General features: G+C 56.0%; 53 protein-coding genes (1 of these 53 running past the window's edge). 23 read left to right on the top strand and 30 right to left on the bottom strand.

The genetic code is table 11. From position 1 onward, the window contains the following. Window positions 1-51 precede the first annotated feature (51 nt). The 6 genes from RDV48_23870 to RDV48_23895 form a co-directional block, all read right to left on the bottom strand. Entirely contained in the window at window positions 52-384 is a 333-nt protein-coding gene (locus RDV48_23870) for an N-acetylmuramoyl-L-alanine amidase (GenBank protein MDQ7825861.1), read from the bottom strand. Window positions 385-411: 27 nt separating this feature from the next. Then, a complete protein-coding gene (locus RDV48_23875; protein MDQ7825862.1) occupies window positions 412-633 on the bottom strand; it encodes a type II toxin-antitoxin system HicB family antitoxin in 222 nt (73 codons plus the stop codon). A 4-nt stretch (window positions 634-637) separates the two neighbouring features. Next, window positions 638-970, bottom strand: a complete 333-nt coding sequence (locus tag RDV48_23880) for a type II toxin-antitoxin system HicA family toxin (protein ID MDQ7825863.1) — start codon at window positions 968-970, stop codon at window positions 638-640. Window positions 971-1,070: 100 nt separating this feature from the next. After that, window positions 1,071-1,157, bottom strand: a complete 87-nt coding sequence (locus RDV48_23885) for a hypothetical protein (protein ID MDQ7825864.1) — start codon at window positions 1,155-1,157, stop codon at window positions 1,071-1,073. A gap of 81 nt (window positions 1,158-1,238) precedes the next feature. Next, a complete protein-coding gene (gene msrB, locus RDV48_23890) occupies window positions 1,239-2,258 on the bottom strand; it encodes a peptide-methionine (R)-S-oxide reductase MsrB (protein ID MDQ7825865.1) in 1,020 nt (339 codons plus the stop codon). 271 nt (window positions 2,259-2,529) lie between these two features. Beyond that, complete coding sequence (locus tag RDV48_23895; GenBank protein ID MDQ7825866.1) at window positions 2,530-2,883, bottom strand: hypothetical protein; 354 nt, start codon at window positions 2,881-2,883, stop codon at window positions 2,530-2,532. 257 nt (window positions 2,884-3,140) lie between these two features. On the opposite strand from RDV48_23895, the gene RDV48_23900 reads away from it, so the two are divergent. The 3 genes from RDV48_23900 (at window position 3,141) to RDV48_23910 (ending at window position 6,174) form a co-directional block, all read left to right on the top strand. Further along, complete coding sequence (locus RDV48_23900) at window positions 3,141-3,917, top strand: tetratricopeptide repeat protein (protein MDQ7825867.1); 777 nt, start codon at window positions 3,141-3,143, stop codon at window positions 3,915-3,917. 90 nt (window positions 3,918-4,007) lie between these two features. Beyond that, window positions 4,008-5,492, top strand: a complete 1,485-nt coding sequence (locus RDV48_23905) for a macro domain-containing protein (protein MDQ7825868.1) — start codon at window positions 4,008-4,010, stop codon at window positions 5,490-5,492. 280 nt (window positions 5,493-5,772) lie between these two features. Beyond that, window positions 5,773-6,174 (top strand): pyridoxamine 5'-phosphate oxidase family protein, encoded by a 402-nt coding sequence (locus RDV48_23910; GenBank protein MDQ7825869.1) that lies wholly within the window; start codon window positions 5,773-5,775, stop codon window positions 6,172-6,174. A gap of 247 nt (window positions 6,175-6,421) precedes the next feature. Here RDV48_23910 and RDV48_23915 read toward each other — a convergent pair whose 3' ends face one another. From RDV48_23915 to RDV48_23945, 7 genes are all read right to left on the bottom strand, one after another. Continuing rightward, window positions 6,422-8,005 carry a hypothetical protein gene (locus tag RDV48_23915; protein ID MDQ7825870.1) on the bottom strand — a complete coding sequence of 528 codons (1,584 nt, stop codon included), beginning with the start codon at window positions 8,003-8,005 and terminating at the stop codon, window positions 6,422-6,424. 28 nt (window positions 8,006-8,033) lie between these two features. Next, window positions 8,034-9,248, bottom strand: a complete 1,215-nt coding sequence (locus tag RDV48_23920; GenBank protein ID MDQ7825871.1) for a 4Fe-4S binding protein — start codon at window positions 9,246-9,248, stop codon at window positions 8,034-8,036. Continuing rightward, complete coding sequence (locus tag RDV48_23925; GenBank protein ID MDQ7825872.1) at window positions 9,238-9,411, bottom strand: hypothetical protein; 174 nt, start codon at window positions 9,409-9,411, stop codon at window positions 9,238-9,240. Before RDV48_23925 ends, RDV48_23920 begins: the two co-directional genes overlap by 11 nt. A gap of 54 nt (window positions 9,412-9,465) precedes the next feature. Continuing rightward, complete coding sequence (locus tag RDV48_23930) at window positions 9,466-9,837, bottom strand: type II toxin-antitoxin system VapC family toxin (protein ID MDQ7825873.1); 372 nt, start codon at window positions 9,835-9,837, stop codon at window positions 9,466-9,468. Further along, the gene (locus RDV48_23935; GenBank protein ID MDQ7825874.1) at window positions 9,834-10,040 is read right to left on the bottom strand and encodes an AbrB/MazE/SpoVT family DNA-binding domain-containing protein; all 207 of its coding nucleotides are present in this window, start codon (window positions 10,038-10,040) and stop codon (window positions 9,834-9,836) included. The genes RDV48_23930 and RDV48_23935 overlap by 4 nt, the downstream gene beginning before the upstream one ends. Window positions 10,041-12,637: 2,597 nt before the next feature. Next, window positions 12,638-13,693 carry a methyltransferase domain-containing protein gene (locus tag RDV48_23940; protein ID MDQ7825875.1) on the bottom strand — a complete coding sequence of 352 codons (1,056 nt, stop codon included), beginning with the start codon at window positions 13,691-13,693 and terminating at the stop codon, window positions 12,638-12,640. A 53-nt stretch (window positions 13,694-13,746) separates the two neighbouring features. Further along, window positions 13,747-15,504: an ankyrin repeat domain-containing protein gene (locus RDV48_23945; GenBank protein MDQ7825876.1), complete on the bottom strand. Its 1,758-nt coding sequence runs from the start codon at window positions 15,502-15,504 to the stop codon at window positions 13,747-13,749. A gap of 362 nt (window positions 15,505-15,866) precedes the next feature. On the opposite strand from RDV48_23945, the gene RDV48_23950 reads away from it, so the two are divergent. Further along, window positions 15,867-16,283: a polymer-forming cytoskeletal protein gene (locus RDV48_23950; protein MDQ7825877.1), complete on the top strand. Its 417-nt coding sequence runs from the start codon at window positions 15,867-15,869 to the stop codon at window positions 16,281-16,283. 154 nt (window positions 16,284-16,437) lie between these two features. Continuing rightward, window positions 16,438-16,722, top strand: a complete 285-nt coding sequence (locus RDV48_23955; GenBank protein ID MDQ7825878.1) for an ankyrin repeat domain-containing protein — start codon at window positions 16,438-16,440, stop codon at window positions 16,720-16,722. A gap of 271 nt (window positions 16,723-16,993) precedes the next feature. On the opposite strand, the gene RDV48_23960 is transcribed toward RDV48_23955, so the two are convergent. The 3 genes from RDV48_23960 to RDV48_23970 all read right to left on the bottom strand — a co-directional run bounded on the left by RDV48_23960 (window position 16,994) and on the right by RDV48_23970 (window position 22,588). Beyond that, on the bottom strand, window positions 16,994-18,118 hold the full coding sequence (locus RDV48_23960; GenBank protein MDQ7825879.1) for a hypothetical protein: 1,125 nt from the start codon (window positions 18,116-18,118) through the stop codon (window positions 16,994-16,996). A 295-nt stretch (window positions 18,119-18,413) separates the two neighbouring features. After that, window positions 18,414-19,709: a C2 family cysteine protease gene (locus RDV48_23965; GenBank protein MDQ7825880.1), complete on the bottom strand. Its 1,296-nt coding sequence runs from the start codon at window positions 19,707-19,709 to the stop codon at window positions 18,414-18,416. Window positions 19,710-20,260: 551 nt separating this feature from the next. Then, window positions 20,261-22,588 carry an HNH endonuclease signature motif containing protein gene (locus RDV48_23970; GenBank protein MDQ7825881.1) on the bottom strand — a complete coding sequence of 776 codons (2,328 nt, stop codon included), beginning with the start codon at window positions 22,586-22,588 and terminating at the stop codon, window positions 20,261-20,263. A 424-nt stretch (window positions 22,589-23,012) separates the two neighbouring features. Between RDV48_23970 and RDV48_23975 the strand changes: the two genes are divergently transcribed. After that, window positions 23,013-23,399, top strand: coding sequence for a hypothetical protein (locus RDV48_23975; protein MDQ7825882.1), 387 nt, complete (start codon window positions 23,013-23,015; stop codon window positions 23,397-23,399). Window positions 23,400-23,531: 132 nt separating this feature from the next. On the opposite strand, the gene RDV48_23980 is transcribed toward RDV48_23975, so the two are convergent. Further along, window positions 23,532-23,816, bottom strand: coding sequence for an ATP-binding protein (locus tag RDV48_23980; protein MDQ7825883.1), 285 nt, complete (start codon window positions 23,814-23,816; stop codon window positions 23,532-23,534). Between the two features lie 7 nt (window positions 23,817-23,823). After that, the gene (locus tag RDV48_23985) at window positions 23,824-24,198 is read right to left on the bottom strand and encodes a type II toxin-antitoxin system PemK/MazF family toxin (protein MDQ7825884.1); all 375 of its coding nucleotides are present in this window, start codon (window positions 24,196-24,198) and stop codon (window positions 23,824-23,826) included. Between the two features lie 110 nt (window positions 24,199-24,308). Between RDV48_23985 and RDV48_23990 the strand changes: the two genes are divergently transcribed. The 4 genes from RDV48_23990 (at window position 24,309) to RDV48_24005 (ending at window position 27,371) form a co-directional block, all read left to right on the top strand. Continuing rightward, window positions 24,309-24,515 carry a hypothetical protein gene (locus RDV48_23990; protein ID MDQ7825885.1) on the top strand — a complete coding sequence of 69 codons (207 nt, stop codon included), beginning with the start codon at window positions 24,309-24,311 and terminating at the stop codon, window positions 24,513-24,515. A 1-nt stretch (window position 24,516) separates the two neighbouring features. Beyond that, window positions 24,517-24,957: a hypothetical protein gene (locus RDV48_23995; protein MDQ7825886.1), complete on the top strand. Its 441-nt coding sequence runs from the start codon at window positions 24,517-24,519 to the stop codon at window positions 24,955-24,957. Window positions 24,958-25,137: 180 nt separating this feature from the next. After that, on the top strand, window positions 25,138-26,622 hold the full coding sequence (locus tag RDV48_24000) for a C45 family peptidase (protein MDQ7825887.1): 1,485 nt from the start codon (window positions 25,138-25,140) through the stop codon (window positions 26,620-26,622). A 404-nt stretch (window positions 26,623-27,026) separates the two neighbouring features. Then, window positions 27,027-27,371 (top strand): tetratricopeptide repeat protein, encoded by a 345-nt coding sequence (locus RDV48_24005; GenBank protein ID MDQ7825888.1) that lies wholly within the window; start codon window positions 27,027-27,029, stop codon window positions 27,369-27,371. Between the two features lie 90 nt (window positions 27,372-27,461). Here RDV48_24005 and RDV48_24010 read toward each other — a convergent pair whose 3' ends face one another. From RDV48_24010 to RDV48_24020, 3 genes are all read right to left on the bottom strand, one after another. Beyond that, window positions 27,462-27,956: a PilZ domain-containing protein gene (locus tag RDV48_24010; GenBank protein ID MDQ7825889.1), complete on the bottom strand. Its 495-nt coding sequence runs from the start codon at window positions 27,954-27,956 to the stop codon at window positions 27,462-27,464. Window positions 27,957-28,562: 606 nt separating this feature from the next. Continuing rightward, entirely contained in the window at window positions 28,563-30,317 is a 1,755-nt protein-coding gene (locus RDV48_24015) for an SUMF1/EgtB/PvdO family nonheme iron enzyme (protein MDQ7825890.1), read from the bottom strand. Between the two features lie 242 nt (window positions 30,318-30,559). Next, on the bottom strand, window positions 30,560-32,443 hold the full coding sequence (locus RDV48_24020) for an ankyrin repeat domain-containing protein (protein MDQ7825891.1): 1,884 nt from the start codon (window positions 32,441-32,443) through the stop codon (window positions 30,560-30,562). 64 nt (window positions 32,444-32,507) lie between these two features. Between RDV48_24020 and RDV48_24025 the strand changes: the two genes are divergently transcribed. Next, a complete protein-coding gene (locus RDV48_24025) occupies window positions 32,508-32,687 on the top strand; it encodes a hypothetical protein (GenBank protein ID MDQ7825892.1) in 180 nt (59 codons plus the stop codon). Between the two features lie 139 nt (window positions 32,688-32,826). On the opposite strand, the gene RDV48_24030 is transcribed toward RDV48_24025, so the two are convergent. From RDV48_24030 to RDV48_24040, 3 genes are all read right to left on the bottom strand, one after another. After that, window positions 32,827-33,180 (bottom strand): PIN domain-containing protein, encoded by a 354-nt coding sequence (locus RDV48_24030; protein MDQ7825893.1) that lies wholly within the window; start codon window positions 33,178-33,180, stop codon window positions 32,827-32,829. Further along, window positions 33,177-33,425, bottom strand: a complete 249-nt coding sequence (locus RDV48_24035) for a ribbon-helix-helix protein, CopG family (protein ID MDQ7825894.1) — start codon at window positions 33,423-33,425, stop codon at window positions 33,177-33,179. Before RDV48_24035 ends, RDV48_24030 begins: the two co-directional genes overlap by 4 nt. A 195-nt stretch (window positions 33,426-33,620) precedes the next feature. Then, window positions 33,621-35,156, bottom strand: coding sequence for a hypothetical protein (locus tag RDV48_24040; protein MDQ7825895.1), 1,536 nt, complete (start codon window positions 35,154-35,156; stop codon window positions 33,621-33,623). A 431-nt stretch (window positions 35,157-35,587) separates the two neighbouring features. On the opposite strand from RDV48_24040, the gene RDV48_24045 reads away from it, so the two are divergent. Then, window positions 35,588-36,505, top strand: a complete 918-nt coding sequence (locus tag RDV48_24045) for a hypothetical protein (GenBank protein MDQ7825896.1) — start codon at window positions 35,588-35,590, stop codon at window positions 36,503-36,505. Window positions 36,506-36,936: 431 nt separating this feature from the next. Here the strand turns inward: RDV48_24045 and RDV48_24050 are convergent, their stop codons facing one another. Beyond that, complete coding sequence (locus RDV48_24050; protein ID MDQ7825897.1) at window positions 36,937-37,428, bottom strand: peptide-methionine (S)-S-oxide reductase; 492 nt, start codon at window positions 37,426-37,428, stop codon at window positions 36,937-36,939. 97 nt (window positions 37,429-37,525) lie between these two features. Here RDV48_24050 and RDV48_24055 point away from each other — a divergent pair, with 97 nt between their 5' ends. The 3 genes from RDV48_24055 to RDV48_24065 all read left to right on the top strand — a co-directional run bounded on the left by RDV48_24055 (window position 37,526) and on the right by RDV48_24065 (window position 38,829). Beyond that, a complete protein-coding gene (locus RDV48_24055) occupies window positions 37,526-37,717 on the top strand; it encodes a type II toxin-antitoxin system RelE/ParE family toxin (GenBank protein ID MDQ7825898.1) in 192 nt (63 codons plus the stop codon). A gap of 454 nt (window positions 37,718-38,171) precedes the next feature. Continuing rightward, on the top strand, window positions 38,172-38,642 hold the full coding sequence (locus RDV48_24060; protein MDQ7825899.1) for a hypothetical protein: 471 nt from the start codon (window positions 38,172-38,174) through the stop codon (window positions 38,640-38,642). Between the two features lie 13 nt (window positions 38,643-38,655). Next, complete coding sequence (locus RDV48_24065; GenBank protein ID MDQ7825900.1) at window positions 38,656-38,829, top strand: hypothetical protein; 174 nt, start codon at window positions 38,656-38,658, stop codon at window positions 38,827-38,829. Between the two features lie 177 nt (window positions 38,830-39,006). Here RDV48_24065 and RDV48_24070 read toward each other — a convergent pair whose 3' ends face one another. Further along, on the bottom strand, window positions 39,007-40,161 hold the full coding sequence (locus RDV48_24070) for an ankyrin repeat domain-containing protein (GenBank protein ID MDQ7825901.1): 1,155 nt from the start codon (window positions 40,159-40,161) through the stop codon (window positions 39,007-39,009). A gap of 415 nt (window positions 40,162-40,576) precedes the next feature. On the opposite strand from RDV48_24070, the gene RDV48_24075 reads away from it, so the two are divergent. The 3 genes from RDV48_24075 to RDV48_24085 all read left to right on the top strand — a co-directional run bounded on the left by RDV48_24075 (window position 40,577) and on the right by RDV48_24085 (window position 43,153). Next, window positions 40,577-41,173, top strand: a complete 597-nt coding sequence (locus tag RDV48_24075; GenBank protein ID MDQ7825902.1) for a PQQ-binding-like beta-propeller repeat protein — start codon at window positions 40,577-40,579, stop codon at window positions 41,171-41,173. 343 nt (window positions 41,174-41,516) lie between these two features. Then, complete coding sequence (locus RDV48_24080; protein MDQ7825903.1) at window positions 41,517-42,914, top strand: M20/M25/M40 family metallo-hydrolase; 1,398 nt, start codon at window positions 41,517-41,519, stop codon at window positions 42,912-42,914. Continuing rightward, window positions 42,911-43,153, top strand: coding sequence for a hypothetical protein (locus tag RDV48_24085; protein MDQ7825904.1), 243 nt, complete (start codon window positions 42,911-42,913; stop codon window positions 43,151-43,153). The genes RDV48_24080 and RDV48_24085 overlap by 4 nt, the downstream gene beginning before the upstream one ends. Here RDV48_24085 and RDV48_24090 read toward each other — a convergent pair. After that, window positions 43,147-45,420 carry a glycosyl hydrolase family 18 protein gene (locus RDV48_24090; GenBank protein ID MDQ7825905.1) on the bottom strand — a complete coding sequence of 758 codons (2,274 nt, stop codon included), beginning with the start codon at window positions 45,418-45,420 and terminating at the stop codon, window positions 43,147-43,149. The two genes, RDV48_24085 and RDV48_24090, sit on opposite strands and share 7 nt — an antisense overlap. A 361-nt stretch (window positions 45,421-45,781) precedes the next feature. Here RDV48_24090 and RDV48_24095 point away from each other — a divergent pair, with 361 nt between their 5' ends. After that, window positions 45,782-48,055, top strand: a complete 2,274-nt coding sequence (locus tag RDV48_24095) for a beta-1,3-glucanase family protein (GenBank protein ID MDQ7825906.1) — start codon at window positions 45,782-45,784, stop codon at window positions 48,053-48,055. Between the two features lie 262 nt (window positions 48,056-48,317). Here the strand turns inward: RDV48_24095 and RDV48_24100 are convergent, their stop codons facing one another. After that, entirely contained in the window at window positions 48,318-50,564 is a 2,247-nt protein-coding gene (locus tag RDV48_24100; GenBank protein MDQ7825907.1) for an HNH endonuclease signature motif containing protein, read from the bottom strand. A 138-nt stretch (window positions 50,565-50,702) separates the two neighbouring features. On the opposite strand from RDV48_24100, the gene RDV48_24105 reads away from it, so the two are divergent. Further along, window positions 50,703-51,239, top strand: a complete 537-nt coding sequence (locus tag RDV48_24105) for a hypothetical protein (protein ID MDQ7825908.1) — start codon at window positions 50,703-50,705, stop codon at window positions 51,237-51,239. Between the two features lie 116 nt (window positions 51,240-51,355). Continuing rightward, window positions 51,356-52,492: a hypothetical protein gene (locus tag RDV48_24110; GenBank protein MDQ7825909.1), complete on the top strand. Its 1,137-nt coding sequence runs from the start codon at window positions 51,356-51,358 to the stop codon at window positions 52,490-52,492. Between the two features lie 248 nt (window positions 52,493-52,740). Here RDV48_24110 and RDV48_24115 read toward each other — a convergent pair whose 3' ends face one another. Then, on the bottom strand, window positions 52,741-53,379 hold the full coding sequence (locus RDV48_24115; protein ID MDQ7825910.1) for a hypothetical protein: 639 nt from the start codon (window positions 53,377-53,379) through the stop codon (window positions 52,741-52,743). A 263-nt stretch (window positions 53,380-53,642) separates the two neighbouring features. Between RDV48_24115 and RDV48_24120 the strand changes: the two genes are divergently transcribed. Both RDV48_24120 and RDV48_24125 read left to right on the top strand, forming a co-directional pair. Then, window positions 53,643-55,061: a PQQ-binding-like beta-propeller repeat protein gene (locus RDV48_24120; GenBank protein MDQ7825911.1), complete on the top strand. Its 1,419-nt coding sequence runs from the start codon at window positions 53,643-53,645 to the stop codon at window positions 55,059-55,061. Between the two features lie 21 nt (window positions 55,062-55,082). Beyond that, complete coding sequence (locus RDV48_24125; GenBank protein MDQ7825912.1) at window positions 55,083-56,483, top strand: hypothetical protein; 1,401 nt, start codon at window positions 55,083-55,085, stop codon at window positions 56,481-56,483. Window positions 56,484-56,685: 202 nt separating this feature from the next. Here RDV48_24125 and RDV48_24130 read toward each other — a convergent pair whose 3' ends face one another. After that, window positions 56,686-57,671, bottom strand: partial view of a serine/threonine-protein kinase gene (locus tag RDV48_24130; GenBank protein MDQ7825913.1) — the 3' portion only. It continues 442 nt past the right edge of the window; 986 of the gene's 1,428 nt are visible here — the last part of the coding sequence; the start codon falls outside the window, past its right edge; the stop codon is at window positions 56,686-56,688.

A 57,671-nucleotide genomic window follows, 5' to 3' on the forward strand; every position in this document is an offset into this window, starting at 1 on the left:
ATTCTTTGCCTGCGGCAGGGAGGATTATCAGCAGAAGCTTTCTTCCGCCCATCAGGTACTGTCCACCTGGTGAGCGAGGACGGTCTTCGCGAGAAGCTTTGATGCCGCGCTTCCTTTTGAACAGTAATAGGTTTCTGTGCCGCCTGTTCCGGGATTATCCGAGGCATTCTGGTGGAGCGAGACAAAGACATCAGCTTTGCTCTCATTGGCCGCTTTGACACGGGCGCCGAGCTCTGTGGGACCCGAGACGGCATCCGTCAGGGAGGTATTGGTTTCCCTTGTCATGATGACCCTGGCGCCTTTGCTTTCGAGGTGCTGCTTCAGGTTCAGCTTCTCAAGGAATCTCGTCCGATAGGTGCTCACCGTCCTTACCGGGAGGTGCATGGCATCGGCCACTTCCTTCAAGGAGATTCAACTTGCAGCCTGGTAAATGATCGGGCGATAGCGGGGCGGCGGAATGGGCTTGTTATTCTCTCTCGCGGCGGTCAGCCAATTTTCCCTGGCGATGCGCAATTGCGCGAGTGCTTCTTCCGGAGTGGCCCCAAAAGCCGAACAATGAGAGAGATCAGGAATGTCTGCAATGTAGCCCCCATCTTCATCACTGTAAAAAATATTGATATGATAATCGCTCATATATTCACTCCTTCAAGGTAAGATTATAACGCTCCGCCAGGCTCAGGAACTGTCGGATCTGATAAGGTTTCGCTTCATTATCCACTTCTTGAAGGTTGATCTGCTCCGGGAGATCGGGATGAGAAAACACATGGTGACTTCCCGATACCCTTGACAGGGTGAAGCCAAAACCTTCAATGAGGCTCGAAAAGTCGGAAAAACGGACATTATTGAGAGAGCCCCGGACCAGACGATGTAAAAGGGCGCGCCTGTTTATACAACTACCTCCCTCGCTACCTTCTTTATCTATATCTATCATATCACAGATAATGACAACGGGCAATGAACCCTGGAGCATCTCTTCCCGGCGACAGGCAGAGATCTGCCAATATCCCGGCTCTGAGGTCGTGATAGAGGGTGGGTAGGTCTTCCAGGCAGGCGAGGTTATGCCCCTGTCACTACACCACAAGCTCCTCTTTTATGGCATAACAAGTTATCTCGGCCACTTCCTTCACCGTTTTGCCCGACGCGATGAGCTGAAGCACCTGGTGCTCCCTGTCAGAAAGCTTCCTGTAAAGCTTTTGTGGGAGGAATCATCAAGCTCGAAGGCGAGTTACAGGCTTTGATCACGGTGAGGGCTTCTTCTCGAAGAGCTCAATATACCGGCCGTACCCCTCTTTTTCCAGATCCTTCCTGGGGATGAACCTCAAAGCGGCGGAGTTCATGCAGTACCGCTGCCCCGTGGGGAGAGGCCCGTCGTCAAAGACGTGGCCCAGGTGGGAATCGGCCTTCCTGCTGCGCACTTCCGTCCTCTCAAGAAAAGAGCCCCTCTCCACTTTTTCCACGAGAGCGCCGCGGTCCAGGGGCTTCGTGAAGCTCGGCCATCCTGTCCCCGAGTCATACTTGTCGGTGGAGCTGAAAAGCGGCTCGCCTGAGATGAGGTCCACATATATCCCTTCCTCGTGGTTGTTCCAGTGTTCATTGTGGAAGGGCTGCTCGGTGCCGTTCTCCCTTGTCACGCGGTACTGCAGGGGAGTGAGCTTCTGCCTGAGGGCTTCATCTCCCGGAACCGGGGACTCCATCTTCTCTCCGGAAGGAGAAAGACCGGGGATCGGGCAGGACTTTCCTTTCCAGTGCTCCCTGATGAACTGCTCTCTTCCCGACGCTTCGCGGTAGAGCTTGTAGCGGAGGGGCTGCCTGCTGGTGTACTGCTGGTGGTATTCTTCTGCGGGGTAGAAGGGTGCCGCCTTCAGCAGCTCCGTCGCGACAGGCCTGCTGAAAATCCCTGATTTTTCAAGACCTTTCTTTGACTCTTCGGCACGCGTGCGCTGCTCCTCGCTGGCATAGAATATGGCTGTTCGGTACTGCGGCCCCCTGTCGGCGAACTGCCCCCCTCCGTCAGTGGGATCGATATGGCGCCAGAACTCATTGAGGAGCTCACCGTAGGAGATCCTCGAGGGATCATAGGTGATCTCCACCGCTTCGAAGTGGCCCGTCCTTCCCGATGAGACCTCCTCATAGGTGGGATTGGCGCCTGTCCCCCCTGTATAGCCGGAGACGACGCGCTCTACGCCGGGAAGGTCCTTGAATGCCGCTTCCATGCACCAGAAGCAGCCTCCTGCGAAAATGGCCTTGCTGCTGTTCATGGTCTTCACGTCCTTTGCTTTTGCATGATGCGATGGCGACCTTGAGAGAATGAGGAAAGCGGCGATGAATGCCAGAAGAAGAGCCGCTGCAGGAAGAATCAGCCTTTTCACCATGAGAATCACCTTCACTCATTCCCGGTGCTTACCCTGTTCTGGATGCTTGCGAGGGGAGAGAGATTCAAAGGGACGCCTGGCTTCTGCAGATCAGGCCGGTTCATTGCGGGAGCCACATGATAACCCAGGCGGGAGCCCCGCCGGGGGAAGCCCTCATTTACCGTGGTGGCACGTATGAAGAGCGTGTTCCCTCCTGCTGCACCCCCACAGAGGACTGCTGCCCTGTTTTCGAGGCATTATCCCCCTCAGGCCCTTTCGCCTTTTTCTTTTCGTCGGCCATTTCCCGGGCCTCCTCTGATAAGCCGGAGTTATCGATTGCAGGAGCCCATGTGGACCTCTGTTCCGGCGGAGCGGCATCACTCTGAGGCTGGTGGGCCGGTTTATTGCTGACTGCCCCCCCCATGGAAGGCTTCTGCGATAGATTCGTTTCACCGCCGGGCTTGTAAGTCTCCGTATTCTGCGGCCTGCCGTGAGATTTCTGTTCCATTCCCTTGAATGAAGAGATTTCCATAAATACACCTCTTTCTCTTGATTTCCGCAAGGCTGCGAAGGTGTCCCGTTTTTACCGGGACAGGACTCCCCGGTGAATGCCTCTTTCCCCCATAATCTGACGTTTCCCGCGGCATGCGGGTCCCCTGCCGGGCCTTCAACCATGATGACCTTCATCCAATGATCTAATTATCACTATTATATCCCAAGACCGCTGTCCATTTCAAGACACCCGCATTCACTCATCCCGTAGATGGGTGCACTTCCAAAAAGATACAGATGCACAATAAGGACTTTCCCCTCAGTGAGGAGGGGCATTATCCATTATTGCATGAAAACGGGAGTGCTCCCACCGGCTCCATACCTGTATCCTGGCGCAGGGCTCGGTGCCCCGCGGCACAGAAGGACACGGGGCTCCATGCTATACTCAGCATGGAGGTGCTCACCATGGCGGCTGTCGATCCCCTCTCCGGTTTTCACGGCGTAAGGCTCTCACCCGATGCGGTGATCGCGAAGTATCAGTGTCTTGACCTTCCCATGAGCCTGCTCTTCGGGAAAACAAGAAAGACGATGCCCTTGAAGCCTTCGGACGTCCTCTCCCTGGCGGAGGCCTACAGGGAAAAGAAGGAGTACCTCCTTGCCGAGGAGCTGCTCCGGGGTCTGGTGGACGGCAGGGAGCGAAGCAGCGCCCTCTTCTCTCTCGGCCTCTGCTGTCACGGCAGGGAGCGCCATGGTGAAGCGGCCCGCTGGTATGGCGAATACCTTGCGCAGTCACCCGGCGACAGTTTCCTGAAAGCGCTCGCCCAGGGGAACCTCGCCGATGCGTGCTGCGCCCTGGGCCTTTATGAGGAGGCCGAGCCGCTGTTCAGGGAGTCCCTCGCCGCATTGAAGGCAATGTTCAGCCAGGCCTACCCGAGCTGCCCTTATTACCACATGCTCAGAAACTATGCCGGGCTGCTTGAAAAAACGGGCCGGAAAGAGGAGGCGGCGCAGGTGCAGAGCGAAGCCGACGCCGAGGAGGAGCTCTTCTGGAATATCTGGGTCCGCTGCACTTAGCAACGGCACTATCCCGCACCCGGCATTGAGACTTACAGAGGAAGAAAACCACGAGGGAAGAAAAAGAAAAGGCGGGAGGTGCAGTGAAGAATGGAGATCGGCGATACCCCCTCCTTTGACAAGGTCACGAAAAGTGAGCAGTGCCTTTACCTGTCGCTTCTTAATCTTGGCCCGGATGCCGCGTGGACCCTGGACCTGCTGGAGGAAGCGATGGCCCTGAGCCCCGATCCCGACAGGGAGCTTGAGACTCTCTTCAATGAGGGCTGGCGCCATGAGCTTGTCGCCGGAACGGCGATGCTCCTCTGCGGCGCCACATCAGCCTCCCTCGAGTCCCTCTGGACCGCTTTTGACAGGGGAAGCTGGGTCTCGCCCCAGCTTTCAGTGATCGCTTCCGTGAGGGATCCCGGTTTCATAGACAAGGCGAGGCGCCGTCTGCTGACGCGGTGTCCCATTGAAAGGGGCGACAGGCATTCAATGGCACCGCTGGAAGCCTATGTGGTCCATGGGCCAGAAGGTGACAGGGAGCGATCACCCAAGAATTTCGGTGCCCTCTTTGAGCGTCTCTGGCAGCTTCCGGAAGAGCGTGAGTGGCTTCTGTCACGCTTTACCTGCGCCGACGTGCTCCGGGAGCTTTTCAAGAACAGAGATGGCGAGACCTATGCAAGGGAATGGGCACAGACAATGTCCACGCTGAGACCCCTAGTGAGCCCTCCCCGGGAAGAGGATATTCAGGAGCTTATGACACCGTGGATTACTCCCGAGGCCATAAGGGAGAGCAGAATACCTGAAGAGGTCTTCAGGTGCCTCCTGGAATACTATGACGCTCACCGGGTGGCTCTCAAGTGGCTTCTGAAAGGGAGGGAGAAGATAAAGCTCGAGCTGCAGCGCGATCTGAGCCTCCGCATCGGGAAGGAGCTCATCCCTGAGCCTTATGGCCTGAAGCTTTTTTCCCATCTCGCCGATTACCCGCCCAGGAGAGCGGCGAAGTTCAGGCAGGAAGGCCCCTCGCTCGCCATAGAGAGGCACGAGAGGATCACCCTGACAGGAGACCGCCTCCCTGGAGTCGATGCCGACCTTATCGCCTACGGCGCCAAGGATACAGGCGAAATGGGAGGCGGCGCCGCAAACGCCATCCTGGTGGCTGCCGGGGAAGAGGTACTGGATGCCCTGCGTGAAGGCCTGGCAAAAAGCGGCCGGGAGGTGGGCACCGCCGTCGTGACTGATTCTTTCAAGATCGCCGATAACTGCGGCCCCCAGTGGATCTCACACATAGTTTCAATCAAAAAGCACACTCCCCGGGGAGCCTGGTGCCCCGAGCCCGAGCGCCTGGCCGGCGGCGTGAGGAAGACAATGGAAGAGGCTGAGCGGCTCAATCTTTTCCGCGTGGCATTCGCCTCCCTCGGGACAGGGGAGGGGAGAGTGCCGCCGAAGACGGCCGCCCGGCTGATGATCGATACCGTGAGGCAGTATTTCTCTGAACACCCCGAAAACCTCTTGCAGGTGATGTTCTGCCTGCCCACAACGCGGGATTATGAAGCCTTCGAAAAACACCTGCACCAGGCCCGCCGGCACTGATTCCAGGCATTTATCACAAAAGTTGAATTCTTTCTGTTTACTGGCCTATGGTCCTGAGAAAATCTGCCAATCGCACAATTGGAATTCCCTCAAAGTCCTTTTTGAGCTGATTCAAACGCTTCGGCTGCTCTACCCGAAGGTCGCAAGAAGGCAGAGATATAGATATGCGCCCTGTGGAGCACCGAAGCAGGGGAGATAACGATCCCCCTGAATCCCCGGGGAATCTGCAGCATCATAATTCAGGTATGGGAAAAGATTTGACTAGAAAGGGGATATGACCATGACACTCAAGGATTACCTGAGCACCAAGAGAGGAATCGGTGTGCTTGCTACTGTGGATAAGGATGGAAAACCCGACCTTGCCTACTATGCCCAGCCATTCTATATGGGCGACGAGACAATCGCCTTCATCATGGCCGACCGTCTCACGCATAAAAATACGGGGGAGAACCCCCATGCCGCTTACCTTTTCTACGAAAGAGACGCTCATTTCAAGGGCCGGAGGTTCTTCCTCACGAAGCTCAAGGAAGAAACTGATAAAGACAAGATGTATGAGCTCATGAAAGAGAGAGACAGCAAGATGGCCGAGGAGTATAAAGAGGCCGCGAAATTCCTTGTCTATTTCCACGTGGACAAGGTCCTGGACATATTCGGCGACTGCAAGGACCAGGAGTGCTTCTAGGAGGGCATCCTTCCGCCACTCCCTTCTTCTTCCGGTCATTATCAGAGAATTGAAGAAGGCGCTTGACGAAGCGGCATGTCAAATACTGCGCCGGATCTTCCACGCAATAGTCGACAGGTGGCCCGAAAGAAAGGGGACCTCTTCATAAAGGGGCTCACGAAGCTTTTGTTTCATCACTTCATATGGATGAGGTTGAAAGAACTGAGCATCCTCTTCTTCGTTACCGGCTTGGGGGTGTGGTGCTTCTTTACGGGGCGGCAGCGGCTGGATAAATAATGATTTTATTGTTCTCCTTTGCCCACTTCAATGAGCTGGCGAGGATGCTGAAGCCGTCATAGCTCAATTCGATCTTTCCCTTCAGAACAAAGGAAGAATTCCCGTTGCCGCAGGGTTTCCCCTCATTGACTATTCTTACCTGCGCGGGAAAATCCGGGGGGAGGACAATCGTGCATCGTCTTTTCTCCGGCTCATAAAGCGTGGGGATATCCCTTATCCGCATCCGGAAGGTTCCGCCTTTTTCGAGAAGCTGGATGCCTGATTTTATAAGGAAAATTCCCTCCCTCAGCCTCACCAGGTCTGTTGAAATAAACATCTCGCTCAATCCTGAAGGTGCTGCTGAAAGGTCCACGACGACTCTCGCGCCGGGTTTTTTCAGGAATTCCTCATAGGTGCCTTCCCGCTCTTTCCACACCCGTGAGCAGAAGGTCTCTTGTTTTTCAAGGATATCCTGAAAATCGTATCTCTGCTTTATGGAGGCTGTGTCATAGGTCGCGGCGCCGTAATCGAGCTTCTTTCCCACAGATTTTGCCAGGAGCTCATCAAGCCAGACTCCATCTTTCCATATCTCCTCCTTCCACTGGAGCGCAAGCCTGTCCAGGGCCAATCCCTCGGCCAGCCCGAGCTGATAGGAGGGGAGAGAGAGGTTCCCCCTGTCCCCTTCAGAGACAAAACGAAGGGACTGGAGAAGATAATTTCTCACTTCGGGACACCGGTATCCATGAAATTCCCTCGATTCCCTGATGGCGGGTCTATACCCGTTGCCGGTCTTCTCCGTAATTCGATATCCGACATACGTGGCCAATCCCTCCGTATACTCAGCTTTATTTTCCATCTCCATGTCCCCGGGAGTGAGTCTGGATCGCCTCTCCGACCGTATCAGAAGGAACTCTTCGATGCGCTTCCTGAAGCGGGAGGGTGTGGAAAGCGCTTCATAGAGCAGCTTCCCCTCAAGATCCTTCATAGCATTGTTCCAGGGGGAGAACTCAGGATAATTGTTGCACACGGGATAAAACATCTTCCGGATGTTCCTGGTCATCTGCCAGCCGTGAAATGCTTCGTGGATGAAGATGGGAATCATGAAATCAATCGTCACTTCTGTCTTTAGCTTCTGTATCTCCCGGAGCTTCTGATAAAATATCGGATAAAGCTGATACGCAGGAACGGCCAGGATTTGTGTGCCTTCCAGGGGCATACTCATTGCGGCTAAGCCCGGAATGAGCGGTCTGTCGGTGAGGTAGAGCGGCTCTGTCCATCCAGGGAGGGTGAGAGGCGCAAACTCCTTCGGAGGCGAGGGATGACCGATCAGGAGCTCGGAGCTTCTGCCATGCAGCAGGATGGGAACGTGAGAAAAGTCGAAGCCCGGCCATATCTCCGGCGTCATACTTCCCAGGTTCCTGGCCTCCCTGACGATTTCCAGGTCCATTGGTGAGAAATCACTGAGTATCCCCCTGCCGGGGACCTGCTCAGCTCCGAATGCCTGGCAGGCGGATATGGTCAGGGCTGTCGCAACCACAATGGCCAGAAGCACCCATAGCCTGATGGCTTCTCTCATAGCACCTCACCAGCTCTCTCTTCTTAAATTAAGAGGAATCTGCATTTCGGCTGCCCCCGGCCTCCGCAACGTCCGTTTTAAATTTACCTTCAGGCGGCACCATCCGTTTTCCTGATTTCAGACTGATGGAATGGGTGGGACAAACTCCGATACAGGTCGCGCAGGAAAAACAGTCCGGTATTGTTCGTTCACGCTTCAGAATTGCCTCCATGACAGAAGACGGGCACGCTTTCGCGCATGCTTCGCAGGCGATACAGGTGTCGTAGTCGACGTGTATCTTGAATATGCTTATCTTCTCAACAAGCCAGCCCACAAGACCAAAGGGGCAGAAGAGATGACACCATGGCCGGTATATGAAGAGCCCGGCGATAAGTATCGCTCCGATAAATATCCAGCCATGGAAAGCGACAACAGAGGGTTTATAAATTTTAAAAGGATCGACAGCGCCTATAATATCAAAACCCCACGCGAAGGCGCCAATGGCAAGTGCGCAAAATGTGGCGATACGAATTGTGTTAGTCACCACAAAAGGAAGTTTTATTTGAAAAAATAGGCCTGTCCTGTCGTTGTCTTTCCGGTTTAAACGAAAAACAGCATCCTGAAGAGTGCCGAACTGGCATCCCCAGGAGCAGATGAATTTATTGGCGAGAAAAACCGTAACAAGGAAGAGTGAAAGGGCAATCAAGCGGGGAGGAAAAATAACCCCCTTCGTCCCCAAAAGAACAACGGCATCCTTCACGGTACCCATGGGGCTTGGGTCTGAGCCAAGAATGACTCCGAAAACCGCGACAGCGACAAAGTAGAAAATTCTCCGAATCTTCGGTGTAATTAAACCCTTGCGCATAAACACAAAAACCATTGTTAAAAAACCGAACCAGAGAGCAAACTTGATGGGTATAAGCACCCAGTTCTTTGATTCAAATTCTTCGTGTAAAGCACCTTCTCTTGTTATCTTTGAAAGTACCTCTTCTTTCGGTATACCTGTCGCCCCAATGGTTTTTTGAAGATCCTCTTTCACGGTAATACCGAAGACCTCCTTGAGGACCTCTTTCGACAACCCGTTAACCTTGCCGAATTCTTCAATGGTCATGCTTTCCATTATGGAGAGTGGTTTCTGCTCTTTCATCTCTTCCGTTTTCCCGCCCATGAGCCGCGCAGATAAAGAAGAAAGAAAGACCACCGCAAAGACGATTACCAGAAAGAAAACTGCCGCTTTTACTCCATCAGGTTTTTCAATCATCATAATTCCACCTCCAGGGGGAGGGCAGGCAATGCCCGTAATACAGTATTCTATTAACCTCTTCAGGCTTCCCCCGGTTTACTGCCTGTTTTCCCCAGCAGCGCCGCCACTTCTCCCGAAGCCCCGACTCATCGTAGATATTGAGAGGGGCCTGCCTGTCTCTCATGAAATCGTATCCTGCAATTATCAAGAACCGCCGATCTGCTATGATGGCGATGATCTATTTCGGGACGTATATCACCCTGTCCAGAGCGGCAAAGTGCTCGTCAGAAGTAATGAGAGTGCAGTTTTTTTCAATGGTCGTGGCGTACACAATGGCGTCTGCCATGGGAAGAGAATGTCTTACGCTGAAATCTGCGGCGAGCAGCGCCAGGTTGCTGTCCAGAGGCACGGTGCGGGTTTTCATTAACTGGCTTATGGCAATCAATGCATTCTCCTCGCCTTTTTCCTTTTTGACTTTCTTGTATACTTCATAAAGAATAATCGTTGGCGTATAGATCGTGGAGAGATCATCAAGATACTCCTCGTACTCATCTGCATGAGGCCCGGCAATAAAGTATTCAATCCATCCGGTGGAATCAATTACCCTCATATTCGTTCTGCCTCTTCCCGGAGATTGTGGCTATCCATGCCCCTGAGAAAGCCTCGCAGCTCTTTTAGCGGTCTTTCAGGCACCAAGGTAATTACTTTTCCTTTCACAAAAATCTGAAATTTCTCTCCTTTTTTAATATTAAGAGCCTTTCTTATCTCTTTGGGGATTAAAATCTGATATTTGGGCGAAATTACTATATCCATTATATTGTTGTGCTCCTTTTGATAATATTATATCAGAATTATATATAATGTCAACGATATTGCTATCGATAAGCATTGTGGAGGATAGAAGCTTAGATCCCGGCGCCCCCCGGCCTCCGCGGATAGTATACAGGAAATTTCGGGAAGAGGTGCGTCAGTAAACCGGAAAGTCGTCGATAAAGGAGATTATTTTCATCGAGCCTCCGCAGGCACGGCACAAAAGCGGGTCTGCGCCTGAGGGTTCTGCCGCAGCTCATGGGATGGCGAGGGTCCCGGCAGCCTGCAGGGCTTGAATACCAGCCCTGAGAGTCTGGACATTTCATGCATTTCCTTTTATAATAAAATGGCACTATCCTGTGCAGGAAAGGCAGGTCTCCATGAAGGGAACTACGGTTATTCCAGGCTTCTCCGTTCAGCTTTCAGTGCTTCTGCTCTGCCTCTATACAGCGAGCCTCCTCGCGGGAGGCTGCGCAGGAGGCGGAGGCGCTGCGGGCGGGGGCTTTTCCGGCGGAAGCCCGGGGAAAGCGAAGGTTGTCATCACCCTCCCCTTCCCTCGGAATGGCGCCGAGGGCATCGTGAAGCTCTCGGGAGGCATCGCAGGGGGGAAGGACGAGCTTCTCCTCCGCGAGATCCCCGCCGGCACCGCTTACTTTGCCATCTACCTCTATGAGCGCGGCACCACCGATAACGCCGTGCCGCCGGTGCGCGTCGACAGGCCCGCCGCGGGGGACTCGGCGACGGCCACGATAGAAAATGTGCCCATTGGCTGGAAGACCATAAGGATTCTCGCAAGCAACGCGGCAGATGAGGCATTGGCCGAGTCCACCTTCGACGTGAACGTGGTGGCCGGCGACAATCCCGAGGTGACGATGGTCCTCACCCCTACCATGTCGCCTCTTCCCTCACCCTCGCCGATGCCCACGCCGACGCTCTCTCCTTCTCCGGTCCCTTCGGAATCACCCCAGCCTTCACCCCAGCCCTCCGTTTCTCCGACCGCGCCGCCGGGGCCGGGCCCGGGCCCGTCACCATCGCCTTCCCCCACCTATCAATGGAAACAGGTCAACCCCGCCTCGAGGGGAAATACCCTGAACGCCATTTGGTGCAGTGATTCATCAACCGGCTTCGCGGCGGGCGAAAACGGCGTCGTGCTGAAGCTCTCCGGGGGCATCTGGTCGGACAATACCCCGTCGCCCGGTCTCGGCACTATCAACGGCATATGGGGCTACAGCACCGGTCCCTCCTCCCAGCACCTGGTGCTGGTGGGAAACGGAGGCAAAATCACCTACTCGAGCGATCAGCAGAGCTGGCTCTCCGTCAACGAGGGCACCTCAGATCTCAATGACGTATGGGGCGCCGATTCAGAGAATGTATTCGTGGCGGGAAACAGTGGCACATTTCTGCAAGGGGACGGCGCCGCCTCCTGGTCCCCGGTCGGCGCATTTTCCGTTGATCTTCATGGAGTAGCCGGCACTTCATCGAGTAATTACTACGTGGCAGGTGCAAGCGGCGCATCGGGCGCCACCATCGCCCACTATACAGGGTCATGGGCCACAGGGCAGATAGGAAGTGTCGGCGATATTCTTTATGATGTGTGGGCAGCCAGCGGGACCCAAGCCTGGGCCTGCGGGACTCTCAATTCAAGCGGCCCGAAAAATATCGCCTATACCAGCGACGGTGGAACTACGTGGGATACCGTCTTTGGGTCGGGGATCGGAACGCCAAAAAGCATCTTTGGAAGCAGCGCCATTAATATCTACGCAGGCTTTATAGGGTCGACCGGCTCTGTCTGCCATGATACCGGGGGCAATACATGGAGCGACTCAAGCCTTTTTGATAAAGGCATCCTTGACGTCTGGACAGACGGAACCACCAGCTATGCCGTAGGTGAAGACGGCATAATAGTGAAAAAGGGAGCGGGCTCCTGGGATTCCATGGGGGGAGGGGCAATAGCCCCCCTCTACGGCGTGTGCGGCTACGGCTCCGATGTGATTGCCGTGGGCACCAATGCGAAGCTCTCAAAAAGCACCTTCTGGGGCCAGATGTCTTCATCAGGCAGCACGTTCTGGGGCAAAGGGGTATGGGGAGGCCCCGGCAGCCTCGCCTATGCGGCAGGAACTGACGGGAGCGGCAGCTGCGTGGTGCAGAAATACGATGGAAGCTCCTGGGCAGATGATTATTCCCTTGCAGGAGGAGCGGGGTCAAGTTTTTACGCGGTATGGGCAAGAAGCGCGTCGGAGATCTTTGCGGCGGGAAGAACCCAGACAAGCGGGGGAGTAATTGCGAAAGGGGATGGCACCGGGTGGACTTACGCCGATGTGGGGACCACGAACACGGTCTTTTACGGGATATGGGGCGATCCGTCAACGGGCCCGGTCTATGCCGTGGGCACTCCCGACGGGTCAAACGGGGTCATCTATAAATACAACGGCTCCGTATGGAACCTGGACTGGACTACGGATGCCACCCTGCGGGGCATCTGGGGCACGAGCGGCAGCGATATCTACGCCGTGGGAGGAAACAAGGTCATCCATTTCGGCACCGCGTGGACCGAGACCACCGTCTCCGGGGCGAACTTCCTGGGTATCTGGGGCACCTCCTCATCCAACATCTTTGCCCTTTCGGCCGACGGAACAGTCTATCACTTCAACGGGAGCTCCTGGTCGGGCACTTCTCTCGGGGGTATCCTTTATTACGGGATAGGAGGCTCCTCCTCGGGCACCGTCTATGTGGTGGGAGCGGGGGGCGTGATCATGCAGTACGGCCCCTGATGAAGGTTCCTGCCGCCCGGCGCCTTTTTTCCGCCTCCCCGTGACCCCCACTAAAGACAGCCAGCGGCCGCCGTCGGCTTCCAGGTTGGGGACCTCGGAAGGGAACAATAGCGTACCGGCTTCATCACAGGCGTTTTCATACTGAATCCAGTCTTTGACCGCGTCTTTGAGATGGTCGGCTTTTACCTCCTCGATACAGCTCATTCTGCTCCAGTGCCTTTGCCACCAGGCGGGAGTGTGGAAGCACCAGCACTCGTCTACCCAGAAGGGCGCCCCGGTGGCTTTTACCCTCATAAAGTGCTCCGGCGGCTCACCGGTTATCTCTTTCTTCAGCCCCGGTGCTACGATGCCGATCTCCCCGCCCGGTTTCAGGAATTTGATGAAGTAGGGCAGGTACATCTCATCCGTGCCGTAGTACTGGTAAGAATCCAGGCTGACGATGGCATCGAAGAAGTCCCCGGCGTAAGGGAGTTCATGCGCTTCCGCGTGGATGGGGAACACCTGTTTTTCCATACCCGTTTCCTTGACGCGTTGCCAATTCTCCGTAGCCGTGACCCAGAGATCGTTGGCCCAGACTTGCACCCCGAATTCCCTGGCTAAAAAGATCGAGCTTAAGGCCTTGCCGCAACCCATATCCAGCACACGCATGCCGGGCTTGAGCTCCATCCGTCCGGTCAGCCATTCCGTCAGCCAGAGAACGTTGGGCCCCATCCAGCCCTTCAGTACCCACGCCGGGTCGTATCTGGCGGAGCGGGGATATTTTTCGTTCTTAAGGAGCTCTTTCATTCTCTTTTGAGATATTTTGTTGATCGTATTTTTGCGTAATAATTCGCTTCTTTCTTTTTCGGTTATAGCAGTCATGATTATTCTCCTTTCAAAGTTCATTTTTCCAGTTGACTATCTGATGGGAAGGGCGGCCGCTCACCCGGGGAGAGGAGTTACCTTGCCTTCAGCTCCTTTGCGTCTTTCCCACCGTATTTCTGCAGAAGTTTGATTATTTCATCATATTTTCCGGCGTCAAAATCATGGAGATGACTGACATAACGTCGAGTGGCGATGTCAAGAACAGTCTTGGCGGTGGCGGCGCCGAGAAAGGTATAAACAGTGTTCACCTCCGCTCCCTTCTGCAGCAGGAGCTCAATGACATCCTTATGGCCTTCCTCAACGGCAAATCGAAGCGGGGTCATCGTCTCATTTCTTATATCGACGCTCTCTTTCATGTCTGCGCCCTTTTCCAGAAGCAGCCGAACCACATCGGCATGACCTTCCCTGGAAGCATAATGGAGAGGCTTCATGCCTGTAGAAGAGTCTTTGGCGTTGATATCTGCGCCGCTCATAATCAGCAGTTCTGAAACTTCCCCGGTGCCGTGCAGGGCTGATATTATAAGGGGTGTGGAGCCCGCACTATCCCGGGCTTCTATATCGGCCCCCTGTTTAATGAGGCTTTTCGCGATTTTCACGTTGCCCCTCAGGGCGGCATAATGAAGGGGAAGCCAGCCGTCAAGCGTGGGAAACTGTTTGGCGCCTTTTTCGAGCAGGTAGTCTGCAAGTGCGTTTCTGCGGTAATAGATCGCATGACTGAGGGGGCTCATTGCAAAGATGTCAGATATGTCCATACGGGCTCCCCTGTCGGCAAGACATTGCGCAATTTCCCTTGAGGGGGCATAATACAGAGGTGTGCGCCACAATTCATCAATTGAGTTCACGTCCTTTCCATTCTTCAGCAATTCTTTCACATTCTTGATGGTGCCGCTTTTCACCGCCAGGTGAAGGGGCGTGGTTTTTTTCTCCAGATTATCGAACAGTATCGCGATACCCGCAAGCGCTGCTTCACTGGGGTTGAGACTTTTCAGCTTCACTCCATGCTCTTTGTAAGTCGGCAGATCAAGGGCAGCGCCCAGTTGAATGTAAGGCCGATAGTAACTGAAGACACGATCACTTGAGATAATGTGGTTAAGAATGGTCTTGCCCTTTTTATTCATGATGAGGGGATCGGCACCCCGCATGATCAGAAATCTGGGAAAAGGCTCGAGAAAGCTGGTAATGTGCAGAAGAGTGTCGCCATTGTTGTTCCTTGCGTTAATGTCAGCCTTGTGAGCAATCATCCATTCTATAATGGGGCCGGCGGAGCTCACCTCATAGTTTTTGTAATAAGAGTGAAGCGGGGTATTCCCTTCTGAATCCCTCGCGTTGATATTCGCCCCGCTCGCAATGAGGATCTTCATGATATCTATTGTCTTCAAGCCAAAGTGAGACCTGTGCAGCGGGGTTCTGCCATTACTGTTACCGGCATTGACATCGGCGCCCTTTGAGATAAGGAGCTTGATGGTGCTCTCAATATATGAATATTCATATCCACTCTCAATCACATCGAGCAGCGGTGTAGTTCCGCGCTCCCCTTTTTCATTTATCCTTGCCCCTTTCGAAATCAAGAATTCCGCTATCTTTTCCCGGCCATTCATCAGAGCATGTTGAAGAGGCGTGCGCTGCAATCGGTCCTTGCAATTGACCAGCCGGGGGTCAGCCATGACAAGCTCTTTCACCCTGTCCAGATTTGAGTCATTGATGGCCCGCCGGAGCTGATCAAAATCTTCCGGGCTCACGTCACCGGTTTTACCTCCGGCATTCTGTGCCGCCAATGGAAGCGCGGCAGCCAGGATAAAGACAAGCAGGAAAAGAAGAGTGATTGTTTTCATTGAAGCCACCTCTCTTGCAGCTATTGTGCCACCAATCTGGTGCAGATCGGCATATGAGCGTGCAGGGCGATTGCCAGAAACAGCACTTTCTTGAGAGTTGCTGCGTGTTATGCGTGGAGAGGTGCTTCATTGATTACCGCTTTTTTTGGCAAAAAGAAAAGTTCGCGCCTTCACGATGAATTCCTTCAAGGTGCAGCCCCGGAAAAGAGGGATTTTCCGGGATTGCAGGAGCCGTGGCTCGCCCTCCTCCATCTCCATTCCACCGGAGGCCCCTTCAAGTGGCTGAAGAATACGTGAAAAAGGGCCCGGGGCCCCCCGCGTTGAAGCTTTTCAGGGACAAGGACAGAAAAGGAGGAGAGACCATGAAAAAGAGAGCCCTTATCATTATCTTTGCAGCAGCGCTGCTCCTCGCGGCGGTGATGCCGGCGGCAGCCGGCGAGATCACCATACGCAGGGGGGGAAGCCTCTGGGCCACCGTGGAATCGGGGGGCACCATCCGCATCAACGGCTCCATCGTCGGTGAGATTGAGTCCGGCGGCACCGTGAGGAAGAACGGCTCCATCGTCGGTGAGATTGAGTCCGGCGGCACCATCAGGAAGAACGGCAGCATCTACGGGGAAATCGAGTCAAGCGGCACGCTCCGCGTCAACGGCTCAATCGTCGGTGAGATCGAGTCCGGCGGCACCATCAGGAAGAACGGCTCCATCTGGGGCTCGGCAACTCCCTGCGATCTTTTCAGGGTGACGGCGGTCCTGATCTTTTTCTCCGGCGACTTCTGAAGAGAGAGGGCTCCAGGGGGCAGAGCCGGCTCCATTTCTGCAAGCGAGGACTGCTGCTATGGCGAATTATGGTAAATATCTGACAGCATTTTTCGGGGTTCTGGTGGCGGGATCCCTCCTGTTCTTTTTTTGCGGCTGCGGGGGAAGGAGCGACATGAAGAAGCTCTGCGCGGCGCTGCAGAACAGGGACGCCTCATCGGCCGAAAAGCTCGTGAAAAGAAATCCCCGCCTGCTGGGGGCCGAGGTTGACACGCTCGGCGACACCCCCCTTCAAAGAGCGGTGTGGGCGGAGCACCCCGGGACCGTCAGGCTCCTTCTCTCAAAGGGCGCGCAGGTCAACAGCAGGGACAGGAGCGGCCAGCCCCCTCTCTACTATGCGAAAAAATACAGGCCGGGGAATATCGTGGAGCTTCTGGAGCGCCACGGGGCGAAAGAGTGAGGGCGCCCTTCCCCGCGTCAATGATGAAGCTGGTTCCCGAAGGGGTGACAGGTCGGTCATCCTCCCGCACTGCGGCTTCTGAATGGGGGCGGGTCCTTGCAGGAGCCCCGTCTGCCAGCTATCCTCAATCTGAGTAGAGATCTTACCGCACGGACCATCAATCATCATATCATAGAACCGGGAAAGAAACTCGTAGTGGGATATGCACTGAGTCCAAGGGCAGCCGTAACGACTGCCCTCTTGGGGTGCCGGCAGAACTCTGAAGGACCTGCTATTTCAGGTTCTTCTCAAGCCATTGGGCCACATCCTGCGAAGTAGCGAGTGAGCCGTCCTGTATCTTCTGTTCCAGCGCATATCCGTATGCAGTCAATGCAAGATCCTGGTGGCTGTTCCCTCTGCGTGGATTATCTGCAGGCCAGGGCTCGTGCGTATAGGGAAGATCGGTGAGAATCTTGGCCACTGAGTCCTTCACGCCCTTCCTGTCACCGGCCTTTGCACTCTCGATGGCCGATTCGAAGCTGCCCACGTCGGCATGGCTGGCCTGCCACGTCTGCACGACGTTGTTCCATGACCCGCCTTCATGGTCGCCGGACTTCTCATGGCCTATGGCTGCTCTCTGATATCCATAATAAGCAGGCCCGCTCGTGGACGCGCAGTCAACGGCAGTGAGGAAATGTCCCACCTGGTTGTTGGAGAGCTCAGGGTTCTTCAGGAGCTTCCCGTCCTGAAAATCAGGATTGAATCCGCTGTCATCGAACTTCTGCGCGAAATGCAGGCTGCTGCTGCCGTTTCTCGTTGAATCCAGCACATGCTGCATGCGTTCCTTGGCAGTCTTTCCTGGAAGTGAGGGATCCTTGAACATGGAGATGAGCTTGTCCAGGGATGTTTCCTTTTTGCTCTCCTTAGGTGGTGAAACGGGCTCTGCCGCATGCGCAGGAGCGGGCTTGCCGGCAGTGCCGTCTGCGGCAGCCGGGCCTGCGTTGCTGCTTTCCCCCGCTGATTTCGTGTCCTTGTCATTCAGGCTCTTCAGCTTGTCATTGAACCAGGCGAGTGCTTCATCACTGCCCTTTTCATCTGTCCTGCCGGAGTCCTGAGGAGCCGCACCCTTCCCGGAGTCGGCATTCTTCCCGGCATTCGGAGAAGGCTTCTTTTCGTCAGCCTTTCCCGTGAGGTCTTCTCTCGACTCTGTCGAGATGGTTGCCCTGTCCTCGGGGTTCGTGACCCTGTTCTGTATGCTCTCAGAGGCACCGTCATCTCTTCCCTCCGTCCCGGACGGGTCCATGCCCGGTGCGGATGGTGACGGAGTCGCTGATGCCTGGCCTGAGTCACTGGCCGACGGCTGAGGAGCAGAACTCTGTACGCTGTCGATGCTGCCTATGCTGAAATCATCTGACATGCTTTCCCCCCTGAAGCTGCATGAAAATACCGTATTTATATTATATACCGACATCTGAGATATTTGACTAGTACGAAAGAGGGACAGACCCCGATTTTTTTTGCCAGGGTCTTACTCCCCGCACTACCCCCGCCAACAGGGAAATAGTGGAGAAGTTCATGTCAGCCGGTGCCGGCTCCGGTTGCTGCAGAGACAGCCCCTTCACGCTGATTCCGGAGCTTCCGGGAAGAGTCCCGCCCTTCATAGTATACCACTAATACCACGGAGCAATCAAACTTCCTGAGCAGCCCCACGCTTAAGACCCCTCGTCATACCCGATGGCAGTGAAGTTGGCATAGAAGTCCTCCATGGAGATCTCGAAGATGCCGTCGTTGCTGCCGTCCTGCGCCTGTCCCCCCGCGTTCGTGGGCTCTCCGCCGAAGCCCCAGGGGTTCCTGAACCTGATCCTGTTGGTATCGGCATTGTGCCCGGTGATTGCGTAGGCGTGATTTCCCGCAATTCCCCTGAGGGAGGGATTTCTCACTGTTGCCGCGGTGATGACCCTCCCGTTCTGCAGGGCCTCCTGCAGCTTGTTCCTGGTGGTGCCGTACCTGGTGCACCAGAGCCAGTCCACGTCAACGCCGTGGCCTGTCACCGCTCCAAGCCCCGTCCTTATGAGCCCGCCACCGTCGGCGGCCTCGGCGGGGATGGTGCTCGTCGAGAACCATGCGCCGTTGTTGATGGTCTGGCCGTAAGCTTTTTCGATGATGGCGAGCCACAGCCCGTCAGCCCCCGCGCAGGCGTAAATGGCTATCTCGGCGTCGGTGGGCGTGCTCACCGTGGCGGGATCCCGCCCCGGCAGGCGCACGGTGTAAGTCCCGTTCCCGTTGTCGGTGATCATGTTCCTCACCGCCTGGGGGTTGTTCCGGCACAGCCCATAGAGGGGCGCGATGAAGTAGCAGTCACCCAGGTACCCCTGCTGGATCGCCTCGGGATTGGGAGCGCCGTTGGCGAAGACCTGCCTGGACTGCCCGGCGATCTGGGCCCTCATTGAGCTGAAGCGCCCGTTGATGCTCGATGTGGTATCGTCATTCGGGCTGTTCTGGTTCCTGTGCTCATACACACTGAGGTCGTTGAGGCTCACTCCGCCTTCAACGAATGTCCCGTCGGGGTAGAGGCTCCTGATCTTGTCATAGAGCGTATAGAGCGTGGAGAGGGCAGCAGCATTGTCGCCCCTGTTCGATGAGCTGACAATTGCATTCTGAAGCTCCTCCCTGGAGAGGGAGCCGTCATGGTTTGTATCCCACTGAGCGAAATTGCTCCTTGCTGTCTGAGAGAAGGTCGTTGGCGGGGCACCGGTGGGCGGTGGCGGAGTCGCCGAGGCTCCCTGGGGAGCAAGGAGCCCTGCCCTTGGCATGGTGGTGAGCCTTTCGATATGGGAAAGCACAGAGTTGTTAAAGCTGTTCGCCTGGAATGCCGCCACGGGATCAAAGGCGGCGCCCTGAAGGCCCGCTGACGGCCTGGGTGCCTCGCCGCGGGAGCCCTGCGGCGGTGAGTGAAGAGGAGCTTGAGTGAAATTTCCCGGGACCTGGGTGACGGTGCTCTCTGTCATCGCTGCCTCCTATGTAATCACTTTTTATTGTTTACATAATTTACTGTTAATTTAAGTATAAGGGATCATGGGGAGGAAAGCAATTAACGAAATATTGCCGGAATGTTAAGAAATTGTTAAAACCGGGGAAGGCCTCCTGCTGGAAAGAGCCTTTTGCGGGCACCTGGTCATCACATGGATCATGGTTTCCCCGGTATTTTCGTCACACCGGTCACCCCTGGGCGCTTCTCGGCAAAGCTCTCCGGCTGTCCCACAGGCTGGAGATTCATGGGGTGGGAAAAGTGCATGGGAAATCAGGCGCCGGTGAGAAATTTCGGACACCGTGTGCAGGGCTCACCAGGAACTCTCCGGGCTTTTCAGGAGATGGCATAGCAGTCCGTTCCAGAGATGATGATATCGGAGCCCTGAGCAACGGACGCTGGAGCAGCTCCTGTAATAACTGGCACGGGAAGAGGACTCGGGCTGGGTGAGGGGCTTGGACCGGGACCGGGGGGCTCTAGGCTCTGCGCCGGCGATAGTGATGGCTGCGGCGGTTACAATACCGCTGGTGCTTATCCGGGGAAAGGTGAGAGTGACAGGAGACCCTTTTCATAGACCAGGAAAGGGGTGCCTTCCGAAGGGGAGCCGAAGGTGAAGGTGAGCTCGTAAGGCGCCCTGCCTTTCACGGTGAGGGTCCGCAGGCCATGGAGGAGGTGGAGATGGCAGGCCTCGCAGAGCACAATGAGGTTCCAGGGGTCATCGGTGCCCCCCTGGGAGCGCCTGATGATATGGTGCACATGCAGCTTGCGCCTGCAGCGGCAGCCGGGGGTCTGGCAGCGGAACCGGTCGCGCTTCAGGATTTTATGGTGATGTGATGCTCTGTGGAAATGCCCTTCGGTGGTCAGGTAATCAGCAAGCAGGGCGGCAAGGAATCTCTCTTCAGGGCCACCCAAGGCATCATCTGTGGCACCGGCGCCTTCCGCCTGAGCGATATGACTGAGAAAAGCCCGTGCCGCCACGTTCCAGACCTGATCAAGCTCCCGGGGGAGAAAGAACTTTATCATCATGGAGCTCCCTGCCGCCGGCGAGGGATCTCCCGCCGTGAGGATGTCCACCAGGAAGGTCTCCTCGGGATTCTCGCCCCGGGGAATGGTGCAGATCTGCCGGGCCTTTTGCCCCGCACACAGCCTGGAATTTCTTTCAATTTCATGGGAAGCCTCAGAGGCCATCATCTCATCGACATCGCTGAAATACTTCCAGGGCGCATCGAAGCGCCTGTCGCGGCCTGCAATGAGCTTCTCGTCGTCTGACGCGAGAGGCCACGAAGAGCAAAGAGAGGGGCCCTTATACCACGAGCCATCACGTATGCAGTCCTGCACCTCCGGAGAAAGGCCCCGGAACCTCTCGTCGGTGAGATAGCGGAGGCCGGGAAGCAAAGTATAATTGTGGGAGACCAGGCAGTCATATTCAAGGATCCTGGCAACTCGCCCCGCCTCTTCCCTGAGGTCCGCCGTGGGCACGCTCGCGGCATAGGCAATCCACTGCGATTCATTCCTGGAGTCCACCAGAGGGAGGATGAGGCGCGCCTGCTCCCTGGTGATGACGCCCTTCCTGAAGGCTTCTTCGGTGAGGGAGTGGCGGCGGAATCCCTCGGCGAGCCTTATGATCTGGCGGGTCTGCGCCATCGAGAAGCCGCAGCGCTCCCCGGCATAGTCCTCGATGAACTCATAGCCGAGAAGGCGGTGGAGCTGCCTCTCATCCATCGCCCGAAGGAGCATCCCCGCTGCCACGTCGAGCCTCTGGCGGATAGAGGCGGCCCTCCGGAGGCGGCCCGCAACCGCCCTGGCGGAGACCCCGGCGTCTCTTCCCGGCCGGCACTCTTCCAGCCACGACGGGAAATGGATGCTCCAGGGCTGCTCCCAGGGCGAGCTGAAGGAAAGGCCTCCGAAGGCATGCCCGACAACCTCATCGGGATCGCTCACACGCCGGTTTCTCATCCGCCTTTTCAGGAGGGGGACCCGGGAGAATATGGGGCGGCTCCCCTCGCTATCGATGGCAGGAAGCTCTGGAGTGACCTCCCCGGAAGTCAGGTAATTGGCGAGAAGCGCCTCGACAAATCCGGCGACAGGCCCGTCATAGTGCTCTTTGTCCCTGAAGAGGGAGAGGGCGAAGTCCCAGGTGAGGGCAAGTGAGGGCGCCACGCTGAAATACATCATTGTGCCCTCGTCTCCGGCTTCGGGAGCACCTGCGGAAACGGGAGCCGATCCGGCCTTCCCTTCGGCGAGGGCCTTCTTCACTTCCCCCTCGAGGCCGCACAGGGAGCGCACCTCTGCAACGGCGAGCCACCGGGACTCATTCTCAGGCGTCGCGACCCTCGAGAGATGCCTGAGGGCGCTCTTTGCGATTCTGCCCTCAAGATAGGCCTCCCGCGTGAGGGGGAGCGCCCTGAGAAGCTCGAAGTTGTGCATCAGCTCCGACGCGGTGCGCCCCGAGAACGAGAGATGCTCCGTGGCGAAGGTCCCCATGGAGCGGTATCCTAACTGATCAACCCCTTTCGCTTTAAGAGTGACGAGAAGGCCGCCGAGCAGAAGATCCAGTGCGAGGCGGCCGCGGACTGCCTCACAGAGGGTGAAATCGATCCGTGATGCCCGCTCGTCCCTGTCGATGGAGCCGAAGGTGATGTCCTCGGTGAGCCTTTCTGCTTCGGGAATGAGGCCCTCCCTGGTGATTTTAACAAGGTGCCCGGGCCTGCAGGGGGTCCCCTCGGGAAGCTCATGAGGCTCGGGGAGAAGGAGCATGTCCTCGTGGTCATTAAGGCAGCAAGGATCCGCGAGGTGAAGAAGCTCTTCTTCATCGGGCAGGAAAACTGAGTGAATGGTGTGGGTCTCAAACGTATCCATGTAATAATGATACCATAGTGAGAGGGAAAAAGCAAAAGGACAACCCCCAGAAAAGCCCATATTGAAGGGGTTATTTGGCCATTGCAGGATGCCCCGCCAGAGGCCCTTAAAGGGTGAAAAGGTCAAAAATGACCCTGAAGGCCATAAAAGACCGGCCAGCTAAAGATTGGGCCGGTTTCCATGTGCTTCATGCCGGATCTGCCGCCGGGCGGAATGTTTTTTTGCGGGGGAAAGATATTATGGCTCCTGACCTGTCGATTCCCTGTAAAGCCGGTTCGGAAAGGCCGGGAGCCACCTGGCTTTCTCGTCTCATTCCGGTGAAGGAAATCGGCGCTCAGCGGAAAACATCCATAAGGGGTGCCCATGGGCAGTTTTTCCATGGGGCATGGCCAAAATGCTTTCGCACAATAAGGAGGAACCTACCATGGGACTGGAAGAGAAACGCGTTATCAAAAAGCTGCAGGAAGAGGTGCTGCCGAGATACCATGACGAGCTTGCCGCCCTGGCAGGCCGGGAGATACCGGTCACCGTAGCATGGGAGAGCTTCAGCGAAGACCTCAGGGCGATGAAGTTCTTTGAGAACCAGGGGCTGAAGTATATGGTGAGTGCCGTGAAGGCCGTCTGCAAGGATGATATCGGCAGGGAAGCGGTAAACAAAGGCCTGAAAGAGATAAAGTTCGTCAACCTTGATGATCCCGCCGGGTGCGGGGTGACCTTTGCCGGCGGCGTGGTCCTGGTGAAGGGAAGCTGGGCAAAAGCGGGCTACCCACAGGAGGGAGACATCCGTAAGGCCATAGAGAACGGCCTCTGAAACGCAGTCACCTGCGGCGGTTTCCCTGCCGACCCGCGTGCCGCCATATCTTAAATCTGACCGCAGACTTTACCTTATGCTATCCCAATGCGCTTTCGAAACGGTGGCAGAGCTATTTCAGACTGCTTAGGTTCACCAGAGGGCCTGGATAGAGAAGATCATTCTGATGACTCCAAGAGCGCAGGCTATCCACGATTTGCCGATCCCCGTGGGGCCGGTCAGGATGACATTCCTACCTGCTTTGACCCACCTGCAGCTCACAAGATCTCTCATCACCTCCCGGTCAAGGCCGCGGTGAGTCTGGTATCTCTGGAAATGGTGATCGGTTCTCCCTGGAATACGCGGCCCTCCTCGCCCATGGAGCCATCCGCCATGATGCCAATCTGGAGGGTGCGGTCCCCCTGCACCTGGCGGCAAATGCCGATTAGAGGCTCAGGATCTCTTTCAGGCTCCATATCACCGAGTGGAAATCTTCAGGGGTGATACTTCCCAGCTTTCGCCTTACCATGTCCTGCTTCATGGTACGGATAACGGCAGTGACGACCGTGGGATAGAGGAGACCCGCTTTTTTCCATTCATTGAGTGCCGTGTCGCCTGTGAGAATCCGTCCGGTATTGCCAGTGACTGCAGCCATGATAAGCTCCCTGCGCCCCAGATGATAGCTTTCGGTGCTAAGCACCAGTGCGGGCCTCTGCTTGGTTTCTTCTTTCTCTGCAGACGCGAAGCTTACCAGTATGATGTCACCTGGCTTATAGGCGATGTTATTTTCAATCTTATCATTCTTTTCCGGCTTTTCCAAGACTCACTTTTTGAGCTTATCAAAAGGAGATTGTCATAGCAGGAGCTCTCCATAACAGCATTGTCTAATGTATATATAAATGTTATAATATAATAACAGGAATAAAAATTATGAGAGTAAGAGAACTTCTCAGAAAAATCAAAGCACAGGGGTGGTTCCTGCTTGAGCACGGAACGGAGCACGATCATTGGACCCATGAGCTCATTGACGGGTATGTTCCCATAATCCGCCGCTATTCAGAAGAAGTGTCAGCGGGAATCGAGCACAGGGTGAAAAAGCTGATGAGAGAAATTGAAAAGAAAAAAAGGGGGAAATAATATGATGAGGTATCCTGCCAGATACCAGAAAGAATCTGATACCATGTATTTTATTGAGTTCATTGATTTCCCTCATGCCATCACGCAGGGCAAGAATCTGGACGAGCTCAGGAGCAGGTCTCAGGATGTGCTCTCGATGGCAATAAAGCATAACCTGAACAGGGACATTGCCATCCCGGAACCATCTCAGGTAGAAGGAGATGATGTTATCTGGGTAGAGCCCTACCCTGAAATCCGCCAGCGCATGGGCCACAAGAAAGGATGCGGGTGCCCGGTGTGCAGAAATGCAAGAGGGGAGAGGAAGCGCACCAAAAAGAATATCTTTCTGAGGCTCAATGAAGAACTGGCTCACCTCATAGAGAAAGAGGCGAAGGAGAAAGGCGTCAAGCGGATAGTAGTAATAGAGACGGCGCTGAAGCAGTACTTCAACAAGGCATCATAAATTACCGGCCCCGGCCATTGGTGCAATCGAGCTGAATCGCAGGTGCCTGAGCACCGCTTCCTGGAATTTTTTTCTCTCTGGCCCCTCCTGCCTCTCTTCGCCAGGAACTATTCGGACATTTCCGGAATTTACCTGAATAAGTACCGTGCCGGCTTGTGCACCACTCAAAAGGAGGCTTCCATGAAACACAGGCGTTATCTCTCCGCGCTCTCAGCTCTCTTCCTCGTCTTGCTCGCCGCAGCTTTCATGCTCTCAGGCTGCTCGTCTTCCGGCTCAGGGAGCGCCCAGGCTGCAGGCTGCGGGGACGGCGGTATTCTCGCGAAAGCCTCACGCGAGGAAAAAGGGGGGTGGGTCTTCATCCACATCGAAGGCGCACCCGGTGATCGCGGCTACCAGTACGGCCATCTCTGCGCTCCCGAGATAGATGATTTCATCACGGTGCTGAAAGTGTATCTCCAGAACACTACCGGCAAGGACTGGGACTTTTACCGGAACGCGGCAGCAACAATCATGGCTCCCCGCATAGAGAAGGAGTACATGGACGAGCTTGCAGGCATTGCGGCGGGGCTGCAGGCGAGGGGGATGTCCTATGATGTGACGGACATGATAGCATCGAACGCCAATATGGAGCTCTCGGAATATTACCTTCCCTCGATTTCAACGACGACAGAAAAGATCCACCGGGGACGGATTCCGAAGATGCGATGCTCAGCGTTTATCGCCACCGGTTCCTGCACGAAGGACGGTAACGTGGTCATGGGGCACAATTCCTGGGATGACTATATAATCGGCCAGAGAGGGAAAATCATTCTTGATATAAAGCCTTCGTCGGGATACAGCATCATCATGCAGGCCTGGCCCGGCTTCATCGACAGCGGCACCGACTTCTACGTGAACTCAGCCGGCATTGTCATCACGGAGACCACCATCGGCAATTACTCCGGCTTTGACACGCAGGGCGTGCCCGAGTTTGTCCGGGCAAGAAAGGCTGCGCAGTACTCAGCCTCCCTCGATGACTTCGTGCGGATCATGAGAGAGAATAACAACGGCGCCTATGCCAACAGCTGGCTCATCGGCGACGTCAACACCAGGGAGATAGGAAAGCTCGAGCTGGGGCTCGTGAACTCTTCGTTCTACCGCTCCAGGCAGGGCTATTACGACGGGGAAAACTATGTCGATGACTCCAAGATGATCAGGGATGAGTGCAGCCCCACCTGCTGGGACACCAGCCAGAACTGGCCCATGGCGCTTGCCAACACCAACTGTGTCACCGCGAGGCGCCTGCGATGGAATGCCCTCATGACCCAGTACAAGGGCACCGTTGATGTGGAGCTGGGCAAGCAGTTCGAAGCCGATCAGTATGAACAAGCCCTAGGCAGGATCAACCCCGGCGGGCTGGTGCTGATGGCCCGGATGGAGATCACCAATGTGCCGGAGATGCCGGGCTTCGAGGCACCCCGTCCTTTCGGCGCCAATGACGCCAAGGTAGTCGATGCGACGCTCGCGAAATCGATGAGCTTCTGGGCCAGAATAGGCCACCCCGACGGCTCGACCTTCACCTGGGACCAGTTCCTCATCGACAACCCGCAGTTCGCCTGGGAGGCTCCCTATCTCAAGCCCCTGGAGGACAATCCCTGGACGCTCTTCAGCGCCTCGGGCCGGTGAAGACCTCCGCCGCGGGAAGGTGAAGAGCCTGCCGCAGACAGCCGGGATTGAATCAATAAGAGCGCTCTTGATGATTCTGGAATGGGCGAAAAATTCTTGCCATGGGGGTTCTTTTTTGCTCATATGGGTGGGAGGCAGAAAGGCAGACTGCTATCCTTAAAAGCCGCGGTCTCTTCGGACCCGCTTTGAGAAGTGGCTCCACGTGCTGAGGTTCGGGGAGCACTATACCTTTGACTCCGGGAAGGTTCCCGGAGTGCTGAAGAACGAGGAGGAGATCCCGATGGCATGAGCCTCTGACCATTGCCGGGAAGACGTTCTGACTGAATCTGCAGAACTGCAGGAAGTGCCCTGCGGCACAGAAACACACGGGGCTTCATGCTATAGTCAGGATGGAGGTGCTCACCATGGCGGCTGTCGATCCCCTCTCCGGTTTTCACGGCGTAAGGCTCTCACCCGATGCGGTGATCGCGAAGTATCAGTGTCTTGACCTTCCCATGAGCCTGCTCTTCGGGAAAACAAGAAAGACGATGCCCTTGAAGCCTTCGGACGTCCTCTCCCTGGCGGAGGCCTACAGGGAAAAGAAGGAGTACCTCCTTGCCGAGGAGCTGCTCCGGGGTCTGGTGGACGGCAGGGAGCGAAGCAGCGCCCTCTTCTCTCTCGGCCTCTGCTGTCACGGCAGGGAGCGCCATGGTGAAGCGGCCCGCTGGTATGGCGAATACCTTGCGCAGTCACCTGCGGCGGTTTCCTGAAAGCACTCGCCCAGGGGAACCTCGCCGATGCGTGCCGCGCCCTGGGCCTTTATGAGGAGGCCGGGCTGCTCTGTCCACCCGCCCGCCCGGTCAGCTCATTGATGATAAGGGCTGCTGTCGAAGATGGGTAAGATATCGCCCCAGGGGGCCCTTTCCGTTCTGATCGATTTTCGAGAACAGCACGCCGTATTCGTGGGAGCCCTCCCGTTCCCCCCGCCAGACTGTTTTTACAAAAAACAGTCCCATCTCTCCTCCGAATCTCAGCACTATGCTGACCCACGATTCCAGTGCGAGCGCTCCCTCAGTCCTGATCCTCAGGCCGCCCGGGCTGGCGTCAACGACCTGGGCATTGAAAGAGCTCAAGCCGTCGGGATGGCAGATTGCCCTCTGGCCGTCAGGGTATCTCCGGGACCGTCTTTTTTCGCGGGTATGGATGGGTATGCTTCTCTTCGGTCTTCCCCTGACAAGCCACCCTCCCCGGAGCTCAAGCTTCCCCTCTTCATTGCCTTCGGGACCCGGCCCGGCGCCGTTGCCGCCCCTCTTCTCACTCCTCAGCCAGTCAAGCGTCATCAGTGCCGATATCATATGGAGAGCCTCATTTCGGTGAAGTTTTCCCTTTGCCATCATTATATCACCAGGGCATTACAGAACTCTTACACAGGAATTCCATGGGGAATCGGAAAGCAGTAAACCAGAGAGAGGCGTAAAATTACGGAAGAACTTTTTGCTCAAATTCATAAAGGGGCTCATGAAGCTTTTGTTTCAGCACTTTATATGGACGAGGTTGAAAGAACTGAGCATCCTCTTCTTCGTTACCAGCTTGAGGGTGTGGTGACGATTATATCGTGGAAGTCATTGAAGTGACTGAGCAAGCGAGAAAAGTTGCCGCTGCGTATGTGAGCGCCGGAGCGTTTATCGGTGGTAATCGATAGTACCGCCGAGTTTACCGCAAATGATCTGGAAATCGGGATCTGATTCGCGATTGCAATCGATAGTCATGGGACAGGAATTGAGATGATATCTTTGAATCACTGGCAAAGGAAGTCACCGCGGCGAGAATCTTTGACGATGAGGCCGCGCCGGTGGCGGAAGCGTTCAGGAATATGATTCAGCGCTGATATTTTATTTATGCTTACAGGTGCAGCACGCTCTGATGCGCGATGTCTTCAAAGCGCACCTGGACAGCTCTCCCTATTTTGTCCTCATGACGCGGAAGCCCACATCGGTATAGTAAAAAAAAGGCTCAAGGGAATTCCTGTACCCTGAAGCGCAGGCATTTGCAGGGAGGTCGTAGCAGCCGCCGCGCAGGCAGCGGTATTGTCCGGTGACGGGGCCCTTGGGGTTGCGTGTCGGCGAGCCGCCGGTGAAGCCGTCGCTCGGGAATGCCCCATCGCCGTACCAGTCGCTAATCCACTCGTATATGCTTCCGCTCATATCATAGAGTCCAATCCCGTTGGGCTTTTTTGTGCCGGCGGGGTGCACGAGGTCGGGAAGCTTTGAATTCGACCAGAACCAGAGAAAGGTCCAGCCCGGGTCACTGGCATCGCTGTCGCTCAGTGCATCGCCCCAGTAATAGGAAGTCGTTGAAACCGCGCCGTTCTTGTCCTTGATCCGGCACGCATATTCCCACTCCGTTTCGGTGGCGAGGCGGTAGCCCTTCCTTTCGGGATGGTAACTCGCCCCCCCCTGGCCCCACCGGCCGCTCCCGTCATCGGTAAAAGGGCCGTAGCAGAGATCGGCGTCGGTCATCCCATGCTGTTTCGTGAGCCAGTTGCAATAAGCGACGGCGCCGTACCAGGTCACAATGTTAACGGGCCAGGTGCCCTTCTCGGGACTTATGATGGTGAAGTGCGGCGTTTCATAATTGTACTGGATGCCGCTCCATGAGCTGGTGTCAGAGGGATACCACCAGTATTGTCCTCCCTCGTATCCGTTTTCCATTCCCTGGGCCGTCATGTCATTGAGGAACTGGCAGTATTCATTATTGGTCACCTCGTACTGCCCCATGGAGAAGGCGCTGACCGTCACCCCGTTAATCGAGGTGCCCTGCGCCGCGATGGTCGCACCGGGAATTTCCAGGGCGCCGACGACAAGCTTCCTCGTCCCCTCTTTTCCCCCGTATGAGGCCTTTACTTCCAGGGCCTCCATGGAGTTTCTGGTTTTAAGCGATGATCCGTCATAGTACCCCGCCTTGAAGAGGCCCTTCTTCCCGGAATCCATGAAGCCCACGGTGGCCGCTTCGCCGGAGCCCCACTTTTTCACCGACCACGTGGCATCACCTGTGATATCCTTCTGCTGCCCGCTGGAATCGGTGATGAAGGCGGTGAACTGCTCCTCGTCGGGATCGCCGTCCTGCCCGATTGCAGCAGGCGCCTTCCTCTGCCCCATACAGGTCCTGGCTGAAGTGATTTCCACGCCTCCGCCGCCATAGACATCCGTCGGCGAGGGAGAAGGTGAAGGCACGGGGGGGGTGGGCTGAGGTGCAGGATTGGGAGTGGGATTGCCTGGCACGGTGCAGGCAACTCCCCCTGATGCCGATGAGGCGCCCCAGGCATTCACCACGAGCACCTGGAGCGACTCTCTGGAGGAGCTGTTTTTTATCGGCGCGCCCTGGGGAACCTGGCAGACTATCGATGAATCGGACCATATGCCGTAGCTGGAAGCCTTCACGACAGTGCTCCCGTCGCTGAAGGCCACGTAGCCGGAGGCCCCGCCGCTCTGCTGCGAGGCTCCGAATCCGCTGCCCTTCACTTCGCACCAGTCGCCCACTCTGAGGGGAGAGCCCCCATTGTCCAGGTTGCTCACCGCCGTGACCTGTGGATTGGCAGCGCCACCTCCTCCGCCATAGCCTCCGATCTGTGCATTATCACTGCCGCTGCAGCCTGCACAGTACCAGGACAGGATGAGCAGAAGCGCCAGACCGTAAAAACTGAAGGGATGTTTCATGGCATTGTCCTTTCATCGCAGTGCGCTTTACAGGTGAGCCCCTCCGGGAGCTCCAGGCGATTATTTTGATTTCATAACTTCCGGGCTCATGGGGAGTTATTTATGCTGCAGAAAAATCCTGCATGCTACGGATCCGCTCCCTGGCAAGCCGTCACAGGCATGAGGAGGAGGATAGGAAGCTTGGTTTCGGCTGCCCCCGGCCTCCGCAGATAGTATACAAGAAATTATGGGGAAGCGCTTTTTCAGCGGTGCTCCACTTCATGGCGGGCTGTAACGCTGAAGGGATGAAAAGGATCGAGCTTCCTGAGCTTTAAAAAGCACTTCTCCGCTTCGTCATGCTTGTTCTCTTTTCTCAGGATTTCCCCTTTGAGATACCACATGTCAGACAGGCCGGGTCGCTTTCTTATCTGGGTATTGATTCTCTCAATGGTCACTGTCGAAGGGCTCTCAATGAAGTCAATATAGAATCTTGAGGCGATTCCATAAAAAGACAGAGGGTCCGTTGCCGCCGAGACACGGAAATGGTCCGCTGCCCGCGTGTGCAGGCCTGCGAAGAGGCACATCCGGCCGCTTTGGAAGTGGACTCGCAGGTTCTTGCTGTCAGCCTGGAGATACTCATTGCAGAGATCGGCCGCCTCGGCATACTTGCCTTCAAGGGAAAGGATAAGGGCCTTGAAATAAAGATGCTCTCTGTCGGGAGGGCTCAGCCTCCTGGAAGCGCTCAAATGTCTTTCTGAAGCCGTGCCGTCACCTCTCTGCGCTTCGAGCAGCGCCAGACAGTTGTGAATGCTGCAGTCCTCCTTATTTTCCCTGAGAGCTCTTCTGTAGTGCTTCCTCGCCGCTTTGAGCCTGCAGGCATTGTGATGAGCCACTCCGCTGTTCACCAGCGCACTTGACCGGTAATATTCATCCATTTCCGCCAGCCTGAAAGACCTGATGGCTTTGGCAGTGAGCTCTGTCTCAATGTACATTTTCCCTATCTCAAAGCTGGTGTAGCCTGAAGACCCGTATCCGATGGACATCCTGAGAAGCTCCTCGAGGTTCCTCTTCTTCCCTGATTCAATGAGATATTTTCCAAGAAGGCAGACATGGTCCGCCCTGGGATGGATCTTTATCAGATCAGCGACAAGCTTCCATGATTCCTTCTCCTTTCCCGTGAGGCGGCAGAGGTGCGAGAGCCTGAGGATGACCCACTCATAGAGCGGATCGAGGCTCAGTGCCTCCCTGTAAGCCTCGGCTGCCTTTTCCCATGCGCCTTCCTCTTCGAGGGCCCTGCCTTCCTCCACCTTCTGCCGGGCTTCCCGGCTCGTTATCATGAAAGCCTTCTGCCAGGGTGAGACCGCCAGCGCATCGAAGGCCACATCGGCATCGAGCAGACTATTGTTCATGACGGAAAAGCAGTCAAGAAAATCCTCTTTTCCATCTGAATGCTTCAGCAAAGCGGCCCCTTTGGAGAGCAGCAGCCTTATGAGAGACCTTTGAGCAGCCAAGACCGCAAGGTGAAGAGGACTGTAGCCATATCCATCATTGGCGTCAATGCATGCTCCGTGGTTGATAAGCAGTTCAGCGACGGGTAATGAGCCCCTTGATGCCGCATTGCATAATGGAGTGGTGCCTCGCTTTGTTTTCATATCAATCGCGGCACCGCGGCTGATGAGTACAGCAGCTGCCTTCGGGCAGTTTTCTGATGCCGCGATGTGAAGAGCAGAATGCCCTTTGCTTATGGTGGCATTCAGGTCAGCCCCTTTCTCGACAAGCACTTCCACCGCTTCCGCATTGTCGGCCAGCACTGCCCACATGAGGGCCGTCTCTCCCTCTTCATTGGCCTGATTGATGTCAATCCCCCCGGCCAGCGCCAGATTGATAAGCTCGAGGGATCCTGAACTGGCGGCAAAGTGGAGGGCTGTTGCTCCTTGAGGGCCTCTCGCTTTGAGGGAGGCTCCCTTCAAGAGAAGGAGATTCGCCACCTCCACAGAGCCATCACTCAGGGCGACAAGCAGCACACTTTTTCCCCGCTCATTCGTTCCGCTCACGTCTGCACCGTTACGGAGAGCCGATTCGGCGAGGGCAAGATCGTTGTTTTCTGCAGCCTTGAAAAGGCTGAGCTGCGGGTCTTTCAGAGACATAAAGGATCCCTCCCGGGCTGGAGAGGCTGAATATCATTTCTTTGGGTCTCCCAGGATTATATCATTGCAGTGTGCTGCGGTCAATTCCAAGGGAGAAGAGGGTGCCATTGAAGACCTGAAGCGTTTCTTCAGGACCATGGAGTTCGTCAGGAAAGTCACTTTCGAGGAGAAGGAGAGGAGAAAATGGCAGAAGGCCGCCGGGAGCATAGTTCCACGGGGTGATGACAGTGCCGAAGATACCTGATCTCAGCGCGGCAGCACCTCGGACATACTCCTTTCTGATTGATGGTGCCAGTTTTCATGCCTTCATACCGGAGGTCTTTCAGGGTCCGCGTCACCGTTAAGAGCCAAGGCTCTGAAAGCCACATTCCACGAAATGGCGGTCAAAGGCAAAGACATGTCCTATCTCTTTTTCTCATAAGGGCAAAACTGGTGCAGTCAACGAGACTGAGACTTCTCCTGCCGGCGGCGATGAGGCTTTCCGTGCCGATACGGTGCAGCACCGCATCAACCCATTCCACGTGAAGCAGGGGAGCGATACTGTCAAGGAATGCTCTGACAGCCTCCACACCAACCCTGTTCTGGAGCAGCGATATTGTCTCGACGATCACATAATTGCTGCTTACGAGAGGCTCTCCCGATTCAAGAAGCCCCTCCCATATCTTCCGGGCTGCGCCGTGATTGATATCGTTGCCCAGAAGCACTGCAAGGAACGCTGAGGTGTCAACATAAGTCATGGGTGATGCTCCTCGAAGAGGTAGGAATCGTGGCGTAAAGAGAGATCTTTCTGCTCCGACGTGAAACGGCCTGCAACCGCAAGGGCTTTTTCAATCCTTACCGCGCGGCTTGCATCCTGAACTGACTCAATGAGGAGATTGACCGCCTCGCGGATGAGCGAAGCGGTGGATTCATTTCTTGCGGCAGCCATTTTCTTGAGAGCCAGGGCCTGTTCCTCGGTGAGTTGAATCTGCGTGCGGATCATGAGATTGCCTCCATGAGGTAATGCTCTGATGTAATGATAACACATTTTTTCTCTTCCTGCAAAAGCTGTCCGGGCAGGTAACCCGCACCACGCTAATCTCACTATTCTTGGCAGGAGTTTCCATGGAACCACCATCCCCATCGCAGCAACAAGCCGCTTCTTCGAGGAGAGGAAGCGAGATCCCGGCCCCCCCCGTCAGTGGATCCACCTGAAGCTCCTGTTGATGGGGAGCTTTATACCGCCAATGATGACAAGGCTTTCGTCCTGATCGACGGTGACGCCCTGGGTGACGCCCTCTTTTCCCGCATTCTCTGCAATGGTATTCTCTTTCAGTGTCTCGACGCTTCCCCTGTCGAAGGGAGCGAGGTGAATGAGGCTCCCGGGCCCGCCGTCGAAGAGGAGGTCCATGCTTCCATCACGGTGAGCATCTGCCTTCAGCAGATCCATGGGGTCCCTGAAGGTCCTGGACCAGAGGGGCGAGCCGTCGGTGTCGAAGGCCTGGAGGCAGCAGGCACCGGGGGAGCCTCCATGGGTACGGCCTTCCAGGAAATTTGAGAAGACAAGGACATGGCCTCTCGAGTCCATGAATACTTTTTCTCTTCCCGCCCCGCTCTCCGTGGAGGGCAGCGGTGCCCTCCACTTTTCAGAGCCGTCGTCATTGAAGGCAATAAGGGCTCTCTCGGCGGGTGGGGCACTGCCGGGAGTTTTTGCGGCACCAAGCCTCAGGGCCACTGAGCAGATGGTGCCTCCAGGACCCTGGACGCTTTCCCTCACGATAGTATAGTCTTTCGCGGCCAGCTCTATTGGCTTTGTCGCTCCAGGCTTCAGCAGGTATGTGGCAGGCATCCCCGCCTTCAGGGGTGTGGCAGTGACTACGACAGAGCCGTCAGTCAGCACGTGGTGGTCATCAAGCCGCTTCGGCGAGTCGCCTCTCCCGCTGTAGTCGTCGCCCGTGACGCCGGGAACCCGGGGGAGGAGCCTTTTCCTGGTCCTGCCTGAGCCGTCATGCATGGTATATGAAGGCCTGCTGGTATAGAGATCGCAGTCATAGCATGTGCCAAGCTCGTCAAAGCAAAGCTGGTGGCCCGGGCCTGACGAGGTAATCTTCGTGACCTCTCCACCTTTCACGATGGAGGCCTCGCTGCTGTTGTGCACGATGAGGGCTTCCCCCCTGCTGTTCACCTGTACAGACTCGATGAAGGGTGAGAGGCCGTGCTCATTGAGGTTGACGCTCCACTGCTGCGTTCCATCGGGGGTATAGGAGGTGACGAGGGTGGGATCACTGTAGCCCTTTCTTCCAAGGAGCAGAAAGGTGCCGTCAGGAGCCCCGTAGAGCTTGCAGGCTGTCGTGGAGATCACACTCTTTTGCTGCATGGAAGGATCAAAGAGCACGAGATCCCTGGGGGAATCCATATGGGGGCCCCTCTTGACGAGGGCCGCCGTCGTGCCCCCGGCATTCCTGGCGATGCAGTCATGCTGATAATACCCGCCGTCCGGATCGGGGAGTCCCAGCGGCTTGACTATGGCGTCGGTGACTGACTTTTCCAGCGTTGCCGTGGCGTTTTTGTCCAGGATGAGCTGCCTGAGGCCCTCCTGGCGCGCCGTATCGCCCTCAGGAGACGGTGATTCCTCGAAGCGCTCCGCTGCATCTTCAGGCCCGCTGTCATTGACAGGCAAAGGGGGAGGAAGGTGCGGTCTTTCCTGGTGAAATCTCTGGGGCTCAATCTTCATCTCCCACCTCCCGGCATGCCGCATGTTCCTCATCTTTCAATCGGCAGCAGTATAAATTGTATCGCACCAGGGGCGGTATGTCAACAGATCCGGAGAAGGTTCCTGATCGGCATGATCAAGAGCGTCTGCAGATGCAGTATTGCAGATTCTCCGGACAGGCAGTGACGCGGCTCTTGAACTTGCCGTGCAGAGTATACTCTGCCTTGGGTATTGCCACAATCAGAAGTGTCTGCTCAGGCTTCAGGGGTCGCTTTGCCAGGCTCTATTTCTATGGCCGCCCGGCATGCCTGTCATCGCGCCGGATTACCTGTCACCTCCCCAGGTACGCGTCTTGCCGATCCAACGTGGGAAAGGCCGCCCGATAGTGCTATCATGAGAAAAAAAGAAGAAGCATCGTGCGGAGGAGAAATACTCGGAAAGGCAGTGAGCCTGTGACTGTTATTCCCTCAGCTCCCCCGGCGAATCTTTTTGATGCTTCCCTCGAGCCTCTCCCCCCCGCGGAAGAGCCCCGGATCGAGGTTCCTCCCTATTCACCCGACTCTTTCACCCTGGCAGGCGCCTGCGGCTCTGAATGGTGCCCCGGTCCCCCCGTCCCTCCCTCGCAGCTTGCGCGGGAAGGCTGGCATGCGATGGCCGGAGCTTCGAGCGCCTATGAGCAGTGCTCCATAGGCCGCTCCTACACGGAGAGGATATATTACGCCGCCATGAGCCCCGCAGAGAAAGCGCTTGCAGGGACTGCCCTCAGCGCCTCGTACGCTCTTGAAAACCCTCTGTCAACCGTTGATCTCTTTTACCTCTCCTTTGGCGCCATCTCGGCGGGCCTTCAGGGCCCCGCGGCGGCGGTTCTCGCGAGAACGGGCCGCGACGCCCTCATGAAAGCCCGTGGGCCCCGCGATCAATGCCACATGGGGCTCGCCTTCTGCGATGCCGTCAAGAAGAACACCGCGGACAGCGCAGGCGCTGCACTGATCAATACGGCTTTTGAAGCCTACGGCTCCCTGGAGCATGCCGGCTCCGCGGCGTCTCTGCTTGAGCGCGCTCTTTCAGCCTTCACCCCGTGGGGCATCGGAGGCCCCGTGGAGGCCGTGCTGGGGAAAACGGGGTGCGAGGCGATGGGCGGCGCAAAGCACAACAGGGACCGCTGCAAAATTGGCTATGTCTTTACCCGCTCAATAAGGGACACGACGGTCCATGAAGGGGAGAAGGCCGCCGCGCAGGCGGCGCTTGACGCTTACGGTCTGGCGCCCGACGCCTCCTCTGCCGCAGAGGCGCTCCAGCAGTACCTGCAGAAGTTCGCGGGCCTTCCTCCTTTTCCCTCAGGAGCCCTTCTCTCAGGACTGCAGGAGTGACCATGGAACCACCATCCCCATCGCAGGAACAAGCCGCTTCTCCGGGCGAGGGAAGCGTTTCCGATATCCCCGGCGGAGCTGCGCCTCCCTTGAATGCCCCATGCGCGGAAGATCTCTCGGATTATGCAGTGAGGCTCTTTCAGGAGTACCTCAGGATTGACACGACCAACCCGCCGGGCAGTGAGTTCCGTGCCGCCCTTTTTTTCAAGAAGGTCTTCGACAGGGAAGGCATGGAAAACCAGGTCTTTGAATATGCCCCCGGCAGAGCCAACTTTTATGCCTGCCTGAAGGGAGACGGCACAAGGCGCCCTTTTATCCTGTTCAACCACAGCGACGTGGTCCCCTCAGATGAGGCCTGTTGGAGCACCGGACCCTTTTCCGGGGAGATAAGGGATGGCTTCATATTTGGCCGTGGCGCCGTAGATATGAAATCAATGGCGATAGTGCAGCTTATGGCGATGCTCAGGCTCAAGCGCCAGGGATTCCCCTTGAAGGGAGATATCATATTTCTTTCCGTTGCCGATGAAGAGGGCTTCATCTCCAGGAACCGGGGACTCCATCTTCTCTCCGGAAGGAGAAAGACCGGGGATCGGGCAGGACTTTCCTTTCCAGTGCTCCCTGATGAACTGCTCTCTTCCCGACGCTTCGCGGTAGAGCTTGTAGCGGAGGGGCTGCCTGCTGGTGTACTGCTGGTGGTATTCTTCTGCGGGGAAGAAGGGTGCCGCCTTCAGCAGCTCCGTCGCGACAGGCCTGCTGAAAATTCCTGATTTTTCAAGGCTTTTCAGGTATGCCTTCAGTTTTACAGGGCTGTTGGAAAACTTTTTTCTTCCCAGTGTTTCGCCGCTTTCCTCGTGCATCGCCACCGCGACGATTGTCTCCTTGTGGATGTCCAAACCGACGTAGAGTGTGGTATAATCTCTCATGGGACTGACCTCCTTTGCATTCACTGCGGTTTCTGACATGGAGGGCATTCTCGCATAGTATGAAAATGAAGGGGTGCCTGCACCGGGAAAGAGCCTGATGGCAGAATTGCTTTCCAGGATCGTGAGGCTTGAGGAATTTCCAGAAAGCGGCCTCATAGTACCTGAGTTTGGCAATGAGCATGTCCGTGAGATCATTCACCTCCCTTTCCGCATCGTATACAGGTGCGATAAAAAGAGAGTGCGTATTATCCGCCTGTGGCGAAGCGAAAGAATTATGAAACTCCCGTAATCGATGTCTCCCCTTAAGCTTGCTGAAAACTCTTTTACCGTCTCGAAGGCGCATTGGCAGAGCCTGGGGTAGAGCCTGTGGTCAATTTTGTGCTCAAAAAAGCATCACTATCGCACCAATTAAAAGGAGCATACCGCTTAATTGGGCGATAGTACAAAGTAGATGCGCAGCATCCTGGGAATGGTAAAGGTGCTGGTTCTTATCGGCACCTGAGTGTCAATGATTTCTTCTGTAAGGGATTCTCCACGCTCGAGGGCTCGCCGCTGGCTGCACGTCGGGCAGAAGCACCTGCATTTGCAGGAGTATGGCTGGAGATACTCATCGCCGCAGTCCAGATATGCTTGAATCATTTCCCACGGGCGTGCTGACGATTGTATCTTCACTGCCGGGCTGTCACCATTTTTACGTGATCATTGAATAACATGCGCTCAGCAGGTATAATGAGAGCAGAGGGATGGATATGAGCGACACATTCCGGTTATTCTTTGACACATCTGTGTTTGGCGGCTATCATGATCAGGAATTTGCCGAGGAAACCCGTCAACTGTTCCACTATGCAAGAACAGGCAGAATTACGATAGTCATCAGCGATGCAATAATCAGGGAACTTGAGAGGGCTCCGGTAGATGTAAAGCAATTACTTCATGATTTCAAAGACTTCATCGAAGTCGTGGCTATCGATGCCCGTATGTATGCCCTTGCAGAAAAATATGTCGCAGGCGGTATCATCCCGTTGAAGTGGTCTGACGATGCGCTCCATGTTGCGACGGCGACAATAGTGGAAACTGATGCAATTGTGTCGTGGAATTTCAAACATCTTGTGAGATTTGACAGGATTCGTGCATTCAACCAGGTAAACTTCGCCGGTGGTTATGGCATGGTGACCATCATTTCACCAAAGGAGGCTGAACTGAGCGATGATTAAGGAGTTCGATTGCGTGGAGATGAAACACAGGATCCAGGAGCAGATATATGAGGAAACCCGGCACATGACCGTGCAGCAGAAGCTTCATTACTTCCGGGAGGGTGCATTGAACAGCGAGTTTGGCTATCTGTTGAAACGGGAAGACATGCCCGGCGAAAAGAACTCCGGGAAAAGAAGAGCGCTATGAACTGGCTGCCCGGCCTACAGTATTCACAAACATTGCCCGCGCCTGTGCTGTCATAGAGCCCTTCACACCCACATGCCGTCCGTGGAGGAAAAAGCTCCCGGCGCACTGGTGTGGAAAAACCGGCATGTCCCCGAGGTTGCCAGCCGAGGCGGCTTTCCTGGCCACCTTCTTGCCGTGCTATTCCTTTGCACCATTGACTTTAAGGATTTTGATTATCTCATTGTCGCCTTTCTTGATCGCTTCCCGGAGCGGGGTGATTCCATCTTTTGACTTCGCGTCAACATCAGCTCCTTTTGAGATGAGGAGCTCTACTATTTCCTTCCTGCCTTCCTTACATGCTGAATGCAGGGGAGTGCAGCCACGACTATCCCTTGCATTCACCACGGCTCCCTTGAGGATGAGAAGCTCCACTGTGCTCTTGTGACCTTTCAGGCTCGCCATTATGAGTGGTGTTTCGCAGCGATTGCTCCTGGCATTGATATTCGCACCCTTTAAGATGAGGAACTCCGCTGTTTCTTTGTGTCCATTTAAGCTTGCTCCGTGAAGGGGGGAGAAGCCAAGGGCCTCTTTGTCATTCACCTTTGCTCCCTTCAGAATGAGATATTCCACGATTTCCTTGTGCCCATTAAAACTCGCCCATTGGAGAGGAGTCATTCCATCACCGGCTCTTGCATTCACCTGAGCCCCCTTGAGGACGAGAAGTTCCACCGTACTTTTGTGACCTCCTGCACTTGCCTGATGGAGCGGGGTGCCTCCCTCATCCGTTTTTTCATCCAGTAGAGCGCCATGTTTGATGAGGACCTCGGCTGTCTCGCTGTGCCCTTCAATGCAAGCATAGTAGAGTGGAGTGAAACCCTTCTTGCTCTTAATATTTACATCAGCGTCCATGGCAAGGAGGAGCTCAACGACCTCCTTATAACCGCCCAGGCTTGCCCTTGAGAGAGGAGTCACCCCTTCATTGTTACCTTCATTAATGTCTGCACCTTTTGAGAGAAGTATCCTCACATGCTGTATGCGGCCTGCAGTACTGGCATAGATTAGGGGCGTATTGCCATTGTTATCTTTCGCATTTACCGAGGCACCCTGAGAGATAAGGTATTCAACGACATCACCATGGAAATATTCGCTTGCATGGGCAAGCGGGGTAGCGCCATTCTTGTCCTTCGCTTCGAGAAGAGAGGGATTCCCTTTGAGAATGCTCCTCACCGCTTTAAGGTTGCCATGAAAAATAGCCCGATTGAGGTCTTCCAGAGTCTGCCTGTGCGCACAAGAAGTGACGCCGAGTAAGACCATCAGAACAGAAAGGAGACGGAGCCGTGAGGTGTATTTCAAAGGCTTGGTCTCTCTTGAGCTTTTCATAATTGAGAGATTGACCCCCTTCGAGGAGAGGAACTCAGATCCCGGCGCCCCCCTGCCTCCGAAGATAGTATACAGTAAATTTCCGGAAAAGTCCAAATAGTTCCTGGTGAAGAGCTGTGTAGGAGGCCGAAAATCTACGAAATTCAAGGAAGCGGGTCGTCAGTGCGAGGAAAAAGGCGGGAGCGAAACACCCCTGTCCTGTGCGCGCAGAGCCAGAGCCTATCAGCCCCTTTTGTCTTCAGTTGTGTCCCAAGAACAGATTGTGAGGAAATACTGCTGAACTGTTACATTCTCTCCCTATCTGTGAGCATCCTGTGAGCCTCCTGTGAGCTTCCCGTGATGGTACCCCGCTATACTGTAGACATCAAGAGAACGAGGAGATATTCCAATGACACACCAGGCAGCAGTCTTCAATCCCGCATGTTTCATGATGAACACGACAGCCATGGAGGCGCTCAGGGTGATGCACCAGGCGCTCCCGGCGGGTGGCGCTCCTTTCACTCACCGGGCTGACGGCTATGATGGATCTGCAACTGCTCCGCCGGCAGGAGATGCGCAGGGTGCCGGGAGCATCTCACTGGACAGGGCGGCATCTTTGCTGGCCCCGGTAGTATCGGCTGTCACCCCGGCCTGGGAGTTCCAGACCGGGGATATGGTTGTATCCTCCCCCCGTGTGGGCCCTGACGGCACGGTTTATGTGGGAAGCCGTGATAAGAAGGTCTATGCCATCAATCCAGATGGCACAGAACGCTGGGAGTTTGAGACCGATGGCTGGGTGGGCTCCTCACCCTCCACAGGCCCTGACGGCACGGTCTACGCGGGAAGCGGTGATGCGAAGGTCTATGCGCTCCGCGACCCTTTTCAAATGGCTTTGGCCCTGGCGAATGCCGGGGATCAAGATGAGGCGCCCGCGGGTAAAGACGAAGTGACTGCCGAAGAGGGGTGGCTCATCATCGGTGACGTCCGTCTGCCGGTGAAGACATAGTCTGTCTTTTCACCCCGGTTTTTTTCTCTAAAAGATGAATTATTAGGAAGCGAGATCCCGGCGCCCCCGGCGTTGAAGCTTTTCAGGGACAAGGACAGAAAAGGAGGAGAGACCATGAAAAAGAGAGCCCTTCTCTCAGGACTGCAGGAGCACTGAGATACCAGGGGAGCCTCCTGCTTCTCCCTTCCCGAGACCTTTTTCAGGCCTTCCTGTGAAAGCGCTCCGTGGCATCCATGGAGTTTCTTCGGGGTAAAACACCCTCGGCATGCTCCTTGTAAGGGGAAGGATACTGCCCTGAAAGATTGAATTATCCTGAATCTCACTATTCTTGGCAGGAGTGACCATGGAACCACCATCCCCATCGCAGGAACAAGCCGCTTCTCCGGGCGAGGGAAGCGTTTCCGATATCCCCGGCGGAGCTGCGCCTCCCTTGAATGCCCCATGCGCGGAAGATCTCTCGGATTATGCAGTGAGGCTCTTTCAGGAGTACCTCAGGATTGACACGACCAACCCGCCGGGCAGTGAGTTCCGTGCCGCCCTTTTTTTCAAGAAGGTCTTCGACAGGGAAGGCATGGAAAACCAGGTCTTTGAATATGCCCCCGGCAGAGCCAACTTTTATGCCTGCCTGAAGGGAGACGGCACAAGGCGCCCTTTTATCCTGTTCAACCACAGCGACGTGGTCCCCTCAGATGAGGCCTGTTGGAGCACCGGACCCTTTTCCGGGGAGATAAGGGATGGCTTCATATTTGGCCGTGGCGCCGTAGATATGAAATCAATGGCGATAGTGCAGCTTATGGCGATGCTCAGGCTCAAGCGCCAGGGATTCCCCTTGAAGAGAGATATCATATTTCTTTCCGTTGCCGATGAAGAGGGCTTCAGCGAAGGTTCTGCCTGGATGGCGAAAAACAAGGGCGGCCTCCTCTCCGGCGCGGAGTTTCTTCTTGATGAGGTAGGATACATTCATTCCAGGGAAATGGAAGGAAGCAGCGAGGAAGAAGTGCTCTACTACGAGATCGCCACTACCGAAAAATCCCCGCTCTGGCTCAAGCTTACCGCTCGCGGGACACCGGGGCACGCTTCCACACCCGACCGTGACGGCGCACCCCACAGGCTTGTCAGGGCCCTCGGCAGGGTGCTTGACTACCGGCCGCCTGCGGTCATCCTCCCGCCCATGAGCAGGTTCTTCAGGGATATGATGAGAGCCGACGCAGACGAGCTCGTGAAGGACCCTGAGAAAGCCGCAGAGGTCTTCAATGACCCCATCTATCATGCCATGACCCACAACACGATAACCCTGACAGAGCTGGAAGGGAGCAAAGCCATCAACGTCATACCCGGTGAGGCTTCTGCAAGCCTTGACTGCCGGCTTCTCCCGGGAGAGGACCGCACCCGCTTCGTGGAGAAGGTGAAAGAGCTTGCCGGTGACGAGCACATTGACGTGACAGTCCTTTTTTCCTACGAGGCAAATGCTTCAAGCCCTGATTCTGCGCTTGTCCGGGCCGTGGAGCGGTCGGCAAAGAAGCTTGATCCTGCAGTCATCGTCACCACCACGGTATCTCCTTATTGCGATGACAGCCACTTCTTCAGGGAGCTGGGGATAGAATGTTATGGCTTTGCGCCAATCCAGTTCACCAGCGAGGAGATGGCAAGTGCCCATGGCAACGACGAGCGCATGAAAGTGTGCAAAATCGCCCCGGCGACAGCTCTCATGGTCGATATCATTGAAGAGCTCAACCGGTGAGGAGAGCCGGGGAGAGCCTGCCGGAGCTCATCGACGGTTGTGAAGCTCCCCAGGACCCACTTGTTGAAATCGTTGAAGCTGAGAACATTCCGGTCACGGTCCGTCACCCCGGGAAACTCGGTGAAGCCAGGCAGAAAGAGAGCCTCGAGGGATCAAAGGTCCTTGAATGCCGCTTCCATGCACCAGAAGCACCCTGCTGCGAAAAAATACAGGCCGCGTGTTCCCTCCCTTCCTATTGATTAAGCTGCCGCCCGATGGTGAAGATCAGCGAGTGAGGATCGCCGCTGTTCTTTATATCACCGGAGAGCTCCCAGAACATGATGCCTCCCAGTCCCCTGCTTTTTATCAGGCTTATTTTTCCTGAGAGCGATTCGGTATCCTCGTAAGTGACGAACATTCCGCCGCCGGCCCTGCCGCTCAGGTTCTTCCCGTAAAGCCATGGAGCATTCGCCGCGCTGTCCCAGTAACGGGTATAGTCTGAAGAAGCCTCCAGGAGCTGGTGAATTCTCCAGTAATCAAGCATGCCCGCCTCCCAGTTTCCCGGCGTGTTCGTCGCGGGCAGGGAAGGTCCCGGCTGGAAGAGGCCGTTACCGGCCGCTGCCACACCCTCCCATGCGCGCCCGTAGAAAGGCACGCCCAGGCCGAGCTTTTCCGCCGGTACACCACCTGAAAGGTAAGCGCTCACCGTCCACGTGGTGTTGAGCTCGTGGCGCCCGGCCGAGGGATCTTGAGGGTTCATCGAGAGGGGGCTGTGGTGGTTGGTCACGTTTTCCCATCCCCCGTGGAAATCATAGGTCATGACGTTGATGAAGTCAACGGCGCGGGCAAGCCCGGGGAGGTCGAGATTCGCAATATTGGCCGACCCTGCCGGAGCGGCGAAGGAGAGGAGGTAGTGCCTCCCGTCAAGGGCGCCCCGGGCGTCAAGCTGCGCCCTCAGCTCCTCCATCAGGAGGATGAAGGAGGCTCTGTCGGAAGCGGCGGGGTATTCCCAGTCAATGTCGATGCCGTCAAAGTCATGGCGCTTCATGAGGCTCACGCACGACGAGGCGAAGGCTTTCCTCGACGAGTCGGCCCGGGCCACGGGGGGGAAGAGATAGCTGAGGGTCCAGCCGCCGACCGACATCATGGTCTTCACGTGGGGATGGATTTTCTTGAGCTGGCGGAGCCTTCCCAGGTTTCCAGCCTCTCCTTGTGCCGATTCATCCCATGTCTGGTCTGGAAACCCTTTGTCCTGGGCCCCGGTGAAGACTTTCTGAGTGTCGGCCCATGGATCGAAGAGCTGGACGGTGCTGCCTGCGGGGTCAATGGTGAAGAAGGCGTAATTGATATGGGTGACGCTGTCGGCGGGGATATCGGTCACCTGGTAGTTCCGGTCGTAGATTCCCCATGACACGAAGTAGGCAACGGCGCGTTTCCCTCCCGCGGAAGGGGGTGCCGTGGGAGAAGGCGATGGCGCAGGTGACGGCGCAGGTGACGGCGTGGCTGTCGGAGAAGGAACAGGCGATGGAGTGGCTGTCGGAGATGGCACAGGTGCAGGCGAAGGAGCGGGCGTTGGTGAGGGCTGCACTGCTCCACCATTTATGGTCACGTGGGATGGAGGGAGCGATACATTGCCGGGGCTCCCGCAGAATCCAAAGGAGAGGCTTGCGCCGGGGGCGATGCTCCTGTTGTAGGAGAGGGCTGCAATCCTGTAATGAGCTCCCGTGCGGGAGACCACGGCGGCATCCCAGATGCTGCCGATGCTCCTGTCAAAGTCGAATTCGCAGGACCAGTCGGCAAGGGCGGAGCTCCCGTGGTTGGTGATGGTGACGCTCCCCGTGAAGCCGCTCCCCCAGTCGCTGGTCGTTTCATACCTGAATGAGGCCTGAGCCGGAGGGGAAGAAGAGGACGTGGGAGTCGGCGACGGCGCAGGCGTCACGGTAGGCGTCGCGGTAGGCGTCGCGGTGGTTGTAGCGGTAGGTGTCGCGGTAGGTGCCGGCGAAGGCACCTCGCCGGTGAGCCTGCAGTTTTCAGGCTTTGAAGTCACCCTCCCCGGTGAGCCGTTGAATCCGAAGCTCACGCTCTTCCCCGCATCTATCCAGGAGTTCCATGACTCGCCCTTCAGCACGTAGCTCGAGCCGCTCCTGCTCACGATGCCTGCGCACCATATGCTGTCAATGGAGCGGTCAAAGGTGCACGCGAGCCTCCAGTTGCTGATCCTGGTTTTCCCGAGGTTTTTTATGGTCACTTCTCCGGTGAAGCCGCTTCCCCAGTCGCTCGTCACCTTGAATATCACCGAATAATCCGTTGAGGGGATTTCGCTCATGACGGCTTGTGCCCCCCGCATGGAGAGCTCAGGCGTCGCTGCCGTGCTTTTTCCCTGAGAGGCTCCCGCCTGCGGGCTCCCCTGGCTCCAGTCTCCCGGGCCGCCGCTTCCGCATCCCCACGTGAGACAGAGCACTGCAGAGAGCGCCACGGCCAGGAGCAGCGCCGCGGAAGCAGAAAAGGAAGAGCTATGCCTTGTCATTCTATCGCCTTCTTTCTTAAAACATGGGAAGAAGAGAAACCGTGCACTCTCATTATAGCCGTTATATCGCCCTGCCGCACCATTCCTGCGGCCTATCGCCCTCATCGCGGGGGGACTATCTTCCGGTAGTTCAAACGCGCACCTCACCGGATCTTCACATGGGTAATCTTATGAGCTGGCATGACCCAGGGCTTTACTCTAGACCCCTGTGCCGATATCCCTCCCTTTTCCCCCGCCCTCCGCAGGTCCTGTCGTAAAAAAACTCCCTGAATAACAGGATTCTAGGTTACGTTAAAATAACTTCATGAAGAGAGGGTTTTGCAGTAATGCCATCCTCTGATTTTCTCAAGGAGGGCCTCATATGAACCACCACTCCCAAGGCAAGGCAATAGTGATACTCTTCGCGGCGCTCATCCTTCTCTTCACCACTGCAGGGTGCGGCACCTCGACTTCAGGCGACTCGGCGTTCTTCTGGGGAAACGGCTCCACCACGGCCGCGACCTCCACGGTGAGCGGAAAAATAGTCAGTCCCTTCACCCTGCAGCCCTTGCAGGGAGTGAGCTGCACCCTCGAGGCCGTCTCGGGGAGCTCATACTCCGCCTCTACCGCCCTTACCGATTCCCAGGGAGCCTATTCCTTCTCCGGCGTGCCTTCCGGAAGCTACCGCCTCACCACGAAGAAGGAGGGCAATATCACCGATGCCATGTATTTCACCGTGACTCAGGACATGGTCATCAACGTCATCAGCATGAAAAATGACGAATGGATGGCCGTGATGGGCACCGATCATCCCTATGACGCCACCATGGCCTACGTGAGCGCCGTCATCGATTCCACCGGGGGGGGAACGCTTCCCATACCGTCTTCCGCAGCCTCGAAAGAGGCCGGCAGGGATAAAGTGCTTGTGGATCTCTTCTCCGCCGGCAAGGCGAAAGGCTCGGGGTACCAGTCCCGCAGCTACATGGACGCTCAGGGCAAAGCTGACTGGAATGCCACCTCCACTTCCACGAGAGGGACGGCGCTCTTTTACAAGGTCAAGCCGGCCGATACCTACACCATGACCGCCGTGAAGGCGGGAAAGACCATCAAGAGCGTCACCGTCACCACCCCCGCCCAGGGGCAGGTCACCAATTACCTGATGACTCAGCAGGACGGCGGCTCGGGCCTCCCCATCACCATAAGTAACCAGTCCGGCACTACGGCATATGTCTTCTTTACAGGAACTTCCGTATCGGTTGATCCCCCGGCCACAGACTGCGCCCACAGTGTATCCATCGCATCCAATTCTTCACAGGTATTCAACCTCGCTTCAATAAGTGCCGGGCGCATCTATGTATCCTATGGCCAGGCCCTTTCCACCGATTCTCCGGACGGGGCAAATTCAGGCGATCCCGATTATAATACGCGCTTTGACAAGGTGGAGATCACCTATACTCCCACCAGCGTGGCGGGGAATTTTACCGGCACTGCCGATCTCACGGCCGTTGACTTTTTTGCCATACCTTTCGTGCTCCAGACCTCGATACAGGGAACGACAATCACGCAGCTCTCCCTCGCACAGGGTCAGACGGCCACCACCCTCAATGCCGCTCTCGCGAACCTCGCACCGTCAGCCGTCGTCACGAATCCCGCGACCAGCACTACAGTAAGGATCCTCTCTCCTTCCAAGTGCCCTGCGCCATACCAGACATTCGACAGCCTCCTTAACTCCATGAACGCCTCGACGTCCTTCACTATTTCCGGCACCTACTACGGAACGCAATCCAGTAACTACAGCTTCACAGGGAGTGTCCAGGGCAGTGGCAAGAGCGGAACCATCGCTCTTCAGGATGCCAATTCCAATAACCTGACGATTGCCATGAGCAGCCTCATGTATGACCAGACTGACCTGATCAATCACAACGGGATATACACCTGCAACGGCTCGTTCACGGCGAACGGCGCCACGGAGCAGGTCTCCGCCAACGATGTGTTTGCGGCGGTGTACAGGGATCTGGTGACCGGCTTCAACCTGGGCTTTGTGACCGCAGGAAGCAACCAGAGCTCGGGCTGGTGGTCCCAGGCTCCCTTTCAGTCAGGCACCACTTACAATCAATACGCCCAGGTCATCAGCACTTACTATCCCGGGGCATACGGCTTTCCCTTCAGCGACAGATACAAATCAGTGCTTGCAAGCCTGGGAAGCTCCAACAACTGCGGAGTTGACGGGATGACCATCACGATCCTCGGCGATACCGCCTCTCCTCCCTCTTTCAGTTACAGCGGCACCGTCGATCCCCAGAGCGGATCCGGACCGACATTCACCATAAGCATCACTACCGCGCAGAGTATCCTCAATATCCCCTACACATTCGACCAGCAGGCGTACCAGGGAGGGCTCACCTATACATTTCCGTCCACGCAGGTGAGCTACGGCCCTCAGGCGCCGAATTCCGCTGAAGTAACCAGCATACCTACAACGAACGGGCTCAATATCTATAACCTCGTGTTCAGCCAGATGTACTCGTACCAGGTGCTTGTCTATGTGGCGAACAACCAGATTCAATGGGCCACTATCGCGGGAGGCGGGAACTCCACCTGGAGCCCGGGGAGCGGGGGAGGCGGAGTCCTCTTTATCGGAGGCGTGCTCGATTAGCTCCCCTGCTCTCACTCCAGGGTGGTTGCATTGCCCGGATGCGGGAGGCCCTGGCCCTGAGTTCCTGAACATGCGGCTTTGCACGATCATCACGAACACAGGGAGGTCTCCATATACCGCAAATTCGCTCTTGGCATCATGGTGATGACCTTGCTGATCACCCTGGCAGGCTGCGGGTCGGGTGACGGATCGTCTTCATCCTTCACCAGCTAAGGACCCATCGCAGGCAGGCCGGCAAAAGGGACCGGCCGCAAAATGACCATCAGCGGCCTCTCCCGCCGCGGGGGAAGATGATGGTGAGGCCGTGAGGAGCCGTGCCCCTGATGACAAGGTGGCCTTCGTGGAGGCACCGCAGGTGGTGGGCCCTGCAGAGGGTGATGAGATTGCTCTCGATGGTGGGGCCGCCGTGGGAGCGGTATCTGATATGATGGCCGTGGAGGTTGCGCCGGCAACGGCAGCCGGGAGCCTGGCACTGGTAGCGGTCCCTGGCAAGTACGCGGCTGTGGAGATTTCTTTTTTCGGGGTGGTCCCAGGCGGCGAGGAAAGTGTCGAGGAGGGCCTCGATGAAGAGGGCGAGGTCCTGCCCGCCATCAGTGGCTTCTTCCGTCCTGCCGGCTTCCCAGAGCCTCACGGCGTGGTTCCAGAGAGGGATGAGATCCCTTTTCAGGAAGAAGCGGATGAGGGCACCCCTGTCTGGAGGGTTTGATCCAAAGGTCCCCTCTTTTGAGGGCTCTCCCGAGAGGATTGACAGGATCTCGGGGAGCTCGGGGTGCTCCCCGCCCCCGGTGACCTGCCAGATGACGGCGGGATTCTCCCCCCATGTAGACAATGAGCCTCCTTCCAAAGTTTTCTGCTGTGCACATTTTTGGACTGCGGTGTCCAAACCCATATCCCCATTGGGTTCCGTGCCATTTGATGCAGGAGCGTGGACCCTCTTGACGGACCTCCCCGTGACGGCCACCTCGAAGGCCTCGGGATGGATGTCCCACTTTTTATGGACCGCCCTCTTCGCGAAGCAGAGGAACGCCTCGACGGCCTGGATGAGAGTGGCCACCGGCACCTCCTGGGCGTAGGAGAGCCACGCCCCCTTGACGCGGGTCCCCTCGTTAAAGACCTTCGAGAGATGCCTCGCCTGCTCGGGGGTGAGCTTTCCCCCCTGCACAAGGTCGAGCATGTCGGGATACTCCAGATAACTCCTTTCCATTTTGATGAGGGAATAGGCGGTGCTGCGGGACATCCCCAGGCGCTCCCTGGTGTAATGCCCCAGGCTCAGGAAGAGCATATCTTTATAGAGGCCGAAATTGTTGAGGGTGCGAAGGAGCCTCCCCTGGTAGAAGGAGAGGGAGTGGCGCAGCGTCGCCATCTTCCGAAGCCGTGCGACCGTCTCGAAGGGATCGGCGGGAGGGCGCACCAGGGTGCCGTCAGGGGTGACGGCGGTATCGGCATCAGACCTGTGGCTCCCTGGAAACTGAAACTCCGGGGGAAGCTCCACCGTGACGGGCTTCCAGGGGAGGAACTCCCAGAGGTGCGACACCTCTTCGAGATCCCTGTGGACCTGGCGGGCAAGCTCTTTGTCCCGCTCGCCGAAGGGTGCCTCGTCATCGAGGGAGCCGATTAGCCCCGCCAGGGCGCCAAGGAGAAGAGCCTTCTCCTCGAAGGCGGGATCAGCGCCGGTCTCCCTTGTGCCGGAAGCATCAGAGTCGTCACGAGAGGGTGCCCCGAGCCCCTCGAGCGGCGCCGAAGCGACAAACTCGCCGAGAAGGCCCTCCACGAACGACTCTGAAGGGAGTTCCGCCTCCTCCATCCTGTGGAAGACTTCAAGAGCCCTGTCCCATTTTGCCGCAACAGCAAAAGGAACCCGCACGCCCACCGCGAGGCTTCTCTCCTCTTCGTCATCATTCCCGGCGACGAATGCGTTGATGCCGCTCCCCCCGGCGCCGCCTTCAACATCCCCCGAACCACCCCTTGTGCCGGCCTCCCCGGCACCTGATTTAAAACACTTCACCTCCTCTTCAAGTTCTCTCACGGTGCACTGCATGGCCCTGGAAAGCCACTCCGCCTCGGTCTCGGGCGCCACGACCTGGAAAAGATACCGCAGCGCGCTTTTGCGCAGAAGCCCCTGTTCAAGAGCCTCCCTGATGAGAGGGAACTTCTGAAGGGCCTTCGCGTTCCGCATCATCTCATAGCCGCTCCTGGAGGAGATACCCAGCTCTTCCCGCACAAAGTCGGAAACCCGCATATAGCCGAGCTTCTCGAGCTTCCCGTCAAGGGAGAGAAGGGCTTCCCCGATGAGGAGATCGAGTTTTGTGCCGGCGGAAGAGAGGCACCAGAGGTTCCAGTCCAGGACCTCGCCTGTGAGATCGCGGAATATGTGGCGGCAGTTCGAGCGCGAGAGCACCTCGTCGGCGCCGTACGTGACCAGCGGGAGGCCCGGGGCAGCTTTGAAAACCTGCCCGCCCTCCATGGCGGCCTCGTAGCCGGGATACTCGCGGATCGCGCCGGTATTCACAATTATCCTCCTTTCGTCGGTATAGATAAGAAGAAACTTATGTATCTCTTATCTCAATTATATCTCATTGTGTAGTAAAAGTCAAAAGAAGTAACTGCCTGAAAGCTTGTGGCTATTGGGATTGAAGGTCGTCGCCAGGTGGCCGCCAGAGGGCCCGCGAGGCTCTTTGTGCGTTTTTTCCGCCAGGCGGCCCTTAATGGCTCACCAGCGCAGAGAAACGGCCTCCTGCGGCAGGGCGGGGAGGCGCGGAAGGGAAAGGGGGAACGAAATTATCTCTATGACGACGGCTCTGATCATAACTGTGGCCGTATCGCGCGGCTGAACGCCGACGGCACCTTCGACACTGACTTCAATCCCGGGAGGAGCGCGTATTCTGAAGATGAGCATACCCAGGGGGCCTGTCCTCCCCTTGAAGGATCGGGGACAGGCCGATCCTTCAAGGGGAGCATCATTATACCTGCGCACCAAAGACCCCTGGCCGATTACTATTTCCTCGATGTTGTTCTCGGCGCAACTGGAGATATAAGGATCGGGGCTGATGGGCTCTGGTTCTGCGCATACAGCATCAGGGCTTTCAGCCTGATATCCCGCCCTTTTCTTCGCACTGACACACCGCTTCCCGGAGTTTTTCTTTGCCCCCCATTCACCTCGATAGTTACAATGGATAGGCACTGACCTGCCCATCCATTGTAACTATCATTCACCTCTTTCGTGGGGAAATTTTCTAGACTTTTCCGGAAATTTCTTGTATACTATCTTCGGAGGCCGGCGCACCGTAACGGGAGGTCAGCGTGAGTGACCACAGGAAGCATCTCTGGGTCAGGGGGGGTACCGCCCTGGCGACTCTCGGCATGTTTTATTTCGCAATGTTTTACCTGCTTATATTTATCTCGGCATCTCTGATGAACTCGCTCCCTTCAGATTCGCATTTTCCGGCGGTGGTGGCGGTGGCATTTCCTGCAACGGCCATACTTGCCTTCCTCTTCATCTTCGTCAACGATTACTGGAAGATCGAGCCGGCAAGAGCAAGGCGGTTTTTCGCCTCGCTTTTTCCGGCAAGGACAATTCCCTCCGCGGACATTGCCTCAGTGCTCGTCGACAAGGCTGGCGGGAATGTGTTTGCCCTTGCGCTGAAGCTGAAAGACGATACCACCGCGGTCATATTGAATACCAATGACCTGCTCTGGGTCGAATCGACAGCCCGGCAGATAGCCTCGATCCTTGAGGTTCCCGTAGAGAACAGGGCGGAGGAAGCCTCCGTAAGGGCCTCAGAGCAAGGGATATGGGACAGAAGCCTCGCTGAAGGCACAAAAGAAGTCCCCTTCTACCTGCAGAATATCGTGGAGGACAGCGAGTACGGCATGGCGGAAGCGGAAAAGGCCATCACCGAGGAGCGGTCCCCCGATAGTATCACCTTCCGCTTCGAGGCGGGCAGTTTTTACCACAGTCCCCGCCACTGCACCCACAACATTCTTGTGATTGCCTCATTTCTGGCATTCCTTACGGCACTTTTCACGCTTATCTACTACCAGGGGCCATGGTGGCGACATATCATCAACTACACCTTCATCATCTCCTCTCTGGTCTCGGGATTTCTTTTCTATCTTTCCATGCGCATCATTGAAAAAAAAGCCGCCAGCGTCAGGGTGACCCGCGATGACCTTACCCTGGCGATGGAAGGCTCATCTCCCTTTTCCCTCCCCCTTGCCTCAATTATGAGGATGGAAGCAATCATATCGGTGACGGGCCATAACCGCTACACCAGAGAAACGAGGCCCGAATCGGGATATCTGGGCATCCTGACAGGGGAGAGGCTCTACTCGCTTGAAGACGTGGACTTCCCGGTCCTTCAGCTCCTCGAGCGCAGGATAAAGAGCGCCGCCCGGGAGTTCCTTGAGACCCCTGCCTCTCCCGGCGCCACCGGGTGACCTCTGCCCCCTCCCGCTGAATCTTCCGGCAACAAAGGAGAGCCCGCCATCCTCAATTTCTGGCCACTTGACGGTAATAATATCCTGGCCTGTACCTCGAGCGGCGCTTTCAGGTACTCAGCACCCCAGGATAAGTGGGAGCAAATCAATGAATTTCCGCTCCTGGGAAAAGGCCGGTATGAGATCAACAGCGTAATTTCAAGCTCACTCCGCACCTGCATCTTTATGGGAGAGCGCCCCCCCTTTTGCTATTGTTGAATCTTATGTCTTTTCCTTATTACATTATCAATGAGAAACTGTAATCTCTCTAATTCTTTAGGCAAGCCTTTCCCGATATATTGTTTCAAGTATTCAGACGAACTTAAGAATCGTATATCTTCTTTAGAATGAGTCTTCTCCAGAAAAGTCTTCTCCACTGATTTCCCGTTTATAGATAACCTGAAGCTTCTGAAGGCACAATCATTGGGCACATTATTGATTTCTTCTTCGAAAGTCCTGGTGATGAATTCATTTTTCGCAAGCTCCCGCAATATTTCTAAAATCTCTTCTCTTGTTATGAGATATTTGTATCGGGGATGATCCCAATACCCATTTTTTTCGCAGAATGAAGTGGTATTATACCACACAATCCCATTCCCATTAATATTTAGTCCATCTTCGATCACAGCTTCACCAGGCGGGCCGCCCCCGTTATATTTATAAGATATTTTCAGATCTTCCGGAAGTTTTTCAGAGAATATTATTCTGTGAAGTTCTTTATTCAGCAGCAATTTTTCAGTCGATGCGTCGGGCGGTAATTCATTTGGAACTGCCGGTGGAAATGCAAGGAAAGAAAAAAGGAGAAGAAAGATACTGAGTCTTGAGAAATATACCTGTTTCATGTTCATAAGGATTCGAATAATACTCCCCGCATTGGAACTTTTGTGACATCCCAGATATCACTATATATAATGCGGTATCCTATGTCAACTGCAGGCAGACTTTCATGCTCTTCTTTGAGAATCTGCGATGCTGCAATTACCTCTCCTCTTAAGCATAAGTTAACACTCTGTCAATACCGCACACTTTTCTTTTCAGGTATACTACATGGAGCCGGGCAGAATGGCGTTGGTACCGTCTGTGCGGCAGATCATGGAAGGGATTGATGACCATGGATATTCAGCCAATGCGGATGAGCGGGGACCTGGGACAGGTCACCCGGGCGAAGCCGGTCGATGCTCCCGGGACCGTGACGGACAGTGTTTCGATAGGAGGGGGCGGCTCCGGCGGGAGAAAGATTGATCCCGCCCTTATCAGGGAGGTTTTTCACCGGCCTGAGCTCAAGACCATCTGGAAGATGATGATTCCCTTTTCGTACGGCCATGACAGGGCAGTGCTGCCGATGGAAGACGGGAGCGTGTGCGTGGGAACCTACCACCAGATGACCTGTCTCGATGCCGGGACCGGCAAGGTCAGGTGGACCAGGGAGGGCATTGATGATTATTTCGGCGGCGTGGACGATTCAGATTATCACGGCGGCAGGCTCTATATCAGGCTTCACGATGTAGACCACAGCAATAATAATCACGTGCAGGTGCTCGACGCGCTCGATGGAAATGAGAAATGGAAGCACCCGCTTGCAGATTACGAGTGTCTCCGGGTCAGTGACGACGGGGATGTCAGGATGAGGGAAAAGAATGGCTTCGTGGTGCTTGACGGCAACGACGGAACTGAAAAGAAAAAGGTGATCCTCAAAGAGGTGGGCGATGATACCTACGTGGAGCTCAAGGCGCTGAAGAAGGACTATGCCTCGGTGGTCTGCACTCCCGCTGATATGTACGCGCTTTCGCCCGACGGCGAGGTGCTCTGGAAAGGCGGGAAGACCTTCGGGGCGGCGGCTTTTGTGGATCGCGGGGTGGTGTGCGAAGATAAGGGGGAGTTCCCCGTTCTGAGAGACTCACAGAGCGGGGAGATTCTCTGGAAGAGCCCGAAGGGAAAGCTGAGAATAGATCGCCTCTCGGACAGGGAGCTCTATGGATGTGACATCTATGATCTCTATTGCCTTGATCTCTCCGACGGGCATGTGAAATGGTCACTCAAGGGTGAGCAGGACCATTACTCCGTCATCAAGGCCATCGATCCCGACGGCACCCCGTACGTAGCAAGGGGAAACCGCATGGAGGCCCTCGACCCCGAGACAGGAAAGCCCCGGTGGTCGGTCCCGCTCCCGGTGGAGCAGACGGAAAGGCGGCTTTCCGCGAAGCAGCAGGGCGACATGCTGTATCTCAGCGACAGCAGGAGACTGTATATTGTGGACGTGAAACAGGGGCTCATGGTAAACCAGTATGTCCCTGAAGAGGGCTCCGAGATAACCAGCTATACTCTTTCGCCCGATGAAAAGCTCTATGTGCAGCTGAGCCAGCAGAAACATAAGCATGACGGCTCATCGGTCCTTCACTGTATCGATTTGAAGCCACCCTCGGCGAAGGCGGGGAAGGATCAGGCACAGGATCCGCCGGGGGAATCGATTGTGGAGATGGACGACTGGGTGGTCATAGGGGGAATCAGGATAGAGCGGGAGCAGCGGTAAGGCACGAGAGGAGGCTTTTCAATGAGCTCACAGGAGAAGAGGAGCAGGCCCGTGCTCTTATGGATTCTCATTGCGGCAGTTCTTCTTGCCGCTTTCTGGCTCTATTTCGGAGAGACTCTCTTCACAAGGGAGAGCTCCCTTCTGGGTGCCACCTGCCAGCCTGCGGAGAAAATCCCGCCTGAAGAGAACGCCTGGCCTGAGTATGAGAAGGCTCTGCTGGCCATGCAGAAGGATGAGTGGGAAAAAGGCCCTTTCCGGGAATGGTGGGTGCCGCCCGGGAAGGAGAAGTCGCGCTTCACCGCTGAAGAAAAGACGTTCCTGGACAGGTTCCGGGGTGCCTTCAGCGCGCTTGAGGCGGGAGCTTCAAAGCCCGGGTGCCAGTATCTGGAAGAGGAGCGCTCATCGGCGGTGGCCCCCGTTCCTGCACAGCTTCGCATGCTTGACAGGCTCATATCCCTCCAGTGCCGCAGGCTCTTCCTGGAAGGGCGGTTCAGGGAGTGCGCCGAGCTCAGCGTGGCGATGTACCGGTTCGGCGCAGACCTCTTTGACCCCCGCTCAGGTGACGTCCATGCAATAGCTTCCATCTGCTGCCTCGAGACTGCCTGGTGCTCCCTCCAGGACCTGCTCAACAATGAGGCCTCCGGGACCTCCTGCGCAAAAATGATTTTCAGGGGAGTCCATGACGCGAACCTCAGGATGCCGACAGCCTTCCAGTTCGTAGAGGCGAGGTACAGATGGCATGACTGCACCATTGAGGATATTGTCCTCCATGGAAGGGGCGACAGGTGGGGGATTTATTTCCCCGATACCATCAGTCAGGCCCGAAGGCTGTCTCCCCGTGCCAGGAAGATCGTAGTCGATGCCGTGGTCCGTGCCCACCGGGATGCCCTTGCGGCTCAGGAGAAGAACCTGAAGAGCTGGGACTTTGAAGCCTACAATGCCCTGTCAGTGACCCATACGGGGCGCGTTCCTCACAGTAAGCTCATCCTGATGTCACCCTTTCTGCCAAGCGCGAAAACGAGGGCATGTTCCTTCCTGTTCACCGCGAATCCCGACAGCCTCGAGCTTCACCATCATTTTTTTTCACAGAATACTCCTGTTATGGAGCTTTACCTGATCAAGGCCGACGGGGTGGCGCTGGAGGCCATGGCCGCAGTCGTGGCATATAAGGCCGCCCATGGAGAGTACCCGGGAAGCCTGGAGGACGCTTTCAGGCAGTTCACCTTGCCTGTGCCCGGCGATCCTGCAACTGGCACGGCGGTGAAATACCGTCTTGAAGGAGGCAGGCCTGTCATATGGCTCCCGGGACTTGACCGGAAGGATGACGGTGGCAAAGAGCCATACCGGCACAATGCTACAATAATTCTCGAGGGCACCGACCTGATATACCGTCATGGAGAGACGCCGCCCTACCGGAAATAGAAACTGCCTCTCCGGTGTCCACCCGTTGACAATCGATTGCCGCCACGTCAGGCCGGACCGCATTACTCATTTAGTTTTCTCTCATCCTCTATCTGTCTGGTATATCTCTGTAAGATGTCACCTTCACTCTTCAGCTTTTCCTGAATTATTCTCTACACATCCTCTTTTTTTCGGGAGGCTCCCCGCCAGGCACCTTTCCTCCTCACCGCGGCTTTGTCGCCTTTTTCACAAAGGGGAGGAGGACCTGGCGGGCAAACCCGGCAAACTGCTCAACATGCTGCGGGGGAACCCTGGTTTCGAGGCAGTAGAAGATAAGGTAAGAACCCTCTCCCTCAACTATCCACCCTGAGGGCCACAGGCTGAAAGTGAACCTGACGATGTCCTTCATCGGGTTCTCGGTAAAGGCATCAACTATCTCGGGGCGGAAGAATTTCTCAACAGCCTTTCTGTCGGGGCCTGTGACAAAAAAAATCTTTGAGAAGGAAGGGCTCTCACTGAAATCGATATCGGGATCCTGGCCGAATACAGTGAAATCCAGGATCGATTCTCCCCGCATGAAGAATCTCGGGACGCGGCCTCTCACCAGGGTTATGAGCGCGACGGTGTGGCGTACCGGGCTGTTCCGGCCCTCACTATGGCAGTAAACGACTCTGACAGAAAAGTCCGCCGCCGGAAAAGTGCCGAGATCATCCAGCTTGTCGAGAAGGGGCAACAGTGCCTTACCGGTATAAGGGTAAGGGGTCAGGGAAAACCTTGACAGAATGGTGAGCACGGCTTTTCTCTCGGCCTCCATCTCTCTTCTGGTCTTTGACGAATCATCCTTGAAAGTGATCTGTTTCAGGTCCAGGAGAAGCTCTGTCATCGACTGATAGCGCTCTCCCGGGTTGACGGCAAGGCACTTCATTATGATGCTCTCAAAACCGGGGGAGACAGAGCTGTTCTGCTCCCTGAGGGGGGGCAGCCTGAAATGATATCCGGCGATATCCCGGTCAGTCAGCAGGTAGTAGAGGGTGGCTCCGAAGGAATAGATGTCGGACCGCTGATCTGACTGGCCTGAGCCGTATTGCTCCGGAGGGGCGAAGCCCGGCGTGCCGAGTGACTGGGTGTCCCGGAGCTTCACGGGGCTGAAGTACCTGGCGATTCCAAAATCCACCAGCATTATCCTCTGAGTCACAGAGGAAACCATGA

Source organism: Candidatus Eremiobacterota bacterium (genome assembly GCA_031082125.1).
Taxonomy (GTDB): Bacteria; Vulcanimicrobiota; CADAWZ01; order CADAWZ01; family Ess09-12; genus Ess09-12.

Coding starts and splice junctions, on each gene's coding strand:
- RDV48_23870 (MDQ7825861.1), bottom strand. CDS start 384: ATGCACCTCCCGGTAAGGACGGTGAGCACCTATCGGACGAGATTCCTT.
- RDV48_23875 (MDQ7825862.1), bottom strand. CDS start 633: ATGAGCGATTATCATATCAATATTTTTTACAGTGATGAAGATGGGGGC.
- RDV48_23880 (MDQ7825863.1), bottom strand. CDS start 970: ATGCTCCAGGGTTCATTGCCCGTTGTCATTATCTGTGATATGATAGAT.
- msrB (MDQ7825865.1), bottom strand. CDS start 2,258: ATGAACAGCAGCAAGGCCATTTTCGCAGGAGGCTGCTTCTGGTGCATG.
- RDV48_23895 (MDQ7825866.1), bottom strand. CDS start 2,883: ATGGAAATCTCTTCATTCAAGGGAATGGAACAGAAATCTCACGGCAGG.
- RDV48_23900 (MDQ7825867.1), top strand. CDS start 3,141: ATGCACAATAAGGACTTTCCCCTCAGTGAGGAGGGGCATTATCCATTA.
- RDV48_23905 (MDQ7825868.1), top strand. CDS start 4,008: ATGGAGATCGGCGATACCCCCTCCTTTGACAAGGTCACGAAAAGTGAG.
- RDV48_23910 (MDQ7825869.1), top strand. CDS start 5,773: ATGACACTCAAGGATTACCTGAGCACCAAGAGAGGAATCGGTGTGCTT.
- RDV48_23915 (MDQ7825870.1), bottom strand. CDS start 8,005: ATGAGAGAAGCCATCAGGCTATGGGTGCTTCTGGCCATTGTGGTTGCG.
- RDV48_23920 (MDQ7825871.1), bottom strand. CDS start 9,248: ATGATGATTGAAAAACCTGATGGAGTAAAAGCGGCAGTTTTCTTTCTG.
- RDV48_23925 (MDQ7825872.1), bottom strand. CDS start 9,411: ATGAGAGACAGGCAGGCCCCTCTCAATATCTACGATGAGTCGGGGCTT.
- RDV48_23930 (MDQ7825873.1), bottom strand. CDS start 9,837: ATGAGGGTAATTGATTCCACCGGATGGATTGAATACTTTATTGCCGGG.
- RDV48_23935 (MDQ7825874.1), bottom strand. CDS start 10,040: ATGGATATAGTAATTTCGCCCAAATATCAGATTTTAATCCCCAAAGAG.
- RDV48_23940 (MDQ7825875.1), bottom strand. CDS start 13,693: ATGAACTTTGAAAGGAGAATAATCATGACTGCTATAACCGAAAAAGAA.
- RDV48_23945 (MDQ7825876.1), bottom strand. CDS start 15,504: ATGAAAACAATCACTCTTCTTTTCCTGCTTGTCTTTATCCTGGCTGCC.
- RDV48_23950 (MDQ7825877.1), top strand. CDS start 15,867: ATGAAAAAGAGAGCCCTTATCATTATCTTTGCAGCAGCGCTGCTCCTC.
- RDV48_23955 (MDQ7825878.1), top strand. CDS start 16,438: ATGAAGAAGCTCTGCGCGGCGCTGCAGAACAGGGACGCCTCATCGGCC.
- RDV48_23960 (MDQ7825879.1), bottom strand. CDS start 18,118: ATGTCAGATGATTTCAGCATAGGCAGCATCGACAGCGTACAGAGTTCT.
- RDV48_23965 (MDQ7825880.1), bottom strand. CDS start 19,709: ATGACAGAGAGCACCGTCACCCAGGTCCCGGGAAATTTCACTCAAGCT.
- RDV48_23970 (MDQ7825881.1), bottom strand. CDS start 22,588: ATGGATACGTTTGAGACCCACACCATTCACTCAGTTTTCCTGCCCGAT.
- RDV48_23975 (MDQ7825882.1), top strand. CDS start 23,013: ATGGGACTGGAAGAGAAACGCGTTATCAAAAAGCTGCAGGAAGAGGTG.
- RDV48_23990 (MDQ7825885.1), top strand. CDS start 24,309: ATGAGAGTAAGAGAACTTCTCAGAAAAATCAAAGCACAGGGGTGGTTC.
- RDV48_23995 (MDQ7825886.1), top strand. CDS start 24,517: ATGATGAGGTATCCTGCCAGATACCAGAAAGAATCTGATACCATGTAT.
- RDV48_24000 (MDQ7825887.1), top strand. CDS start 25,138: ATGAAACACAGGCGTTATCTCTCCGCGCTCTCAGCTCTCTTCCTCGTC.
- RDV48_24005 (MDQ7825888.1), top strand. CDS start 27,027: ATGGCGGCTGTCGATCCCCTCTCCGGTTTTCACGGCGTAAGGCTCTCA.
- RDV48_24010 (MDQ7825889.1), bottom strand. CDS start 27,956: ATGATATCGGCACTGATGACGCTTGACTGGCTGAGGAGTGAGAAGAGG.
- RDV48_24015 (MDQ7825890.1), bottom strand. CDS start 30,317: ATGAAACATCCCTTCAGTTTTTACGGTCTGGCGCTTCTGCTCATCCTG.
- RDV48_24020 (MDQ7825891.1), bottom strand. CDS start 32,443: ATGTCTCTGAAAGACCCGCAGCTCAGCCTTTTCAAGGCTGCAGAAAAC.
- RDV48_24030 (MDQ7825893.1), bottom strand. CDS start 33,180: ATGACTTATGTTGACACCTCAGCGTTCCTTGCAGTGCTTCTGGGCAAC.
- RDV48_24035 (MDQ7825894.1), bottom strand. CDS start 33,425: ATGATCCGCACGCAGATTCAACTCACCGAGGAACAGGCCCTGGCTCTC.
- RDV48_24040 (MDQ7825895.1), bottom strand. CDS start 35,156: ATGAAGATTGAGCCCCAGAGATTTCACCAGGAAAGACCGCACCTTCCT.
- RDV48_24050 (MDQ7825897.1), bottom strand. CDS start 37,428: ATGAGAGATTATACCACACTCTACGTCGGTTTGGACATCCACAAGGAG.
- RDV48_24055 (MDQ7825898.1), top strand. CDS start 37,526: ATGGCAGAATTGCTTTCCAGGATCGTGAGGCTTGAGGAATTTCCAGAA.
- RDV48_24060 (MDQ7825899.1), top strand. CDS start 38,172: ATGGATATGAGCGACACATTCCGGTTATTCTTTGACACATCTGTGTTT.
- RDV48_24075 (MDQ7825902.1), top strand. CDS start 40,577: ATGACACACCAGGCAGCAGTCTTCAATCCCGCATGTTTCATGATGAAC.
- RDV48_24080 (MDQ7825903.1), top strand. CDS start 41,517: ATGGAACCACCATCCCCATCGCAGGAACAAGCCGCTTCTCCGGGCGAG.
- RDV48_24090 (MDQ7825905.1), bottom strand. CDS start 45,420: ATGACAAGGCATAGCTCTTCCTTTTCTGCTTCCGCGGCGCTGCTCCTG.
- RDV48_24095 (MDQ7825906.1), top strand. CDS start 45,782: ATGAACCACCACTCCCAAGGCAAGGCAATAGTGATACTCTTCGCGGCG.
- RDV48_24115 (MDQ7825910.1), bottom strand. CDS start 53,379: ATGAACATGAAACAGGTATATTTCTCAAGACTCAGTATCTTTCTTCTC.
- RDV48_24120 (MDQ7825911.1), top strand. CDS start 53,643: ATGGATATTCAGCCAATGCGGATGAGCGGGGACCTGGGACAGGTCACC.
- RDV48_24125 (MDQ7825912.1), top strand. CDS start 55,083: ATGAGCTCACAGGAGAAGAGGAGCAGGCCCGTGCTCTTATGGATTCTC.